This window comes from Nesterenkonia maliinae (assembly GCF_051262655.1).
Classification (GTDB): Bacteria; Actinomycetota; Actinomycetes; order Actinomycetales; family Micrococcaceae; genus Nesterenkonia.
The window spans coordinates 228,506-286,176 of sequence record NZ_JBIMEY010000001.1 but is presented as its reverse complement, the minus strand read 5'-3'; the positions used below and the strand labels follow the sequence as shown (position 1 = coordinate 286,176).

Sequence of the window (57,671 nt, the reverse complement as noted above, 5' to 3'; positions counted from 1 at the left end):
TCGGCCGACTCTGGATCGGGGTGCCCTCGATGGCCTGCCTCGGACTGGCGATGGCACTGGTGCCCCTGGCGCATTCTGTGCCGGTGCTCGCCGCGGTGGCGGTGTTTTTGGGCGTCAGCAATGGGCTCGGCTCCGGGGTGATGATGACGATCGCCTCAGACATCGCACCGGCCGATGCGCGCCCGCAGTTCCTGGGCGCCTGGCGGCTCATGCAGGACCTCGGGATCGCCGCGGGGCCGCTGACCCTGGCCGCCGGAGCCGCACTGGGCTCTCTGGCGGCGGGCATCTGGGTGGCCTCCGCCATGGGACCGCTGGCAAGCGCCGGTCTGCTGCGCTGGCTCCCGCGCTATTCCGTCCATGCCAGCCGTCGGACCCGCCGGGCCGCCGGGCTGGAATGACGCCGGGTTGGCATGACGCAGGGCCGGCATGACACAGGGCCGGACTGAGGCCCAGCCCGGAACGCACCCGCCCCGTGAACGGGGTCCCTGGTGACCTCAGACCGCTGTCGGCTGATCAGGCGCGGGTGCGAGACGCGCCGTGCTGCGCCGGACCAGCAGATCAAATCTCAGATCCACCTTCTCCGGCTGCACCCCGCCAGACTCGACCGTGGCAAGGATCAGCTTGGCCGCCATCGCACCCTGGTGCTGCGCATGCTGGTCCACGGTGGTCAGCTCGAAGAGCCCGCCGAGCTCGTGACCATCGATGCCCACCACGGACAGGTCTTCCGGGACCCGCATGCCCAGCTCGCGCGCGGCGAGGATCGCGCCGATGGCCATCTCATCCGAGGCGGCCACCAGCCCGGTCATCCCGGTGCCGGGCATGCCCAGGAGCTGCCGTGCGGCGTGGAAGCCCCCGGGGATCGTGAAATCTGCCTCCCCGACGAGCCCCGGGTGGGTCTGCATGCCGCGCCCTCGAAGGGTCCGGTCGAAGCCCTCTCGACGCTGACTCGGCACCTTGTAGTCGGCGTCGAACCGCTCAGCACCGCCGAGGAAGCCCAGCACCTCATGGCCCAGCTCCAGCAGATGCGCGGTGGCCAGTTCCGTGACCGCCAGGTCATCGATCGCCACGCCGGGCAGCACCCCGGACGTGCCGCCGATGATCACCACTGGGATGCCCAGTCGCTTGAGCTCCTGCTCCTCCCAGTCACTGAGCTCCAGGGCCACGACGACGACGGCGTCGACCCGCCGTCGGCGAAGGAATGCGCTGAAGATCTCGCGACGCACCTCAGGGTCGCCGGTGACGTTGTACAGGGTCACGTCGTAGCCGGCGCTGGTGGCCTCGTCGGAGATGCCGGTGAGCACGGTGTTGAAGAACCACCGGTGCAGCTCCGGCATGATCACCCCGAGGTTGCGCATCCGACCGGAGGCCAGGCTGGAGGCCGCCGAGGAGGCCACATAGTCCAGCTCGGCCGCGACCTTCTGGATCTTCGCGCGCGTGCTCGTCGAGACGTTGCCGCGTCCGCTCAGGGCACGGGACACCGTCGCTGCGGAGACGCCGGCCGCTCTGGCGACGTCGTCGAGGCTCGTCATCGGCCGTCGTGCCGGCGGAGCCAGACGGTGCAGTCGGCGGGAACCTCAACCCCGTTCAGCTCTGCGGTGCAGAGCAGCACCTCGTGCTCAGCCGGCAGCGGGATCGGCTGGGACCCGGTGTTCGCGAGCACCACCACATCCTGGTTGGCGAACATCAGCGCGGCCTCTTGGTTGCTGGGGAGCCAGCGCAGCTCACCCAGTCCCAGGTCGTGCTCGGCGCGCAGCGCCAGCATCTGCCGGTAGAGGTTCAGCGTGGAGTCCGGGTCGCTGCGCTGCACGTCCCGGGCCAGGCTCTTCCAGCGGTCCGGCTGTGGCAGCCACGGCACGACGCCGCCGGTGAACCCGAAGCTCTCAGCCTCGGCAACCCAGGGCAGCGGGACCCGGCAGCCGTCGCGTCCGTAGCGCTCACCGGCGGTGCGGAACCAGGTCGGGTCCTGACGCGCGTCGTCGGGCAGGTCGTGGACCTCGTCGAGGCCAAGCTCCTCGCCCTGGTAGATGTAGGAGGAGCCGGGCAGCGCCAGCATCATCGCGGTCGCGGCGCGCGCCCGGGCCAGACCGGTCTGCCGATCCGGCAGTCCCGGGAAGTCTGGTCCGATGCCGGTCCCCTGCGGGTTCTCCCCGGTGAGCGCAAGCCTGGTGGCATGGCGGACCACGTCGTGGTTCGACAGGACCCAGGTGCTCGGCGCCCCCACCGCATGGAACGCGCGCAGCGAGTCATCGATGACCCCGCGCAGCTGCTCCGCCTCCCACTGGGTCTCCAGGTACTGGAAGTTGAAGGTCTGGTGCATCTCATCCGGGCGCACCCAGAGAGCGGCCCTCTCCACGGAGGACACCCATGCCTCTCCGCAGAGGGCGCGGTCTCCGGCGTACTCTTCAAGGACCAGCCGCCAATCGCGGTAGATCTCGTGGACCTCGGTCTGCTCGAAGTACGGCGCCGGGGCTCCTTCCCCGCCCATCGAGGCGCCGTCGGCGTCGGGGGTGTAGTCCGGAAAGTCCTGATCCTTGACCAGTCCGTGGGCCACGTCGACGCGGAATCCGTCCACCCCACGGTCCAGCCAGAAGCGCAGGATCCGTCGGAACTCCTCCTTGACCTCCTCCTTGGACCAGTCGAAGTCAGGCTGGCTGGAGTCGAAGAGGTGGAGATACCACTGGCCGGGGGTGCCGTCGGGTTCGGTGATCCGGGTCCAGGCGGGGCCGCCGAAGATGGACTGCCAATTGTTCGGCGGCTCCTCCCCCTGGGCTCCGCTGCCGTTGCGGAAGATGTAGCGGGCGCGCTCTGCGCTGCCCGGCGCGGCGGACAATGCCTGCTGGAACCAATCGTGCTGGTCCGAGGAGTGGTTCGGCACCAGGTCGACGATGACCCGGATCCCGAACTCGTGCGCCCGAGCCAGCAGCGCATCAAAGTCGGCGAGCGTGCCGAAGATCGGGTCCACGTCGCAGTAGTCGGCGACGTCGTAGCCGGCGTCCTTCTGCGGTGAGGTCATGAAGGGGCTCAGCCAGATCGCGTCCACTCCGAGCTCATCCAGCTCCCCGAGCCGGGCGGTGATGCCCGGAAGATCCCCGATTCCGTCGCCGGAGGAATCGCTGAAGGAGCGCGGGTAGATCTGGTAGATGACCGCGCTGCGCCACCACTCGGCGGCGGCGGCGCGCTCAGCGGTGGTCCGCTCGGCGCGAGGGGCGAAGTCGGTGGGGGCTTCGGGGTTGCGCAGGTCCTGGTGAACAGTCATGGGTCAAGCATATCTGCAAGCGCTTCCACTTGTGCAGCCCGATGGCACAACCGCTTCCAGCGGTGCCAGGCGATGCGATCTGGACGAAAAACGACTGATGATGCGGCATAAATGCTGGTCAAGCGGACTCGCACGAGGAATCCGAACGACACGGAGAGAGAGTTGCGTGGATCACATTATGTCCCCATACTGGAAGCGCTTGCACTCAGGATGGCGGGGCGATCGACTCCGCTTCTTCATAGAGAGGGACACCGATGACGGTGAACACCGGAAGATTCACGACGATGACCGCGCTCCTGGGGCTGGGAGCACTTGCGCTGACCTCCTGCGGCTCCGGAGACGACTCCGCGGACGCAGGATCTGCCGAGTCGGCAGAGACCGGGTCGGCAGGTGCCGAGTCGAGCGACGCCGCGGAGACCGAGGGCGGCGAGTCCGGTGAATCAGCCTCGGGCAGCCTGACCATCTGGGCCGACGCCAACCGCGCCGAGGTCCTCAACGAGGTGGCCGCGGACTTCGAGACCGATACCGGCATCGCGGTGGAGATCGTCCAGCAGGACTTCGAAGAGATCCGCGACCAGTTCGTCTCCCAGGTGCCCACCGGTGAAGGCCCCGACATCGCCGTCGGGGCCCATGACTGGCTCGGCGTACTGGTGAACAACGGCGTCGTAGCCCCGCTGGAGCTCGGCGACACGGCCGAGGACTTCGAAGAGATCGCCGTGGACGCCTGGACCTACGAGGGCCAGACCTACGGCCTCCCCTACTCCATCGAGAACATCGCGCTGCTGCGGAACACCGAGCTCGCCCCCGAAGCTCCGGCGAACTTCGAGGAGATGATCCAGATGGGCGAGGACGCCGGCACCGAGTATCCGTTCCTGGTCGGCCTGGACCCCAACGAGAGCGACCCTTACCACCTCTACCCGTTCCAGACTTCCTTCGGCGCCCCGGTCTTCGGCACCGCCGAGGACGGCAGCTACGACTCCTCGCAGCTGGCCATGGCCGACGCCGGCGGGGAGGAGTTCGCCGGCTGGCTCGCTGAACAGGGCGAAGCAGGGGTGCTCAACCTCAACATCGACGGCGACCTCGCCCAGGAGAGCTTCAACGACGGCAACTCCCCGTTCTTCCTCACCGGCCCGTGGAACGTGGACGGCGCGCAGGAAGCCGGCATCGACGTCGCGGTGGACCCCATCCCGGCCGCCGGGGACCAGGACGCGCAGCCCTTCGCCGGAGTCCAGGGTTTCTTCCTCTCCGCACAGAGCGAGAACGTCGTGGCCGCCAGCAACTTCCTGATCAACTACGTCGGCACCGCCGCGGTTCAGACGGCGCTGTATGAGACCGGCGGGCGTGCACCGGCGCTGACCGAATCCTTCGAGCAGGCGCTCAGCGAGGATGAGATCGTCGCCGGCTTCGGCGAGGTCGGCGCGGAGGCCGTGCCGATGCCAGCGATCCCGGAGATGGGCGCGGTCTGGGATGACTGGGGATCCAGCCAGGCCGCCATCATCAAGGGCGACGGCGATCCGGTGGACCTCTGGCAGACGATGTCTTCAGACATCGCCTCGGCGATCGACTGATCCATGAGCGCACCGACCACCACCAGACCTGATGACCGCACCGCCGACGGGCGCCGGGCTCGGCGCACGGCCGAGACGGCGAGCATCGGCTGGAAGCTGCTGCTGCTGAAGATCACCGTGCTGGGACTGCTCAACGCCGTCTCCGTCTACGCCGCAATGGTGCTCTTCTTCAACGAGAGGTGGCTCATCGCCGCCCTGGTGGTGGTCGGCGGCGCATTCCTGACCTGGATCTACTTGCAGCGAGGGGCGCTGCCGGCGAAGTACCTGGCCCCGGGAGTGGTGTTCCTGCTGATCTTCCAGGTCTTCGTGATCCTCTACTCCGGCTACGTGGCGTTCACCAACTACGGCACCGGACACAACAGCACCAAGGATCACGCGATCCACGCCATCATGCTCCAGACCCAGGATCGCGTGCCGGACTCCCCGACCTACGAGCTCACCGTGGTGGAACGCTCCGGAGAGCTCGGGTTCGCGGTCACCACGGAGGCCGGTGAGATCCTGCTCGGCTCCGCCGATGCGCCCTTGGACGCCGTGGAGGGCGCCGTGGTGGAAGACGGTCGAGTGGTGGGTGTGCCCGATCACCAGGTGCTGGGGTTCGCCGAGCTCGTGGAGCGCCAGCAGGAGCTGACCTCACTGGCGGTGCCGCTCTCGGATGATCCCAATGCCGGCGCGCTGCGCACCCAGGACGGACAGCGGGCCTATGTCTACACCTCCCGCTTCGTCTACGACGAGGCCGCCGACACCATGACCAACACCCAGACCGGGGAGACCTACGCCGACGGCGGGGAGGGCGCGTTCGTCACCGAGGTCGGCGAGGAGCTGATGCCCGGCTGGCGGGTCAACGTGGGGCTGGAGAACTTCGTGCGCGCGGTCACCGAGGAATCCATCCGCGGACCGCTGCTCTACGTCACCGCCTGGACCTTCGCCTTCGCGTTCCTGTCGGTGGCCAGCACCTTCATCCTCGGACTGTTCCTGGCGATCGTGTTCAACGACCCCCGGATGAAGTCCCGCAAGTACTACAGGCTGGTCATGATCCTGCCGTACGCCTTCCCGGGATTCCTCTCCGCGCTGGTCTGGGCCGGCATGATGAACCAGGAGTTCGGGTTCATCAACAATGTGCTGTTCGGCGGGGCAGCGATCCCCTGGCTCAGCGACCCCTGGCTGGCGAAGATCAGCATCCTTCTGGTGAACCTCTGGCTGGGCTTCCCCTACATGTTCCTGGTCTGCACCGGAGCGCTGCAGTCGATCCCCGAGGAGCTCACCGAGGCCGCACAGATGGACGGGGCGAAGCCGTTCCAGGCGTTCAGGCAGATCAAGTTCCCGCTGCTGCTGGTCTCGATCGCGCCGCTGCTGATCTCTTCCTTCGCCTTCAACTTCAACAACTTTAACCTGGTCTACATGCTGACCGGCGGCGGCCCTCGCGACATCGAGGCAGGCATCAACGTGGGCTCCACCGACATCCTGATCTCGATGGTCTACAAGGTCGCCTTCGTCGGATCCCAGAGCGACTATGGCCTGGCCAGCGCCTTCTCCATCCTGATCTTCTTCATCGTCGGCACGATCTCCGTGATCGCGTTCCGGCGCACCCGAGCCCTTGAGGAGTTGAACTGAGATGGCTCAGTCACTGCGCACGCCCACACGCCGCTCAGCCGCCGACCAGACTGCCCGCCAGACTGCCGACCGACGCCCAGCCGCCCGGCCCCGGCCGTTCCGTCGCTGGTTCGCCCAGACTGGCTGGCGGCACCTGGTCGGCGTCGCCGTCGTCATCTTCGCGGCGTTCCCGCTGGTCTATGTGTTCTCGGCATCGCTGAACCCCGGCGGGACCCTGATCACAGCGAACACCTTGTTCGGCAATCTGAGCCTGCGCAGCTATGTGGATCTGTTCAACCGCCCGCAGCAGCCGTTCGCGGCCTGGTATGTCAATACGCTCTTCATCGGGTTCAGTGCCTCCGCGGGCAGCGTGATGCTCGGCGCCCTGGCCGCCTATGCCTTCTCCCGGATGCGCTTCACCGGACGCCGCTTCGGGCTGATCACGATCCTGTTGGTGCAGATGTTCCCGCAGCTGCTGGCCATGGTGGCGATCTTCCTGCTGATGCTCTCGATCGGGGAGATCTTCCCGGCCATCGGGCTGAACAGCCAGATCGGACTCATCATGGTCTACCTCGGCGGAGCCCTGGGCGTGAACACCTATCTGATGTACGGGTTCTTCAACACGATCCCGGTCTCCATCGATGAGGCGGCCAGGATCGACGGCGCCGGTCACGCCCGGATCTTCTTCACGATCATCCTCCCGCTGGTCTCCCCGATCCTGGCCGTGGTCGCGCTGCTGTCCCTGGTGGCCACGCTGAGCGAGTTCGTGATCGCCTCGGTGCTGCTGCGCGACCCGGAGAAGCAGACCCTCGCGGTCGGTCTCTACCAGTTCATCTCTCAGGAGACGTCGCAGAACTGGTCGATCTTCGCGGCCGGGGCGGTCCTCGCGGCGATCATTCCGGTGGCCCTGTTCCTGGCGCTGCAGCGCTACATCGTCTCGGGCCTGGTCGCCGGCAGCGTGAAGTGAGCCAGGCCTGAGGCAGGACTGGGAACTGCTCCCCACCGACTGAGCTGGAACGGGGTCTCACAGCATGCGAGCCGGGAGGCCGTCCCCGGGCCGTGAACTAGGGTGGGTTCCGCCGTCCGGACCGGGCGCGCGATCGTCGAGGAAGGAACCATGAGCCCCAGCAGCCAGCGCATCGCCACGGTGTATGACCAGGTCATCGCGCGAAATCCTGGGGAGCATGAGTTTCATCAGGCGGTCAGGGAGGTCTTCGACTCTCTCGGCCGGGTGCTCACCAAGTTCCCCGAGTATGTCGAGGAATCGATCCTGGAGCGGATCTGTGAGCCGGAGCGGCAGATCATCTTCCGCATCCCCTGGACCGATGACACCGGCCGGGTCCACATCAACCGCGGCTTCCGGGTGCAGTTCAACTCCGCGCTGGGACCCTATAAGGGCGGACTGCGCTTCGACCCCTCGGTGATGCTCGGCACGGTGAAGTTCCTGGGCTTCGAGCAGATCTTCAAGAACGCGCTGACCGGGCTGCCCATCGGCGGCGGCAAGGGCGGCAGCGACTTCAACCCCAAGGGGCGCAGCGACGGCGAGATCATGCGCTTCTGCCAGTCCTTCATGACCGAGGCCTACCGGCACATCGGCTCCTCGGTGGACGTCCCGGCCGGTGACATCGGCGTGGGTCGCCGCGAGATCGGCTACCTCTTCGGCCAGTACAAGCGCATCGCCAACCGCTACGAGGCCGGGGTGATCACCGGCAAGGGCACGTCCTGGGGCGGGTCCCTGGTGCGCACCGAGGCCACCGGCTACGGGGCGGCGTTCTTCACCGAACACATGCTCGGCGTCTCGGGTCGGTCCCTCGACGGCTCCAAGGTGCTGGTCTCCGGATCCGGCAACGTCGCGTTCTACGCCATCGAGAAGATCCACGCCCTGGGCGGACTCGTGGTGGGCGCCTCGGACTCCTCCGGCGCAGTTCACGATCCGGACGGCATCGACCTGGAGCTGCTGCGCGAGATCAAGCAGGTCCAGCGCGGACGGATCAGCGAATACGCCGACCGGCGCGGCTCCGCGGAGTTCATCGAGGCCAGGCCGGTCTGGGCGGTCGCGGAGAAGCACGACATCGACGTCGCACTGCCCTGCGCCACGCAGAACGAGCTCAACGACGACGACGCGCGGCTCCTGCTCAAGGCCGGAGTGAAGGCGGTGGTCGAGGGCGCCAACATGCCCACCACACCGGCGGCCATCGATCGGCTCCGCGAGGCCGGCGCGCTGTTCGGACCCGGCAAGGCCGCCAACGCCGGCGGCGTGGCGACCTCGGCGCTGGAGATGCAGCAGAACTCGATCCGCGACTCCTGGACCTTCGAGTACACCGAGTCTCGGCTCGCGGAGATCATGGAGAACATCCATGCCCGCTGCGCCGGCACCGCGGAGGAGTACGGGGTCCCCGGAGACTACGTCGCCGGGGCGAACATCGCCGGGTTCACCCAGGTGGCCGACGCGATGATCGCTCAGGGCGTCATCTGAGCAGACTCGGAACGGCCCGCAGGGTGCACCTCCTCAGCCGGTGGTCACCGGGGCGAGCGCCGCGGTCTCCTCATCGCTGAACAGCCGCGAGCGGACGATGAACCGGTTCCCGGTGGGCCCCTCGATGCTGAATCCGGCTCCCCGGCCCGGTGCGACGTCGATGGTGATGTGCGTGTGCGACCAGTACTGGAACTGCGCCTGCGAGATCCAGACCGGCACCGGCTCCGGGGTCCCAGGCTCCAGCCGGCCCAGCAGCACGTCCGCCGGGCCGGTCAGGAAGGTTCCCTGGGTGAAGCACATCGGAGCCGAGCCGTCGCAGCATCCTCCTGACTGGTGGAACATCAGCGGCTGGGCGTGACTGTCGCGCAGCTGACGCAGCAGCTCGGCGGCCGCGTCGGTGACGGCGATCCGTGAAGTACTCATGGCTCCATCATGCTCCTCTCCCTGCAGCTCTGCCTAGAAGAACCCGAGCTTGTCCTCGCTGTAGCTCACCAGCATGTTCTTGGTCTGCTGGTAGTGCGAGAGCATCATCAGGTGGTTCTCGCGACCTATCCCGGAGTTCTTGTACCCCCCGAAGGCGGCATGCGCCGGGTACTGGTGATAGCAGTTGGTCCAGACGCGCCCGGCCTGGATGTCCCGGCCCGCCCGGTAGGCGATGTTCGCTTCACGGGACCAGACCCCGGCACCAAGGCCGTAGAGGGTGTCATTGGCGATCTCGATGGCTTCGGCATAGTCCTTGAACTCGGTGACCGAGACCACCGGACCGAAGATCTCCTCCTGGAAGATCCGCATGGAGTTCTGGCCCTTGAAGATGGTCGGCTCCACGTAGTACCCCTCGGAGAGGTCCCCGCCCAGATCCACCCGGTTTCCGCCGGTGAGGACCTCCGCGCCCTCCTGCTGACCGATGTCGATGTAGCTCAGGATCTTCTCCAGCTGATCATTGCTGGCCTGGGCGCCGACCTGGGTGTCGGTGTCCAGCGGGTTTCCCTGCTTGACCAGCTTCGTCCGCGCCACGGCCTTCTCGAGGAACTCGTCGTAGATGCTGGACTGGATCAGCGCACGCGAGGGGCAGGTGCAGACTTCGCCCTGGTTCAGCGCAAACATCGTGAAGCCCTCGAGCGCCTTGTCGTAGAACGCGTCATCGGCCCGGGCGACGTCTTCGAAGAAGAGGTTCGGGCTCTTGCCGCCGAGCTCCAGGGTCATCGGGATGAGGTTCTGCGAGGCGTACTGCATGATCAGCCGGCCGGTGGTGGTCTCACCGGTGAAGGCGATCTTGCGAATCCGGGGGCTGGAGGCCAGCGGGGCACCAGCCTCGGCGCCGAAGCCGTTCACCACGTTGAGCACCCCGGCCGGCAGCAGGTCTCCGATGACCTCCATCAGCAGCAGGATCGACGTGGGAGTCTGTTCCGCAGGCTTGAGCACCACGGCGTTGCCGGCGGAGAGCGCCGGGGCCAGCTTCCAGACGGCCATCAGGATCGGGAAGTTCCATGGAATGATCTGTCCCACCACACCGAGCGGTTCGTTGAAGTGGTAGGCGACCGTGTCGCCGTCGATCTCGCTGATCCCGCCCTCCTGCGCCCTGATCGCGCCGGCGAAGTAGCGGAAGTGATCGACTGCCAGTGGCAGGTCCGCGGCGAGCGTCTCGCGGACCGGCTTGCCGTTCTCCCAGGTCTCGGCCACCGCGAGCATCTCGAGGTTCTCCTCGATCCGGTCCGCGATCTTGTTCAACACCACGGCCCGCTCAGCTACGGAGGTCTTGCCCCAGGCTGGCGCGGCCCGGTGAGCGGCGTCGAGGGCAAGCTCGATGTCCTCGGCCTTCGACCGGGGAATCTCGGTGAAGCTCTTTCCGGTGACCGGGGAGGGATTCTCGAAATATTCGCCGCCGACCGGCGCGACCCACTCTCCCCCGATGTAGTTCTCGTAACGAGACTTCCAGTTCACGAGCGCCCCGTCGGCTCCGGGCTGTGCGTAGATGGTCATCGTGGGTTCCTTCCCCTAGCTTCGCGCGTCACCGATCCGCTCCGAGTCCCGAAGATCCACCGGTCGACGCTGTGATGTGCCTCACATGAGCCCACCATAGAAGCACCCAGGTTGCACCGGCGTTGCATGGTTAGACTGTGAGCCAGCGCACAGTCACCCGTTGTGCGCCGAACTGGCCACCTCTTATCCGAGGAAGCGTCGAAGGAGTGTCGATGGAGGCTCTGCCCACTGAGCCGAAGACCTGGACAGCGCTGCCTCATGCGCTGCGCGAATCTTGGCTTCGCTCCGCCGGAGGCGTCCGGGACCCGCTCAGCGCGTTGCCGCCCATCGAGTTCGACGACGCCGCGCTGCGCGAGTACCGCAGGAGCCACCCGCTGCGGCTGGTGCTGCCGGTGCTGCAGCGACTGCTCATCGAACCCGCGACCGAGGCGGGGCTGATCGTGGCCATAGGCGACGCCGAAGGACGACTCCTCTGGGTCGAAGGTGCCCGCGAGACGCTGCGCCAGGCGGAGCGCTCGGCCTTCCAACCTGGGGCGAACTGGTCCGAGACCGCGATCGGGACCTCCGCCCCCGGCCTTGCACTGGCCACCGGTCGTGGCGCCCAGGTGCACCGGGAACAGCACTTCTCCTACGCCGCGCATCGATTCTCCTGCTCCGCGGTGCCGGTCCGTGACCCCTCCACGGGGCGCCTCCTGGGCGTGGTGGACCTGACCGGAGATGCCCAGGCAGTGGCGGTGCATTCACTGCCGCTGCTGCTCGCCGCGGTCTCCGCAGCTGAGACGGAGCTGAAGCTCCACCCCGGGTTCAACACCCAGGCTGCCCAGCCCACGCTGACCACCCTCGGGCCCGGCCCGGCAGTCCTGGGCAGCTCCGACGCTGCGCAGCAGCTGGGTCTGCGCCATGCGGAGATCCTGGTTCTGCTGGGATGGCGGGCGGATCGTGGTGCCGAGCGCGGGCTCACCGCGGAGGAGCTGTCCGAGCTGCTCTACGGCGAGGCCCACCATGCGGTGGCCGTCCGGGCCGAGCTGGTCAGGCTGCGTCGCCTGCTGGCCAAGCACCGCTCCCCCGGCATCGACCTGCTCTCCCGCCCCTACCGGCTCAGCGCTCCCGTGCGACTTGACGCGTGGGAGGCGTACGAGGCGCTCACCGTCGGGGATCGGGGCCGGGCGCTGGATCTCTACCGCGGCCAGCTGCTGCCGGGTAGCGAGGCTCCAGGGGTCCTGCGGGTCCAGCGAGAGCTCTCGGCGGTGCTGCGCGAGGCGGTGCTCTCCGACGGCACCGCGGACGAGCTGTGGCGGTACCTGCAGCTGCCCGAGGCCACCGATGACCAGGAGGCGATCAGGACGGCGCTGCGTCTGCTGCCGATGGAAAGCCCGCGTCGAGCGGCGCTGGTCGCCCGAAGCTGCCTCTAGGATCCGCCGACCCTGCGCGAAGCTCGCACGCGGGGTCGTAGACTCGTCAGTCATGTCCGCATTCTCCGCCAGTTCAGCCAGTTCAGCCGGTTCAGCCGGTTCAGCCGGTTCAGCCGAGGCAGACCCTCCCAGGCACGGCCGGCCCTACACGGTGCTGAGTCCGGCCGCCGAGATCACCCATGAGATCGAGCGTCGACGCTCCCGGTTCCGTGCCCACCTGTTCCGTGCTGAGAGCGACGTCGAGGCAGAGTCCTGGGTCGAGCAGCTGCGCCGGGCACACCCCGATGCGCGGCACCATTGCAGCGGCTGGGTCATCGGTGCCGAACGGCGGATCCAACGAGCCCAGGACGACGGCGAGCCCTCCGGCACCGCGGGCGCGCCGATCCTCGCCGCGCTGCTGAAGACAGAGATGCCAGGCGGCGAAGCCGATCTCAGTGATGTCACCGCCGTGGTGCTGCGCTGGTTCGGCGGCACCTTGCTCGGACCAGGTGGCCTGGTCAGCGCCTATTCAGACTCGGTGACCGGGGCGCTGACCCATGCTCGCGAGCAGGGTCAGCTGCGAAGCCGGGTGCCGATGCGGCTCTTCGAGGTGCCGGCCCCCATCAGTGAGGCGGGCCGCTGGGAGAATGAGCTTCGCGGCCTCGGCACCGCTGTAACCGCAACCGACTACAGTGCGGACGGCACCGAGGCGCGGATCCGACTCTCGGTGCCCGACACTGAAGCGGACCTCGCGGATCTGCACCGTCGGATCGCGGCGCTCAGTGCCGGATCGGTGACCCCAGAGGCGGCGGGCCAGCGCTGGATGGACCAGGACCGCACACGGTGAGGATCGGCCCGGGCCAGCGCTGAGACCGGCCAGAGCGGCTCAGGTGTCGAAGACGGTGGATGCCGACTGACGCCCGACCGAGGCCACCAGCTCCTCGGCGAGCACGCGCAGCTTCACATTGCGATGGCTCGACGCCTTGCGCAGGATGGCGAAGGCCTCCTCCTGGCTGCAGCGGTTCTGTCCCATGACCACGCCGACGGCGATGTCGATCGCCGTGCGGGACTCCATGGCGGCCTGGAGGTGCTCCACGTTCTCCGAGTACGCCGCCATACGCAGCGCGATCACCCCGACCTTGGAGGCGAGTTCGGCGTAGCGCCGGGCGGCGTCGATCTCCGCGGGACCGAACGCCTCCGGCGTGCTGGTGTAGAGGTTCATCGCCGCCGCGGCCTCCGACTGCAGAGTCAGCGGCAGGGCGAGCACGCTGCGCATGCCGAACTCCCGCACTGCGGCCATGTAGCCCGGCCAGCGCCGCTCCGAGCGCACATCCGCCACGCTGATCACGGTATTGGTTCGCTGCGCCTCCAGGCAGGGTCCTTCGTCAAAGCCTGCCTGGACCTCGTCCAGGCGGGCAGCCTCCGGACTGCTGGCGGCCACCACGACGTTGCGCTTGGTCCGATCCAGGATGATGCTGCACAGCACCGGCTGGGTCCCGCTGAATCGCTCGGCCGAGACCTGGGCCAGACCCTGGAGAAAGCTCGAGATGTCGCTGTCCTGTTCGAGCAGGACCTGCAGATCGGCCGAGACGTCGACGTCTGCGGCCTCGGTGTCGATGGCGTCCAAGACGGCGTCGTCGACGTTGTCCACGTTGTCGGTGTCCAGATACTGTTCGTTCAGCTTGGGCTCTGTGCTCATAGGTCATCTCCGCTCCGACGGGGGCGCCGCCCTCAGCGACGCCACAAGTTTACTTGAAACCGCATGACACGTCCGCAGGATCCGCCCTCTCCTGCCCGAGGCACCAGTGGGAGCCGTTCCTCGCACACTCTGACCTGGTCCGATAGCTCCCACGAGACAGATCCGGCACCGCGCGGTCTGGCGCGGCAGAGACCACACCACGGGGAATCACGGGGGTTCCCCCGTAGTCCCTGCGGGGGTTCGCCCACCACTGTGACGCCGGGCCCGACTCTCCGTTTAGCGTGGTCAACGCACCGTAGCAACGCGCCCCTGCCGTTCCAGGGGCGCCCCTGGACATCAGCGAAGGCGGATCTCGGGGAGGTGCAGCGCCGACCGGCGATCACCGTCCCCCGCGACCGACGGACCCGACCTTTGGAGCAGATCTATGAAATTTGGCAACCGCATCCCCTGTGACTACTTCGAGACGAAGGGAAAGGGTGAGAGCGACGTGACGATCCACGCGGGGTCGTTCCACCTGGCCCTTCACGACGCTGGGATCGAGATGGCCAACATCATGACGTACAGCTCGATCCTGCCCAAGAGCGCGGTCATGAAGGACTACCCGGGCCGCGACGCCATCGCTCACGGCGAGGTGATGGAGTCCATCGTGGCCCAGCACTCCTGCGGCCCCGGGGAACGCGCCACCGCGGGGATCATCTACGGAGTGCTCCATGATGAGAACGGCGAGAAGCAGGGCGGACTGGTGTGCGAGTTCGGCGGGGGGATGGCCGAGGAAGACGTCAGGCCGCACCTGCGCGACATGCTCGACGAGCTCTACTTCAACGGCTACGAGCACCTGGAGCTGCGCGACATCCGCTACATCGTCGAGACGATCGTCCCCACCAAGGCCTATGGAACTGCACTGGCCGCGCTGTGCTTCATGAACTACACCTACCCGCAGGTGGACGAGGATTGAGGAGCCCCGGGCGCCGGGATTGCGGTTCGAGGCTCTCGACGGGTTCCCGGGCGTCTCGTCTGTGGCTAGACTGAGAAACGAGTTCAGCAGTGGGCTCACCTGATCACTCCCTCAGGAGCAGACATGGTCCACCCACTGCAGGCGCGCCGCATGACTTCGCGGCTTCCACATCGAACACTCTCCACACGCCGGTCGCATCCGGGTCAGAGACAGCACGCCACTACCCCCAGAGGAGTGTGGCCATGACCGACATCGGAGACATCATGGCACCGCTTGGTGCCACCATCCTGGGCACCCGGTCACTGGCCGATGCCGCGCAGGTCCTCGAGGAGTCCGACCCGGCCGTGGTCCTGAACCTGTCCTACCGGGCCGTCGGGCTCATCACACGTGTGGATCTGGTCGCGGTGCAGCAGCAGGACCCGCAGGGCTGGGCGAGGCGCCGCTGCGTCGGCCTGGCTCGAGCAGGTGATCACACCGTGCAGCGCAGCACCCCCATCCGAGAGCTCCTGGTCAGTTCGGTGCTGGACACCTCCCGGCCTCTGCTGGTGCTGGATGGGGACGAGCCGGCGGGGATCCTCCTTCCGGAGCGCATCAGCGCGTGGCGTCGGGAGAACCAGTCGGTCAGGACCGCCAGGATCAGCTCATCAGGGGAGACCCGATGAAGGGGTCGATCCAGAGTCCGATGAAGAGCAGGGTGAGGTAGAGGATCGAGAGGTGGAAGACCTTCATGGCCTTCTTGTCCGTGAGGGTCCCGTTCTCGGCCTGCCGGTGCAGCACGTGGGCCTCGTAGATGAACCATGCCCCCGAGGCCAGCGCGAAGGCGGTGTAGGTGATGCCCGCCCAGCCCATCGGGATCAGCAGCAGCGAGCACATCACGGTGGCCCAGGCGTAGAGCACCACCTGGACTGAGACCGTTCGGGCGGTGGCGACGGCGCCGAGCATCGGCACATCCGCGGTCTGGTAGTCGGTCCGGTACTTCATCGAGAGCGGCCAGTAGTGCGGCGGGGTCCAGAGGAAGATGATCACGAAGAGCACCACTGCCGGCCATTCCAGCGTCTCGCGGACCGCGGCCCAGGCGATGACCACCGGGAAGCACCCGGCGATGCCGCCCCAGATGATGTTCTGCTCGGTACGGCGCTTGAGGATCATCGTGTAGACGACGACGTAGAAGAAGATCGCGGCCGCGCCGAGACCTGCGGCCAGCGGATTGGTCCCGAACCAGAGGACGGCGATCGCGGCGGCACCCAGCACTGAGGCGAAGATCAGCGCCTCGCGGGGGCTGAGCTCACCGGTGACCAGCGGACGCTTCTTGGTCCGGTTCATCAGCTTGTCCATATCGCGATCGATATAGCAGTTGAAGGCTCCGGCGGACCCCGCGGCCATCGCACCACCGACCAAGGTGGCCAGTGCGAGCCAGAAGTCGGGGACTCCCTGTTGAGCGAAGAACATCGTGGGCAGGGTGGTGACCAGAAGCAGCTCAATGACGCGAGGCTTGGTGAGCGACCAGTAGGCGGCCGCCTTGCGACGCCATCGAGGCTGCGCCGCCTCCGCGCCTTGGGCAGCAGAAGCTGCACGCGCTGCGGAATCGCCGGTTGGGGCGACAGAAGTCTCTTGGGTCACGTCTCAGCTCACAGGGGGTCGAGGTGCACTCGTCGTCGTCGTTCAGTGTACCGGTCGTCAGCGGGGTCATGAGGGCCAACCGGCCTGTTCGACGAATTATTTCTACACGAGGTAGAAATAGCGGGTCGTGGACCGCGCCTGCAGGCTCAGGCGTCGATGCGGTCGCGGTCCAGAGCCTGGGACCCTTCGATGATGAAGTCCTTGCGCGGGGCCACCACGGAGCCCATCAGCAGGTCGAACACCCGTTCGGCGGCCTCGGCGTCCTGCACCCGAATCCGGCGCAGCGCGCGATGCTGCGGATCCATGGTCGTCTCGGAGAGCTGGTCGGCATCCATCTCACCGAGACCCTTGTAGCGCTGGATCGGTTCCTTGTAGTTCAGCCCCTCCTGCTCGAGCTGCCCCAGCAGCCGGTTCAGCTCCGCCTCGGAGTAGGTGTACTTGACCTCATTGGCCTTGCGTCCTTGGTGGATGACCTCCACTCGGTGCAGAGGGGGCACTGCGGCGAAGACCCGCCCCGCTTCGATCATGGGGCGCATATAGCGGAAGAAGAGGGTCAGCAGCAGGGTCCGGATATGGGCGCCGTCGACGTCGGCGTCGGTCATCAGCACGACCTTGCCGTACCGTGCGGCCTCGATGTCGAAGGAGCGGCCAGATCCTGCGCCGATGACCTGCAGCAGGGCGGCGCACTCGGTGTTCGAGAGCATGTCCGCCACGGAGGCCTTCTGGACGTTGAGGATCTTGCCGCGGATCGGCAGCAGCGCCTGGAAGTCGGAGGAGCGGGCCAGCTTCGCGGTCCCCAGGGCCGAGTCGCCCTCCACGATGAACAGCTCTGTCTCGGCCACTCCCTTGGACCTGCATTCCACGAGCTTCGCCGGCATGGACGAGGTCTCCAGCGCATTCTTCCGACGCTGGGTCTCCTTGTGCATCCGAGCCGAGATGCGGGATTTCATCTCAGCGACGACCTTCTCCAGCACCGCGGTGGACTGCTGCTTGTCCCCGCGCTTGGTGGAGCTCAAGCGGGTCTCCAGCTCCTTGCTGACCACCTTGGAGACGATCTGGCGGGCCGCGGGGGTGCCGAGGATCTCTTTGGTCTGTCCCTCGAACTGCGGTTCGGCGATGCGGACCGTCACCACTGCGGTGAGTCCTGCGAGCACGTCGTCCTTCTCCAGCTTGTCGCTGCCTGCCTTGAGCTTGCGCGAATTGGCATCCACCGTCTTGCGCAGTGACTTCAGCAGAGCCTGCTCGAAACCGGTCAGGTGGGTGCCGCCCTTGGGGGTGGCGATGATGTTCACGAAGCTGCGCACGGTGGTCTCATAGCCGATCCCCCAGCGCAGCGCGATGTCCACCTCGCAGTCGCGCTCCACGTCCTCCATGTGGCTGCGGCCGTCGGCGGCGAGCACCGGGATCCGCTCAGTGAACTTCCCGTGCCCCTGGATCCGCCAGATGTCGGTGACCGAGGCGTCAGAGGCCAGGTGATCGGCGAACTCGCTGATGCCGCCGTCGTACTGGAAGACCTCCTCCAGGGGCTCCGACCCACGTTCGTCACGGACGGTGATGCGCAGCCCCGGGACCAGGAACGCGGTCTGCCGGGCACGGTTGGCGATCTCGACGTCGTTGAAGCCGGCGTCGGAGGTGAAGATCTGCCGGTCGGACCAGTAGCGGATGGTGGTGCCGGTGACCCCGCGCTTGGCCTTCCCGATGATGTCCAGCGGGGAGCCGTCCAGGGCGGGGGTGAACTGCGCCTCCGGGTCGGGGCGGGAGCCGGAGAAGACCCCTGGCTCACCCCGGCGGAAGGAGAGCTGGTGGACCTTCCCGCCGCGGGTCACCTGGGCGTCGAGGCGCGCCGAGAGCGCGTTGACCACCGAGGCGCCGACGCCGTGGAGTCCGCCCACAGCGTTGTAGGAGCCGCCGCCGAATTTGCCGCCTGCGTGAAGCTTGGTGAAGACGACTTCCAGCCCGGAGAGCCCGGTCCGGGGTTCGATGTCCACGGGGATGCCGCGACCGTCGTCGCTGACCTCGACCGAATCGTCGGGGTACAGGGTGATGTTGATGGTGGAGGCGTGGCCGGCGAGTGCCTCGTCCACGGAGTTGTCGATGATCTCCCAGAGGCAGTGCATGAGTCCGCGGGAGTCGGTGGAACCGATGTACATCCCGGGACGTTTGCGGACGGCTTCGAGACCTTCGAGCACCGACAGATGCCGGGCGTCATACTCCGAGCGCTTGGCCACGCAGTGTCCTCCTGTGGTGGTGGTGAATCATTGTCATCGTAGTGGGGTCGGGCCCCGTGGCCTCGCAGAAGCGCCGCAGTCGGTACGCGCACAGCGAAAGCACGGCGGTTTCACGCAGCGGCTGCGAATGAAACGGCCCGGTTCGTGGTTCTATGGAACACCAAGAGATCTTCAGTCGGGTCCTCCCGGCTGCAGGAGCTCTGGAGAATTGACCTGAGGAGGCGAAGAGCATGACCGGCACAACTGGCACCGTGGAAAACCAGCCCACCACCTTGACTGCCCTTGACCGTTGCGACCGCTGCGGCGCGCAGGCTTACGTGCGAGCGGCGCTCTCATCCGGCGTTCTGCTCTTCTGCAATCATCATGGCCGGCAGGTCGAAGATTCACTGCGACCCAAGACCATCGAGTGGATCGATGAATCAGATCGCCTCGTGACCGCCAAGTAGCGCGGAAGCAGACGAGAAAGGGTGCGGCCCGGAGAAATCCGGGCCGCACCCTTTTTCCATGTCCGCCGAAGCTCTGCTGTGCTTCGACGGACAGAGGCGCTCAGTGGAGCGGGGACTCAGTCGAGGTAGTCGCGCAGCACCTGTGAGCGGCTCGGGTGACGCAGCTTCGACATGGTCTTGGACTCGATCTGGCGGATCCGCTCGCGCGTGACGCCGTAGACCTTGCCGATCTCGTCGAGGGTCTTCGGCTGGCCATCGGTGAGGCCGAATCGCATGGCCACCACTCCGGCTTCGCGCTCGGCGAGGGTGTCCAGGACCGAGTGCAGCTGTTCCTGCAGAAGCGTGAAGCTCACCGCGTCCGAGGGAACGACAGCCTCGGAGTCTTCGATGAGGTCACCGAACTCGGAGTCGCCGTCCTCGCCGAGCGGGGTGTGCAGCGAGATCGGCTCGCGGCCGTACTTCTGCACCTCGACGACCTTCTCCGGGGTCATGTCGAGCTCCTGCGCCAGCTCCTCCGGGGTGGGCTCGCGGCCCAGGTCCTGGAGCATCTGGCGCTGCACACGGGCGAGCTTGTTGATGACCTCCACCATGTGCACGGGGATGCGGATGGTGCGCGCCTGGTCAGCCATGGCGCGGGTGATCGCCTGGCGGATCCACCAGGTGGCGTAGGTCGAGAACTTGAAGCCCTTGGTGTAGTCAAACTTCTCCACCGCGCGGATCAGACCGAGGTTGCCTTCCTGGATCAGGTCCAGGAAGAGCATCCCGCGACCGGTGTACCGCTTGGCCAGGGAGACGACCAGGCGCAGGTTGGCTTCGAGCAGGTGGTTCTTGGCGCGCTTGCCGTCGGCGACCACGAGCTCGAGGTCCCGGCGCAGCCGGCGATCGGTGATCTTCTGGTTGTTCAGCTTGTGCTCGGCGAAGAGCCCGGCCTCGATGCGCAGCGCGAGGTCGACCTCCTGTTCGGCGTTGAGCAGCGCGACCTTGCCGATCTGCTTGAGGTAGTCCTTGACGGGGTCAGCGGTGGCGCCGGCGGAGACCACCTGGATCGCCGGGGCGTCATCCTCGTCGGCGTTGGAGATGACGAAGCCGCGCCCCTTGGACTCTTCTTCCTCACCCTCCTTGGCCTTGACGGACTCCTCGGTGATGGCTTCGGGGTCTTCTCCATCGGCCACGGCCTTCGCCACGGCCTTCTCCAGCGCCGCGGTGGGTGCCGCCTTCTCCTCGGCATCGACCTCCGCGAGGACCTCGTCGACCGGATCGGCGGCCTTCTTGCGGCCTCCGGTCTTCTTCGCAGGCGCCTTGTCGATCGACTCGGCAGCGGCCTTCTTCTCTGCTGCGGTCTTCGCCGCGGTGGTCTTGGCGGTCGTCGATTTCGCCGCAGTGGTCTTGGCGGCCGGGGCCTTCTTGGCGGGCGCCTTAGAGGTGGAAGAGGCGGGGCTCTTCTTCGCCGCAGTGGACTTCGCGGCGGTGCTGCGAGCTGCAGTGCTCTTCTTGGCGGGCGTCTTCTTCTCAGCCTCTGCAGCGGCCGCGTTCTCTTCGGTGGACTTGGACGCAGTAGTGGGCACGGTGACCTTCCGACTTAGACATGTGATGCAGATGCGATGAACTTGTCGGTCAACACACCTATGACCCTGTCAAGGCCATTTCGGAAATCATACTCGGATGAGGAGCTGTCAACAGCTCCCCGGACGGGTGTGATCCCTCGATGGTTGCAGGGTCTCAATGGTTGACAACATAGCCTGTTCCGCCCGCATTCCCAATCTGAGCGTTTTTCTTCGGCTAATCGGGACCCGTCATGGAGTTCCTGGACCACGACCAGCTGTGCTGCTTGACCCGCGCCCAGAGGCAGACGCCCTTGAACTGCATCAGCGACTCGATGACCTGGCTGAAGCCATTGTCCGGGAACTCCGCAAGGCACCGGTCCACGAAGGAGCCCGCCGCGCTGCCGCGGCCCCTCACCCATTCGATCCATCCCATCAGACACAGCAGGTTCTCCCGTTCGGCACCGTGGGCGTAGGGCACCAGTTCACGCAGCACCGCTTCCAGCGCGTCCACACGGGGCCAGTCTGGGCGGCGCCCCGTCTCGCCGAAGAACGACTTCGCGTAGTCCTGCAGCATCACCTCTTCGACTGGATCCACGGGTTCCTCCCCTGCACGCTCATCGAGGTGCAGCCCGAGCAGCGCATGGTCGATGCTCAAGGTGGCCAGCGGGATCAGCAGGTCGCGACCGAACCCGGTGCGCAGCTGCCCGAGGAGCATGGTGAGCCGCTCCGCCTGTGCTGCGGGCTCCACCGAGTCACCGCCGGAGTCCGGTGTGGGGTTGAGCTGCTGCCGCAGCGCCAGGTCCCAGGCGTGCAGGAGGCCTCGCGGCGCGTGCTTATCCTGCCGCTGGGGATGGTCTCGGCGGGATTCCGCCAGGTGCGCGATGAGCGCCGGGTCGGCGGCGGGTGCACCGGCGAGAAACGTGTCGGCCGCCCGGTCCAGCGGCGGGGCCTCACGGCCTGGACCGGCGCCCAGCGGTCCGCCCAGGTTCGGGACCCTCAGATCCGAGAGGTGGCGGCCCGGAAGGTCGCAGCAGCCGAGGTCTGTGCAGAGCGGGTCACGGACGTGATCTCCAGAGACGAACCAGGTCTGTACGATCCGGACGCAATACTCAGAGTCCAGCATCATGGTCAGCGCATCCAGACAGGCACGCCACTGCTCGTCCTGCTCGGGGCTGACGGGGTCGTCGCCGATCAGCACCACGAGGGCCGCCTCGGGGGTCGGACAGGATCCCTCCCCCGCCAGGCAGTCTGCGACGAGCCGGGCGGAGGTGAACGGATCCCTCAGTGCCGGTTGCAGGTCGATGCGCATATGCCCGCCGGTGTAGCCCTGAAGCAGGCCGATGACGATGAGGGACTGCTGCGGCAGGCGTCCGAAGGTGTGGCGCACCAGGGCCATGCAGTCCCCGGGGTCCTGGATCGAGAGCGGGCCCTGAGCCTCGCCGATCGGAGCGGGCGCGCTCTGCGCCGGAGCCTGGGAGAGGTGCTGTGCGGGAGTATGTGCGTCCATGGAGCCAGACTGCGGGACTCGATGGGCGGCTGGACACTGGGAATCCCGACTGTGCAGAAGCCGCCGACCGGGATCTGGTCGGCGGCTTCTGGGGAAGACGAGGAGCGCGTGCTCCTGCTAGGGGCGGTCGTGCTCTTCCGGATCGGACTCCGGGTGCTCCGGAGCTTCCGTCGGAGCGTCCTCGGGAACATCGTGGGCATCGCCGTCCGGCGCAGCGCCGTCTGGTCCGGATTCGGGCGCCGCGGCGGTGCCTGAGTCTCCCGCTGGGTCCTTCAGTGAATCTCCGAGCAGGTCCTGGATCGCTCCGGTGCGTGCCGCTTCGGCGTCGGCCGCCGGATCGTGATGTCGGAGGTAGGCCTCCACGGCGGCGCCGAGCTCTTCGGCGTCGGGCACGGCGTCGTCGTCCTTGACCAGCAGCGAGCGCTGCTGCGGGGTGGCGTACTCGTCGAAGTTGCGTTCGAGCCGGTCGACCATGCCTTGGATCTCAGAGTTCTGCGCCACCTGGCGGGAGATGTCCTGCTCCACCATCCGGGAGGACTCGCGCAGCTCATCGGTGGGAAGCATCAGCTCCAGCGCCGCACCGGCGTACTCGAGCGCGGACACCGCCACGTGCGGGAAGCGCCCCCCGGCGAGGTAGTGCGGAACGTGCAGGGTATAGCCCACCACGTCCCGATCGGCCTCGGCGACCCGCAGCTCCAGGAACTGGCTCAGGCCGGCCTCGATCTGGGCGCTGGGGCCCCAGGTGGAGATGCCGTCGATGAGGTCCTCGCGGTTGCCGTGCGCGGTGACCCCGATGGGGCGGGTGTGCGGGGTGGGCAGGCCCAGCGCGTCCACCAGCACGACGAGCTTCACGTCGAGCCGGTCCACGAGCTGCAGCACCGCCGTGGACACGCGTTCCCACTGGTAGTCGGGCTCATCCCCGGTGAGGAACAGGAAGGGGCGGCCCAGGGCGTCGCGCACCTCGTAGAGCTCCAGCGAGGGTGCCTCGAAATTGCTGAACCGGTTGTCGGTGAAGGTGATCTGCGGACGGCGGGACCGGTAGTCGAAGAGCTCGTCGACGTCGAAGCTTGCGAGCCTCCGGTGCGGCAGAGTACCGAGCAGCGACTCGGAGAGCTGCTCGCTGAGGCTGCCCGCGTCGGTGTGCCCGGACCAGGAGACGAGCAGGCTCAGCCGATCCGCGGGCGACTGGTCGCCGCGCAGCACCAGGGCGCCGCCTTCTGCGCTCACGCTGGACTCACGCCCGTCCTGGGCGCCGAGGTTGATGGAAGCGTCCGACTCGTCGCTTCCATCGGCTGCGGGATGGACATGCAGCAGATCCAGGGGGTCCTTCACCTGAGGGGTCCTCTTTCCGATATGGGGTTCGAGCTGCGCCGCAGGCCCTGGGGCCGCGACGGCATCTCGGTGAGTCGTATACACAACAGGATGCCACCTGCGGACATTCCCGTGGTGAATGTGGTTAGGATCGATTATCAAGAACAACCAAGACGACATATCCCGATTCCACCACCCACGGAATCAGACAGGACCACTGTGATCCACGACTTCCAGCCCCGCCTCTCAGCCGTCTCCACCCCGGTGGAGAAGACCGACACCGACGCCCTGGTGCTCGGTGTCGCCAAGGGGCCGCAGGGACCCATCCTGCTCCCGAACCCGCTCGCCGACGACGCTGCGAAGGGTGTCGCGGACTCGCTGAAGGCGCTGGGGGCCACCGGAGCGGCCGATCAGCTGCTCCGCCTGCCCGGGATGGACGGCTTCAAGTCCGAGACCCTCGTGCTCATCGGTGTGGGACCGCTGACCGGCGAGGCCACCGGCGGCATCACCCTCGAGGCGCTGCGCCGGGCAGCCGGTTCCGCCGTGCGCCAACTTGGCAGCATCGACTCCGTGGCCCTGGCACTGCCCTCGGCCTCGGTGGAGCAGGTCGGGGCCATCGCCGAAGGAGCCGCCATCGGCGCCTACTCCTTCAACCACTTCCGCAGCTCCGAGGAGGCCCGCACGGCCACCCCGGTCAGCGACATCCAGGTGCTCACCGAGCTCAAGGACAAGGCGACCCGTCCGGTGATCGACCGGGCCGCCGTCGTCGGCTCCGCGGTGCGCGCCACCCGTGACCTGGTGAACACTCCGCCGAGCCACCTCTACCCGGAGAGCTTCGCCGACATCGTCGCCGAGCTCGGTGACCGGACCAAGGCCCCGGCCCAGCAGGGCGGCACAGCCCGGGCCGCGAAGCTCAAGATCAAGGTCTGGGGTGAGAAGGAGCTGGCCCGCGACGGCTTCGGCGGCATCCTCGGCGTCGGCGGCGGGTCCTCGCGCAAGCCGCGGCTGGTCCGCATGGAGCACTCCCCCGCCAAGCCGGTCGCGCACATCGCGCTGGTCGGCAAGGGGATCACCTTCGACTCCGGCGGGCTCTCGCTCAAGCCTGCCGCCGCGATGACGACCATGAAGCTGGACATGGGCGGCGCCGCCACGGTCGCCGCCGTCGTCCGGGCGGTCGCGGACCTGAACCTGCCGGTCAAGGTCACCGGTTGGCTCTGCCTGGCCGAGAACATGCCCTCGGACACCGCGCAGCGCCCCGAGGACGTCATCACCATCCACGGAGGCAAGACCGTGGAGGTGCTGAACACCGATGCCGAGGGCCGCCTGGTCCTGGCGGACGGGATCGTCGCGGCCTCCGCGGAGCAGCCCGACGCCATCATCGACGTCGCCACGCTCACCGGCGCACAGATGATCGCACTCGGCGTGCGCACCACCGGCGTCATGGGCAACGATGAGCTGCGCGAAGCCCTGGTCATGGCCTCGAAGGAAGCCGGCGAGAGCGTCTGGCCGATGCCGATCCCGGAGGAGGCCCGCTCCGGCTTCGACTCCGAGGTGGCCGATCTCACGAACCTCGGCGATCGCTTCGGCGGCATGATGAACGCCGCAGCCTTCCTGCGCGAGTTCGTCGGGGACCGCACCGGCGCCCCCACCGACCCGCTGGACCCCGAGACCACCCGCATCCCGTGGGCCCACCTGGACATCGCAGGTCCGGCCTTCAACGAGAAGGGCGCCTACGGCTACACCCCGAAATCGGGCACCGGCGTGATGGTCCGCACACTGATCAGCTACCTCGAGGGCCTGAGCCGCTGATCCAGTGGCTGATGCCTGCGCACAAGCGATAGGCTGAACGCAGTGAACACCTGGGAGAGGCTCCTCGGGGGGCATCACCGCCTGCCGGGGAGCTCTTCCAGACCGAACAATGATCTTCACGTCTCACTCAATGCAAGGGAGCAATGACCGTGGCCGACCAGCCTCAGGAATTCGACGTACTCGTCCTCGGAGGAGGCAGCGCCGGCTATGCGGCCGCGCTTCGCTCAGTCCAGCACGGACTCACCGTGGGCCTCATCGAGAAGGACAAGCTGGGCGGGACCTGCCTGCACTGGGGCTGCATCCCGACCAAGGCGTACCTGCACTCCGCTGAGCTCGCCGACGAGGCGCGCAGCTCGGAGAAGTACGGCGTGAAGATGAACTTCGAAGGCGTGGACATGGCCAAGGTCCGCGAATACAAGGACGGCATCGTCGCCGGGAAGTTCAAGGGCCTGACCGGTCTGCTCAAGATGCGCAAGGTCACCGTGATCTCCGGCGAGGGCAAGCTGGTCTCGGAGAACGAGATCGAGGTCGACGGCACCCGCTACACCGGCAAGAACATCGTGCTGGCCACCGGCTCGACCTCGAAGACCTTCGGTCTGCCGCTGAGCAAGAAGATCATCACCTCCACCGAGGCCCTCGAGCTCGACTACACCCCGAAGTCGGCCATCGTGCTCGGCGGCGGCGTCATCGGCTGCGAGCTCGCCTCCGCCTGGACCTCCTTCGGCACCGAGGTCACGATCATCGAGGGCCTGCCCTCACTGGTGCCCAACGAGGATCCCTCGATCGTCAAGCAGCTTGAGCGCAGCTTCAAGAAGCGCGGCATCACCTTCAACACCGGCACCTTCTTCAACGAGGTCAAAGAGACCGACGACGGCGTCAAGGTCACGCTCGAGGACGGCAAGACCTTCGAGGCTGAGATCTGCCTCGTCGCCGTCGGCCGCGGACCCGTCACCGAGGGCTTCGGTTTCGAGGACGCAGGCATCACCCTGGACCGCGGCTTCGTGATCACCGACGAGCGGCTGCACACCGGCGTCGGCAGCATCTACGCGATCGGCGACATCGTCCCGGGTCTGCAGCTGGCCCACCGGGGCTACCAGCAGGGCATCTTCGTGGCCGAGGAGATCGCCGGGAACAAGCCGATGATCGTCGAAGACATCAACATCCCGAAGGTCACCTACTGCGAGCCGGAGATCATGTCCGTGGGCTACACCCAGCCCGCCGCCGAGGAGAAGTACGGCAAGGATCAGATCGAGATCACCGAGTACAACCTCGCGGGCAACGGCAAGTCCTCCATCCTGGGCACCGGTGGCCTGATCAAGATGGTCGGGGTCAAGAACGGCCCGATCGTCGGAGTCCACGGGATCGGCACCCGCATCAGCGAGCAGGTGGGTGAAGCCCAGCTGATCGTGAACTGGGAGGCCTACCCCGAGGACGTCGCGACCCTGCTCCACGCACACCCCACGCAGAACGAAGCCATGGGTGAGGCTGCCATGGCACTCTTCGGCCACCCGCTGCACGGCTGATCGGCACCTCCCGCATTTCCCGGATCATCTCCGGGGCCCACTCAGAACCGCCCGTAGAGATAAATGTTCCAGCCGTGAGGCTGTGTCGAACTTTGAGAGTAGGAGTCGGACACCATGTCTGAAACCGTTAACCTTCCAGCCCTAGGTGAGTCAGTCACCGAGGGCACCGTGACCCGCTGGCTCGTCGAGGTCGGTGACACCGTCGAGGTCGACCAGCCGCTGCTGGAGGTCTCCACCGACAAGGTCGACACCGAGGTCCCCTCCCCGGCTGCCGGCACCATCGAGGAGCTCCTCGTCGCCGAGGACGAGACCATCGAAGTGGGTGCCCCGCTGGTCAGGATCGGCGACGGGTCCGGCTCCGATGACTCCGGCTCCTCGGACGACTCAGCCGAGGACTCCGCGGAGGAGTCGGAGGAGACTGAACCGGCGGAGGCCGGGCAGTCCAGCGAGGACGCAGAAGACGTCGAAGATGCCGCGACCGAGGCGGAGCAGCCCGAGGCCACCGAGCAGGCGGCCGAGGAGAACACCTCCGAGGAGTCCTCTTCGGACTCCTCCGACGGCGGCGGCGGCGAGAGCCAGGAGATCAAGCTCCCCGCCCTGGGTGAGTCGGTCACCGAGGGCACCGTGACCCGCTGGCTCGTCGAGGTCGGGGACACCGTCGAGGTCGACCAGCCGCTGCTGGAGGTCTCCACCGACAAGGTCGACACCGAGGTCCCCTCCCCCGTGGCAGGCACCATCCAGGAGATCAAGGTCTCCGAGGACGAGACCATCGAGGTTGGCGCGGTGCTCGCCCTCGTCGGGTCGGGTTCAGGTTCCAGTTCAGGTTCAGGCTCAGGCGGGTCCACCGATTCCGCCGATGCCGAGCAGGAGCAGGACGCCGAGGCTGAGGAGCAGGCCTCCGAGCCCGCCTCCGAGGAATCAGCCTCTGAGCAGTCCGAGCCTGAGAAGGCAGAGCCCGAGAAGTCTGAGCCGGAGCAGGAGCCCGCTCCCGAGGACCGAGCCAAGCAGGAGGCTCCGGCCAAGAGCGAGCAGAAGACCGAGGCCAAGGCGGCCCCGAAGAGCGAGTCCTCGGATTCCTCTGCGGAGGGCTATGTCACGCCGCTGGTGCGCCGCCTGGCCAAGAACGAGGGCGTGGACCTGGCTGACGTCAAGGGCACCGGGGTCGGAGGTCGCATCCGCAAGCAGGACGTGGTCGACGCCGCCGAGGCGAGCAAGTCCCAGGCCGAGCCTGAGGCTCCCGCCGAAGCGCCTGCCGCCGCGAAGTCAGCCCCCAAGGTCGAGGTGGACACCACTAAGCGTGGCACCACGGAGAAGGCCCCGCGCATCCGCCAGGTCATCGCCCAGCGGATGAACGAGTCCCTGGACATCGCCGCGCAGCTGACCCAGGTCCACGAGGTCGACATGACCCGGATCGTGAACCTGCGGGCCAAGGCCAAGGCGTCCTTCAAGGCGCAGAACGGTGTGAACCTCACCTACCTGCCCTTCATCGGCACCGCCGTCACCGAGGCGCTCAAGCAGCACCCGAAGCTGAACGCCGAGTACGACGAGGCCAACCAGCAGATCACGTACCACGACAGCGAGCACCTCGCACTGGCTGTGGACACCGAGAAGGGCCTGCTCGTGCCGGTCATCAACGATGCCGGAGATCTCAGCATCGCCGGACTGTCCAAGAAGATCGCGGACGTCGCGGAGCGGACCCGCCAGTCCAAGATCGGTCCGGGTGAACTCTCCGGAGGCACCTTCACGATCACGAACTTCGGCTCGGTCGGGGCGCTCTTCGACACCCCGATCATCAACCAGCCCCAGGTCGCGATCCTGGGCACCGGGACGATCGTGAAGCGCCCGATGGTCGTGACCGACGGCGACGGCAACGAGTCCATCGGCATCCGCCACATGATGTACCTCTCGCTGACCTACGATCACCGACTGGTCGACGGCGCCGACGCAGGCCGCTTCATGCAGACGCTGAAGGCGCGTCTGGAAGAAGGCAACTTCGAGGCCCAGCTGGGTCTCTAGACGCCGCCAGGCGCCCGGTGGCTGACTCTGAAGAGTCAGCGTCCGGGCTCAGCCTCGGGTGAACGAGACTCCCCCGCCTCCAGGTTCACCGCACAGAACAGGGCTCGTCCATACGGACGGGCCCTGTTCTGCGTCTCAGCCAAACTCAGCCAAACTCAGCCGCGCTCAGCGGCCGAGGCCGCCGCGCCCGCCGCCGCAGGGTCGACCTCCCGGACGGTGTGCAGCCTCCACCGGCCATCCTCCCGTTGCATCACCAGCACCACCTGCTGGGATTCCGGTACACCGCTCTCCATGCCGGTGGCCGTGACGGTGGCCCGCAGCTCTGCGACCCTCGCCCGCTCCCCCTCATCCTCACCGCCGCTTCGGCGGTCCCCCTCGCTTCCGTCCTCAGCGTCCCCCTCGCCTTCGGCCCTGCCCTCGTCATCGACTTCTTCGTCCACGGTGATCTCCAGGGGCGCACCCCGATAGCTCAGTCCGGCCTCAGCGAACCCGCCCACCAGGCGCGCATCGGCCGTCCAAGCCGGAGCGTCCGCCACGGTGTAGCCCCGCACCTGCTCCACGGACGCCTCGCGGAGCGCCCGGGTCCGCAGCACCGCCACACCCTCCACCGCGCGCTCCGGGTCGGGATGACTCAGCAGCTCCGCTGGGCTGGGGTCTGCGGGATCCGGAGCGACGGGGCGGCGATCATCGGCGCCGCGGGGATCATCCGGGCCGCGCTGCTCCGGGGGCTGCTCCGAGGGATCCACCGGGGGCTGCGTACTCTGCGAGACCGGCGTGAGCGTCGTCGTCGGCGTGTGTGTGGGCGTGGGCGTGAAGACCCCGGCCGCGAACCATAGTCCGAGGAACCCCAGCGCCGCCAGCGCAAAGGCGCTGAGCCGGGGCGCCCGCCGTCGACCGCTGGTCTCGGGTCCGGGCCGGGTCGGCAGCTCGGGGACGACCTCTTCGTGCACATGCGGTGCCAGGTCCAGCGCGGTCGGGGCAGCACAGCGAAACAGCTCGACGGCGAAGTGCTGCGCACTGGGTCGCAGCGCCGGATCCTCCTGCAGGGCCGACTCCAGCAGCAGGGCGATGGTCTCGGGCAGCTCCGGGCGCAGGCTCGGCAGCGGAGCCCGCTGCCGGCTTCGGGCCGGAAGCAGACCGGTCAGCGCAAACCAGGCGACGGCGCCCAGGGAAAACACATCGGCTTCCGGGGCCAGTCCGGCGCGGGCTTCACGACGAGTGGCCGAATCGGCCCGCAGAGGCAGCCGCCCCTCCAGCTCACGCTCCGGCGCCGCGAAACCCGGTGTTCCGGTCTCCGAGCGCGCGGTGCCCAGGATCGCGGCGTCGGCCAGGTCCCCCAGAGCCGGCTTGCCATCAGCGGCGAGCAGGATGTTCCCCGGCGAGACGTCTCCGTGGGCCACCCCACCTTGGTGCAGCGCGCCCAGAGCGGTCGCGATCGGAGTCAGCACGGTGACGACCTCCCCCAGGCTGAGCCTGCCGACGCTGCGCAGCAGCTGGCCCAGAGATCCCGCGTTATAGGGCTCGAGCATCAGTCCGAGTCCCTGTGAGGTCTCCAGGGCACCATAGGCGCGCACCAGATGCTCATGACGCAGCATGTCCAGCGCCTGTAGCTCCGCTGCGGCGGTCTCCAGGAGCGGCCGGCGCAGCGCCCGCCCGCCCGTCTCGCCGACGTCCTGGCCTGCGCGCTGAGCTCGGGGAACCTTCAAAGCGAAGGCGGCCGGCGGGCACCCGTCGACCAGCTGCCAGTCCGGCTCCTCGGGAGAATCCCACCACACCAGCCAGACCAAGGCGTTCCCGCCGGCACCGAGAAGCCGCTCCACGGTGATGCCGGGGGCCGACGGAGGGTCCCAGCCGCGGGTCAGGGAGGCGTCGAAGGTCCGTCTGACACGTTCCAGCGGCGCGGCCCGCTCTGCGCGGCGCTTCGAGCGGCGCCCGGTGATGTCACCGTTCATGACATCCATTCTGACCGCCCCGATGCCCGGTCTCCGGGTTATCCACAGGTCATCTCCGGATCCGGTTCCCGCCGGGTGCTCCGATCGGTCTAGGGTGGTGTCATGGAGCTCACTTTCACGAGGCTGGGGTTCGACCCTCAGCTTCTCGACTACTCCGAGACGCTCGCCCTCCAACGGCGCCTGCACACCGCGGTGCAGGAGGGCGCGGAGCCCTCCACCGTGTTGCTGCTCGAACATGCCGACGTCTACACCGCAGGTCGGCGCACCGAACCCGCTGATCTGCCCGAAGACGGCACCCCTGTGGTGGACGTGGATCGCGGCGGCAAGATCACCTGGCACGGCCGCGGCCAGCTCGTCGGCTACCCGATCCTGCATCTGCGCGACCGGTCACTGGTCAAGGACTACGTCTGCGTGCTGGAGAAGACCCTGATCCGGATCCTGGACACCGACTTCGGCATCACCGGCACTCAGGTTCAGGGACGCTCCGGGGTCTGGATCATCGGAGACGGCCCGGACCGGAAGATCGCCGCCATCGGGCTGCGGGTGCACCGCTCGGTCACCATGCACGGGTTCGCGCTGAACTGCTCCAACGACCTCTCCCCGTTCGAGAACATCATCGCCTGTGGGATCACCGACGCGGAGACCACCAGCATCAGCGCCGAGCTGGGCCGGAGGGTCACCCCCGAACAGGTGGCCGACCGGGTCACCGAGGAGCTGCGCCACGCGCTGCCTCCGCTGCTGCACGACGACGACGCGCCCGTCCTGGCCGGATCCCCCGGCCTCGGCGCAGACCAGGACACCTGTGTGATGTCCCGAACAACAGAAGGAGCACCACAGTGACTGTGGCACCTGAAGGCCGACGCATGCTGCGCGTCGAAGCACGCAACGCCTCGATCCCCGTGGAGCGCAAGCCCGAGTGGATGCGCACCAAGGTCAAGATCGGCACCGAGTTCACCGAGATGAAGAAGCGGGTCGGCGAGAAGGGCCTGCACACCGTCTGCGAGGAAGCCGGGTGTCCCAACATCTTCGAATGCTGGGAGGACCGCGAGGCCACGTTCCTCATCGGCGGCTCCGCGTGCACGCGACGCTGCGACTTCTGCGAGATCGACACCGGGCGGCCCGGCGCCGTGGACGAGTCAGAACCGCTTCAGGTGGCCCAGTCGGTGCAGGAGATGCAGCTGCGCTACGCCACCGTCACCGGGGTCGCCCGCGATGACCTCCCCGACGAGGGGGTCTGGCTCTACGCCGAGACCATCCGCAAGATCCACGAGCTCAACCCCGGCACCGGCGTGGAGATCCTGATCCCCGACTTCTCGGGACGCGAGGAGAACATCGCCGGGATCTGCGAGGCCGCGCCTGAGGTGTTCGCGCACAACGTCGAGACGGTCCCACGGATCTTCCGGCGGATCCGCCCGGCCTTCCGCTACGAGCGCTCCCTCGATGTGCTGACCCAGGGTCGCCGCCACGGGATGATCACCAAGTCCAACCTGATCCTCGGCATGGGCGAGACCCGCGAAGAGGTCTCCGAGGCGCTGCGCGACCTGCACGACGCCGGCTGTGACCTGCTCACCATCACCCAGTACCTGCGGCCCACCCCGCGGCACCTGCCGGTGGACCGCTGGGTCAAGCCGCAGGAGTTCCTGGACATCTCCCAGGAGGCCGAGGAGGTCGGCTTCCTCGGCGTGATGTCCGGACCCCTGGTCCGCTCCTCCTACCGCGCCGGATCCCTCTGGGCCAAGGCGATGCAGAAGAAGGGCTGGGAGATCCCCGCCGCGCTGGCGCACATCGAGCCCTCCGGAGCCACCAAGCAGGAAGCCTCCACACTGGTCGCCGCTGGGTACTGAGCCTGCGGTAGACTGAGGTCACTATGGCACCAGCAGACTCCACTCCTCCCAAGGCTTCCTCCAAGGCAGAGGCAAAGGCCGCGCTCAAGAACCTCAAGGCCGAGCAGAAGGCCGAACAGCGGGACCGCAAGGCCCGCAAGAAGGCCAATAAGCAGGAGGGCTTCTTCGCGCGGATCAAGCAGGTCTTCACCATGACCCGCTCCTATGATCCGAACATCGGGTGGTGGATGGCGCTGGCCTTCTTCGTCACCTTCGGCGTGTTCTTCCTGATCTTCGCGTGGACGCTCAACTGGGTGACCGGTCTGCTGATCGGTCTGCCCTTCGGCCTGCTTGCGGCGATGATCGTGATGAACCGGCGAGCCGAGAAGGCCGCGTTCTCCCGGATCGAGGGGCGCCCAGGTGCCGCAGCCGCGGCGTTGAGCACGCTCAAGCGCGGTTGGATCGTCACCGAGGAGCCCGTCGCGATGGACCCGAAGACCCAGGACGCGATCTTCCGAGTCCTCGGCAAGCCGGGCCTGGTGCTGGTCACCGAGGGACCCGCCGGCCGGGTGAACAAGCTGGTGGAGAAGACCCGCAAGCGCTTCAGCCCGATCCTGCGCGACACGGGTGTGCCGATCCACATCATCCAGTCCGGACGCGGCGATCAGCAGGTCCCGCTGCAGAAGCTCGCCAAGACGATCAAGAAGCTCGACAAGAAGCTCACCAAGCATGAGGTCAACGCGGTGGACCGTCGGCTCACCGCGCTGCCGATCTCCCGGCCGCCGATCCCCAAGGGCGTGGACCCCTACCGCACCCGCCCCGATCGTAAGGCGCTGCGCGGATAGCCCTCGTCTCGGCTGACCCACACCTCACAGAACCCCGATCGTCCAGGTGATGATTGGGGTTCTGTCATGCCCGGTGCTAGGCTGTTGTGCTGTCTGGCAGGCTTCGCATCTCAACCGAAGATCCCCTGCACACAGGCCTCCCCTTCGGATCATTCTGATAGGGCTCCCGTGTGCCGGTGCGATGTCGCAGTGCCGTGAGCCTTCGGCGGCTCACACTCTCCGAACCACGGATCTCGGAGGCCAGGTACCTGATCGTTTGTCGCGATCAGGAATAAACATCATTCGCCGACAAGACAGGAAGGCATTCAATGCCCACATCACCATTGCGCAGTCGTCGTACTGTGAAGGCATCGCGAGCCCTTGGCATCGCGCTGACCCCCAAGGCCCAGAAGTACCTGGATCGTCGCCCCTACGGCCCCGGCCAGCACGGCCGTACCCGTCGTCGCACCGACTCGGACTACGCGGTGCGTCTGAAGGAGAAGCAGCGTCTCCGCGCCCAGTACGGCATCCGCGAAGCGCAGATGCTGCGCTACTACGAAGAGGCCAAGCGCATGCACGAGGGCCTGACCGGTGAGAACTTGGTCGAGCTGCTCGAGTCCCGGCTTGACGCCCTGGTCCTGCGTTCGGGCTTCGCCCGCACGATCGCCCAGGCGCGCCAGTTCGTGGTGCACCGCCACATCCTGGTCAACGGCAAGCGCGTGGACCGCCCGTCCTTCCGCGTGAAGCCCGGCCAGATGATCCACGTGCACGAGCGCTCCGAGGTCTTCGAGCCCTTCCAGGTGGCCGCCGCAGGCACCCACCAGGATGCGCTGCCCACGGTCCCGGGCTACCTCACCGTCGAGATCGAGAAGCTGCAGGCGACTCTTTCCCGCAAGCCCAAGCGCGAAGAGGTCCCGGTCACCTGCGAAGAGCAGCTCGTGGTCGAGTTCTACGCACGCTGATCCGCTACGGATCACTCAGAACATCGTTCTGAAACCCACAGAGCCCGCTGCCCTCCCTCACCGGAGGCCGCAGCGGGCTCTGTGTTTCCACTAAGCTGGTCCCGGCGCAGATCCGGGGTGGTCACAGACATGAGACCTCCACGGCCGACTCGCAGCGACCATCAGCAGGAGGACCCGAAAAACTCATGAAGACCGAGGACATCGCCCGGACGTGGTACGACTACTTCGCCGCCAAGGGGCATGAGCGCGTCCCCTCAGCATCGCTGATCTCCCCAGATCCCTCGGTGCTTTTCACCATCGCCGGGATGGTGCCGTTCATCCCGTACTTCATGGGTACCGAGAAGCCCCCCTACTCCCGCGCCGTCTCCGTGCAGAAGTGCATCCGCACCGCTGACATCGAAGAGGTCGGCAAGACCGCGCGCCACGGCACTTTCTTCCAGATGTGCGGCAACTTCTCCTTCGGCGACTACTTCAAAGAGACCGCCATCCCGATGGCCTGGGAGCTGCTGACCCACCCCCGCGAGACGGATCCGACGACGGGCCTGCGCGGCTACGGGTTGGACCCCGAGCGGCTCTGGATCACCGTCTACCAGGACGACGACGAGGCCTACGCCATCTGGCGCGATCAGGTCGGCGTGCCTGAGACCCGGATCCAGCGCTTTGGCCCCGAGGACAACTACTGGAACACCGGCCAGCCCGGACCGGGCGGCCCCTGCTCCGAGATCTATTACGACCGTGGCCCCGCCTACGGGATCGAGGGCGGCCCTGCTGCCGACGAGACCCGCTACGTGGAGATCTGGAACCTGGTCTTCATGCAGTACCGGCTCTCCGCGGTGCATTCGAAGACCGAGTTCGAGGTCGCGGGCCCGCTGCAGAACAAGAGCATCGACACCGGCCTGGGCCTGGAGCGGCTCGCCATGGTCCTGCAGGGCGTGGAGAACATGTACGAGACCGATCAGGTCCGCCCGGTCCTGGACCGCGCCGCGCAGCTCGCCGGCATCAAATACACCTCCACCGAGGACCCTGCTGATCCGCACCACGCCAATGACGTGCGGCTGCGGATGATCGCCGACCACGTGCGCAGCTCACTGATGCTGATCTCCGACGGAGTCCGCCCTTCCAACGAGGGCGGCGGCTTCGTGCTGCGCCGGCTGATCCGTCGCGTGATCCTCGCGATGCGGCTCATGGGCGTGGAGCAGCCGGTGTTCGGCGAACTGGTCAGCGTGTCCAAGGACGCGATGGAGGGCACCTACCCAGAGGTAGGGTCCGGCTTCGAGAAGATCCACCAGACCGCGGTCAAGGAGGAGCAGGCCTTCCTGCGGACGATCTCCGCCGGAACCGCCAAGCTGCGCTCCGCCGTGAGCTCTGCGCAGACCGCCGGAGCCGCCGTGACCGGCGCCGACGCCTTCGCGCTGCACGACACCTACGGCTTCCCCATCGACCTGACCCTGGAGATGGCCGCTGAGGCCGGCGTCGGGGTGGACGAGACCCGTTTCCGCGAGCTGATGACCGAGCAGCGCGAGCGCGCCCGTGCCGACGCCAAGGGCAAGAAGTCCGGGCACGCCGACACCCAGGTCTACCAGGAGCTGCGCGCCGACTCCCCCACCCACTTCACCGGCTACACCGAACACACCACCGAGTCGCGGATCCGCGGCCTGCTGGTGGGCGGGGAGACGCGCAACAGCGCCGCCGCCGGGGAAGACATCGAGCTGGTCCTCGACGCGACTCCCTTCTACGCCGAAGCCGGCGGTCAGGCCCCGGACACTGGGCGGATCACCGGCGACGGGTTCGAGCTCGAGGTCCTTGACGTGCAGTCCCCCATCAAGGGCCTCTCGGTGCACCGCGCCCGGGTCCTCTCCGGGGAGGTGCCCGTGGGCGCCGAGGCCCTGGGCGCCATCGATGTGCGCCGCCGGCTCGATGCCGAGAAGGCCCACACCGGTACCCACCTGATCCACGCCGCGCTGCATGACGTGCTGGGACCCCAGGCCGTGCAGGCCGGCTCCTTCAACAAAGAGGGCTACCTGCGCTTCGACTTCACCTCCGAGGCCGCGATGAGCAGCGCCGCCCGGCAGGAGCTTGAGGCCGCCGCCAACCTGGCCATCCGCGACAACTACGCGGTCCAGACCCGGGTCACCTCCCTGGAGGAGGCCCAGGCGCAGGGCGCGATGATGCTCTTCGGGGAGAAGTACGGCAACGAGGTCAGGATGGTCGAGATCAACGGGGCCTGGTCGCGCGAGCTCTGCGGAGGCACCCACGTGGACGCCACCGCCGAGATCGGCACCCTGGCCCTGATGTCGGAGGCTTCGGTGGGCTCGGGCAACCGGCGCGTCGAGGCGCTGGTGGGCCTCGACGCCTTCCACCACTTCGCCGCCGAACGCACCCTGGTCAACCAGCTCACGGAGATGCTCAAGGTCCCCGCCGACCAGGTCCCGGACCGTGTCGCCTCCACCCTGGCCAAGCTCAAGGACGTCGAGCGCGAGCTGGAGAAGCTGCGCAGCGCCGCGCTGCGCGCCAAGGCCGGCGAGCTGCTCTCGCAGGCCGTGGATGCCGGAGGTGTGGACGTCCTCGCGCACAACGCCGGCGCCGTCGCCGGTGCCGACGATCTGCGCGCCCTCGCGCTGGATCTGCGTGGACGCTTCGGCTCCCGCGCGGCTGCCGTCGCGGTCGCCGGGGAGTCCAAGGGCCGACCGGTGATCGTGGTGGCCACCACCGAGGCCGCTCGTGAGCAGGGCGTCTCGGCCGGTGAGCTGGTCAAGCGTGCCTGCGCGGTGCTCGGCGGCGGTGGCGGCGGCAAGGCCGACCTGGCCCAGGGCGGCGGCCAAGACGCCTCCAAGATCTCCGCCGCGCTCCAGGAAGTCACTTCTGCAGTGGGCCAGCGTGGTTGATCAGCCCGAACACGACGCCGCCAGCCACAGCTCGGCAGGGCCGAAGCCCCGGGCCGGGGTGCGGCTGGGCGTCGACGTCGGAGACGCTCGGGTCGGTCTGGCCGCCTCGGACCCGGACGCGCTGATCGCCACCCCGGTGATGACGCTGCGCCGGGACCCCAACCGGTCCTCAGACCTGACCATGCTGATCACGATCATCAGGGATCGGCAGGCCCGCGCGGTCTATGTGGGTCTGCCGCTCTCCCTCTCCGGCAGCGAGACCCTCTCCACGCAGAAGGCCCGCGACTATGCGGGTCAGCTCGCCGGGATGATCGAGGCCGCAGAACTGACCACCGAGGTCTATCTCATCGACGAGCGGCTTTCGACCGTGTCCGCCGCGACCAAGATGCGTGCCTCCGGCGTCGCGTCGAAGGAGCAGCGGACGCGCATCGACCAGGCCGCTGCCGTGGAGATCCTGACCCATGCCTTGGACCTGCGTCAGTCCTGGGGCCGGGAGCCCGGCACGCCGGTGTCTGCGACCTGAGCCACGCTCTCACCCCCTGACGTTCACCTTGCGGCTCTGACCTGGCCGTGCTGAACTTTCCGCGCTGAACGTCCCGCGCTGGCCCAGGTGCTTGTGGCGTCGCGGCGCTGACCCAGGTCGCCAACCGCGGAGCCGCGCGCCGACGCACACGCTGCTGTGCCCGGTGCCGCTGTCCACAGTCGGGACTGCCCCGGTCTCCTCGATGATGTCATCCACAGCTGCGCCACGCCCCTGGGGTCGAGCACGTTCGTGCGTCAGGCTGTGGGCATGCCAACCACCGTCCTGCGGGACCTTCCCCCGGGGTTCTACCGCCCGGGTTCCAGATTCTCGGCCGCTGAGCTGCAGGTGATGGGCCACGAAGGTGCGGTGCGGCCGCTGCTGGGGGACCTCTACGTCTGCAGCGCCGTGCCTGACGCACCGGGGTCGCGCGCTCTGGGCTGCCAGACTCTGCTCAGCGCCGGGCTGCGCGCCCATGCGGTGCTCTGCGGCGAGTCTGCGGCCTGGGTGCATCTGGGCGCCGGGCGAGCCCCCGTACGTATCACTGTGATCACCGCCGGGGTGTATCGACGGCGCACGGCAGGTCCGCTTCCCTGGCAGGTCCACCAGGTGCCCTTGGGCACGGACGAGCAGTCCCAGCTCCAAGGAGTCCCGGTGACCACCCCGCTGCGCACAGCGGCGGATCTGTTTCTGGGCATCGGCACCGTGGAGAACCGCCGAGCCCTGGATGCAGCGCCGGTGGCGACTGCCCGCCGAGCTGATCCAACGGCGGGTTCAACGCCGGGTTCCCCAGCGGGTTCAGCCGCCGGCCCCTCCGCGGATCCGGCGGCAGGTCCGGCCGCAGTCCGCCGCGACAGCTCCGAAGAGCGCTGGGCGGCGATCCGCCGCCTCTGCCTGGCGAATCCAGAGCAGCTCCAGCGGCAGGCCTTCCTGGGGCAGATCCAGGTGCAGCTGGAGGGGCGTCCCGGAGACGCAACGGCCACACCTCCACGTCTGCAACGCATCGAGGCGCTGCTCAGTGCCCGCGTGTTCGGCGGATGAGCGTCCCAGGACGGTCCGCTCCCCCGTCACCGGAGTCAGTGTTCCCGGCGTTTGCCCACGGTCCGGTAGACGTCATAGACTCCGTCGATCCGGCGCACAGAGTTCAACACGTGGTTGAGGTAGCGCGGGTCCCCCATCTCAAAGGAGAACCGCGAGAGCGCCACCCGGTCCCGGGAGGTCTGCACGCTGGCCGAGAGGATGTTGACCTGGGACTCAGCAAGGATCCGCGTCACGTCCGAGAGCAGCGACTTCCGGTCCAGCGCCTCGACCTGGATCTCGACCAGGAACACCGAGGACTTCGTCGGGGCCCATTCGACCTCGACCAGGCGCCCGGGCTGCTCGCGCAGCTGCTGGACGTTGCGGCAGTCTCCGCGGTGCACCGAGACGCCCTGGCCTCGGGTGACGAATCCTTCGATCTCATCCGGGGGCACCGGGGTGCAGCAGCGGGCCAGTTTCACCAGCACGTTGCCGGCGCCCTTGACGATGACTCCGGCGTCGGAATACTGGTTCGCCGGGGTGCCCGGGGAGGTGATCGGGGTGGTGTCATGCTCCTCGGACTCCTCCTCCTCCGGCTCGAAGAGGGCGGTGAGGTGCTCGATGACGTTCTGGGTGGAGACGTGCTCCTCGCCCACCCCGGCGTAGAGGCCGGCGACCTCGGTGTAGTGCAGCTGCTTGGCGACGGTGTCGAGCACCTCGGGGTTCATCACCTTCTGCAGCGGCAGCTGAGACTTCCGGATCGCCTTGGTCAGGCTCTCCTTGCCGCGCTCGATGGACTCCTCGCGGCGTTCCTTGGAGAACCAGTGCCGAATCTTGTTCCGGGCGCGGGGGCTCTGGACGAACTGCAGCCAGTCGTTGCTGGGCCCGGCGGTCTCGGACTTGGAGGTGAAGATCTCCACCCAGTCGCCGTGCTGCAGCTCGGAGTTCAGCGGCACCAGTTTCCCGTTGACCCGGGCGCCGATGGTCTTGTGTCCGACATCGGTGTGGATCGCGTAGGCGAAGTCCACCGGGGTGGAGCCCGCCGGCAGGGCCATGACCTCACCCTTGGGGGTGTAGACGAAGACTTCCTTGGCGTTGATCTCGAAGCGCAGGGAGTCCAGGAACTCGTCGGGGTCCTTGGTCTCGGACTGCCAGTCCACCAGGGACCGCAGCCAGCCGATGTCCTCGGTGGCCTGGGACTGCTGGGTCGCGGTCCCCGCCAGGGAGCCGCCAGCAGACTGGTTCGCCGGAGAGTGTGGTGCCGTGGCGGAGAAGTCCTGCTTGTACTTCCAGTGCGCGGCGACGCCGTACTCGGCGCGGCGGTGCATCTCGTGGGTGCGGATCTGGATCTCCACCGGCTTGCCCGCCGGGCCCAGCACCGTGGTGTGCAGCGACTGGTACATGTTGTACTTCGGCATCGCGATGTAGTCCTTGAACCGCCCGGGCAGCGGGTTCCAGCGCGCGTGCAGGGCGCCGAGCACGGCGTAGCAGTCCCGGATGGTGTCGACCAGCACCCGGACACCCATGAGGTCATGGATGTCGTCGAACTCTTTTCCGCGCACGATCATCTTCTGATAGATCGAGTAGTAGTGCTTGGGCCGGCCCGTGATGGTGGCCGAGATGGAGGCCTCGTTGAGGTCATCGGCGATGGTCTCGCGCACCTCGGAGAGGAACTTCTCGCGCTGTGGGGTGCGGTCCCCCACCAGCCGGACGATCTCTTCGTAGACCTTCGGGTACAGGGCCGCGAAGGAGAGGTCCTCGAGCTCCCATTTGATGGTGTTCATCCCCAGCCGGTGGGCCAGCGGGGAGAAGATCTCCAGGGTCTCCTTGGCCTTGCGGGCGCTGGACTCCGCCGCCACGTAGCGCCAGGTCCGCGCGTTGTGCAGCCGGTCGGCGAGCTTGATCATCAGGACGCGGATGTCCTTGGCCATGGCCAGGACCATCTTGCGCACGGTCTCTGCCTGCGCGGCGTCGCCGAACTTCAGCTTGTCCAGCTTGGTGACCCCGTCGACCAGCAGCGCGATCTCCGCACCGAACTCTTCATTGAGCTGCTCGAGCGAGTATGCGGTGTCTTCGACGGTGTCGTGCAGCAGCGCCGCGGCCAGGGTGGAGCCGGTGAGTCCGAGCTCAGCGAGGATGGTGGCCACGGCCACCGGGTGGGTGATGTAGGGGTCACCGCTCTTGCGCTTCTGATCCCGGTGATGGTGATTCGCGACATCGAAGGCGCGCTGGACCAGCGGAAAGTCCTGCTGCGAGTCATTGGCCCGCATGGCGCGCAGAAGCGGCTCGAGCAGCGGCGAGGATGAGGCCTCATCACTGACCATTCCGACCGCGCGAGCGCGTCGGACCACGGGCGGTGAGGCTGCACTCGCTGCTGCGAGCTGCGTGGTGCCCTTTGCTGCCGGGCGTTCCTCGTTCACCAGTGCGGACCTGCTTTCCCTAGGGCTGAGTCGGGATGCTGAAGACGGCGTGTCGGCAATTGTAGCCCCATTTCAGCGGGTGCTGAGACTCAGTGCTCGTGCGGGGCCTGAATGATGACCTGGTAGTCATCCTCGGCTTCCAGATCCTCCTCGGGCTCCGGCTCGGGAAGCGGCGGGAACTTCACCGCGGAGCCGGTCTCATCCAGCGCAGTGCCGGACCAGGTGACCGCGTATACGCCGCGAAGCTCGCGCAGCCGCAGGACCTCTTCGGTGTGGGCCTTGATCTCGCCGTCGTTGCGGCGCATCCGGGCATACAGCGGTGCCTGGACGAAGATCGTGGCGAAGGTGCCCACGATGATGCCCACGAAGAGTGAGAGCGAGATGTCGCGCAGCGTGCCGGCCCCGAGCAGGAACGCTCCGATGAAGAGGATCGACCCGACGGGCAGGATCCCGACCACGGAGGTGTTGAGTGAGCGGACCAGAGTCTGGTTCACCGCGAGGTTCACTCTCTCGGTGAACGTCTGGTCCTTCTGCGCGTGCAGCCCTTCGACGTTCTCGCGAATCTTGTCGAAGACCACCATGGTGTCGTAGAGCGCATAGGACAAGATCGTCAGGAATCCGATGATCGCGCTGGGGGTGACCTCGAACCCGGTCAGCGCGTAGATCCCGACCGTGGTGATCACCACGAAGCCGAGTCCCACCATAGCCGCCAGGGACATGGTCCAGGTACGGAAGTAGAAGGCCATGTAGAGCGCCACGAGCACCACGAAGATCACCAGGCCAAGCAGCATCTGTTGGGAGATCTGCTCCCCCCAGACCGGACCGATGAAGGTGGAGCTGACCTGCTCCCCGGAGACCCCGTAGCCCTGCTGGAGCGAGTCGGCCACGTCGAGGGTCTCGGTGTCGGAGAGCTCCGCCGTCTGCACGCGCACCGTGTTGGGCGCGACGTTGGTGACCACGGCCTCCTGGCCGGAGACCTCAGACACGGCGTCCTGGCCGATGCCGATATCGGTGTTCTCGGTCTGTGAGACCGTGAACTCCGAACCGCCGGTGAACTCGATGCCGAGGTTGAAGCCGCCGCGGAAGAAGGGCACCGCGATGGAGGCCAGCACCAGGATCCCGGCGAGCAGGAACCAGAGGTTTGATCGCTGGATGAACGGGTAGGACCGTTCACCGGTGTAGAGCTGGTTGCCGGTCTTGGCGAATCCTGCAGCCATCAGCGGTCCTCCTCGGTCTTTCTAGATGTCGGAGTCTCACCGGATGAACCGGTCTCACTGGGTCTCACGAGCTCCTCCGCGGCCTCCGTCTCACGTGCGGAGTCCTGGCCCGAGGAGTCGGAGCCCGGCCGACTCGCGGCGGCGTCTCGGGCGCGCCGACGCTCGGCGATGGTCATCCGGCTCCATTCGAGTTCCGAGATCTCGGGGAGCTCCTGCATCCGCGCCTGCTTCGCATCGTCGGGACTGATCGCCGAGCGAGGCAGCGGACTGCTCCTGGGATCATTCCCGCCAGGATCAGCGGTGGAGTCCCTCGGACCGATCGGTCCTGCGGGCCCGGTGGAGACCACGTTGCTGCGCGCAAAGCGTCCGCGTCCGCGGTAGAGAACATCCACCCCGAGCTCCTTCTCGGAAAGACCCGAAAAGCGCTTGCCTGCCGCGAAGAACTTCTTCCGGGCGATCAGCTGCATCAGCGGGTGGGTGAAGAGGAACACCAGGATGATGTCGATGATCGCGGTCAGGCCGAGCGTGAACGCGAAGCCGCGCACATTGCCCACCGCAACGAGGTACAGCACCACCGAGGCGATGATGTTCACGGCCTTGGACGCCAGGATGGTCCGGCGGGCGCGGGCCCAGCCGGCTTCCACCGCACCGGGCAGGGATCGTCCCTCGCGCAGCTCGTCCTTGATGCGTTCGAAGTAGACGATGAAGGAGTCCGCCGTCAGCCCGATCGACACGATCAGGCCCGCGATGCCGGCAAGGGACAGCCGATAGCCGTCGCTCCAGCCCAGCAGCGCGATGGCCCACCAGGTCATGACGCCGGCGACCACCAGAGAGGCGATGGTGACCAGGCCCAGGGCACGGTACTGGAACAGCGCATAGCCGGCGACCAGCACCAGGCCGATGATGCCGGCCAGCAGGCCTAGCCGCAGCTGCTCCTCGCCGAGGGTCGCGGAGATCTGCTGCTCGGACTCGATCTCGAAGCTGATCGGCAGCGAGCCGTAGCGCAGCTGCTCGGAGAGCCCGCGGGCCTCCTCCTCGGTGAAGTCACCGGTGATCTGCGGGCGTCCGTCCACGATCGCTGCCTGCGTGGTCGGGGCCGAGATGACCTGGCCGTCGAGCATGATGGCGAACTGGTTGCGCGGGGCTTCGAGGTTGACCAGGCGGGTCGTCGTGTCGCGGAAGGAGTCGGTGCCCTCGGCGTCGAAGTTGATGGTCACCGCCCAGCGTCCGGTGGACTGACCGCTCGGTGACTGCTCCAAGCCGAAGCTGGAGTCGGCGATGTTGGTCCCGGGAACCTCCACCGGTCCCAGCAGGTACTTCACGCCGCTGGCGGGGTCGCAGGCGATCAGCGGCTCGTCGTCGGCCGCCTCGGCGCGCTCCTCGAGGCTGATCTCGGTGCTGCAGGTGAAGTTCGCGAAGTCGGCGGCCACCTCGGGGGTGATCCAGTTCGGGTCCGAGCCGTTCTCCGGCTCCGCCGTGGGCTCCTCGAAGTCCTCGGGCTGGGCGGCAGGCTCGTCCTCGCCCTCCTCCTCGGTGGCCGAGAGCTCCTCCTCGAGCGCCTCGGCCTCCTCTTCGGTAAGGTCTTCGTCGTCCAGCAGCGTCTCCTGCAGGAAGTCCAGATCCTGCTCCACCTGGATGACCGGACGGAACTCCATGTTCGCCGAGGCCTGGATGAGCTCTCGGGTCTCCTGGTCGGGCACGCCGGGCATGCCAACCACCACGTTCTCCGCGCCCTGGGTGGCGATCTCAGACTCGGTCACGCCGGAGCCGTCGACGCGCTGGCGGATGATCTCCACAGCCTGTTCGAGCTGCTCGGCGTCGATCTCTTCTCCGCCCTCGACCTGGGGCGAGAGGACCATCTGGGTGCCGCCTTCAAGGTCCAGGGCGAGCAGCGGCGCCCACTGGGCGCGGTCGTCCTGGACGGCGAAGGCGAGAAGCCCGCCCATGCCGAGAATCAGCACGAGCAGAGCGATCAGGGCGCCGCGAGCTTTCGCGACGGGGGTGCGTGGAGCCATAGGGGGCGGATCAGTCCTCGGTGGTGGCGGCGGGTTCAACCACCTGCTGGATGGCGCCGATCAGGAAGTCCACGCGGTCACCGGAGCTGAACTCCAGGGTCACCCGCTGGGCCTCCTCATCGCGGGACACCACGGTCCCGACCATTCCGCCGGCGGTGACCACCTGGGCACCGACCACTGCGCCGCCGCGAGCCTTGTTCTGTTCGTCGCGCATCTTCTTCCCGCGACGGAAGGTCAGGAACATGAAGACCGCCAGGATGGCGATCATGATCAGCAGGAACGGGTCCAGGGCAGGACGATCCCCGCCGCCTTCAGCGGCTGACAGCTGGGCGTAGTAGAGCGAAGCGTTCACAGATCGGGCCAATCTCTCGTCGCGGGATGTTCTCGGCCAGCCCGCGGATCTTCAACCCGTGGGAGCTGGCCGGGCATTCAACCCGACAGACTATCAGGGTGACGCTCCGGCGGAGTCAGTCCCAGATGCCGCCAGGCCTCGTCAGTGGCGACGCGCCCACGCGGGGTCCGGGCGAGCAGCCCCTCCCTGACCAGGTATGGCTCTGCGACGGTCTCCACGGTCTCGGTCTCTTCCCCCACCAGCACCGCCAGCGTGGAGAGCCCCACCGGACCACCGTTGAACTTCAGACACAGCGCCTCGAGCACCGACCGGTCCAGCCGGTCCAGACCGCGCTCGTCGACCTCGTACATCTCCAGCGCCTCTGCTGCGGTCGCCCGATCGACCTGGTGCACGCGATGGACCAGCGCCCAGTCCCGCACCCGGCGGAGCAGCCGGTTGGCGATGCGCGGGGTGCCGCGGGAGCGGGCGGCGATCTCAGCGAACCCCTGACCGGCGACGTTCATGTCCAGCATCGCCGAGGACCGGCGCAGCACCAGTTCGAGCTCATCGGTGCTGTAGAACTCGAGCTGGGCGGTGAAGCCGAACCGGTCGCGCAGCGGGCCGGGCAGCAGACCGGCTCGCGTCGTCGCGCCCACGAGGGTGAAGGGCGGCAGCTCCAGCGGGATCGAGGTCGCACCGGCGCCCTTGCCGACGATCACATCGACCCGGAAGTCTTCCATCGCCATGTAGAGCAGCTCCTCCGCCGGCCGGGACATCCGGTGGATCTCATCGACGAAGAGCACCTCGCCCTCGGTCAGCGAGGACAGGATCGCGGCGAGGTCGCCCGCGTGCTGAATGGCGGGCCCGGAGCTGATCCGCAGCGGGGCGTTCATCTCTCCGGCGATGATCATCGCCAGCGTGGTCTTTCCAAGCCCCGGAGGTCCGGAGAGCAGGACATGATCGGAGGCGGTACCCCGGATCCGCGAGGACTCCAGGACCAGGGAGAGCTGACGGCGGACCGTCTGCTGCCCGACGAAGTCGCTCAGCGCCTTCGGACGCAGGGCCGCCTCCATGGCGCGCTCCTCGGTCATCGAGTTCCCGCCCACGAGTTCGCGGGGCGCCTCGCTCACCGGGCACCTCCGAGGCTGCGCAGCGCCTGCCGGAGCACGGTGGAGACGTCAGCGGTGAGAAGCTCCGGCTGCGCCGCCAGCAGCTTCTCGACCGCGGTCCGGGCGTCCTTCTCGGTCCAGCCCAGTGAGCTCAGCGCCTCGCGCACCTGCACGGCGACCTCGGGCTCGGCAGGGACTGCCGCGGTCGGCGCCGGCGGGTCGATGACCAGCTTGCCGGCGAGCTCGAGCAGGATGCGCTGCGCGGTCTTCTTGCCGATTCCAGGGACCTTGGTGAACGCGTCGGTGTCGGACTCGGCGATCGCCTGGTGGACCTCGTGCGGAGTGTGCACGGCCAGCACCGCCAGCGCCATCTTCGGGCCGATGCCGGAGATCGAGACCAGGGTGGTGAAGATGACCCGCTCGGAGGGCTCGGAGAAGCCGAAGAGCAGCGGCGCATCGTCCTGACGGGGCACGAAGCTGGTGTGCAGCCGCGCCTCGGTGCCGCGGTGCAGCTCTCCCAGGGTCCGCGGGGTGGCCGAGACGTGCAGGCCGAAGCCGGAGACCTCGACGACCGCGTGGTCGATGCCGACGTGGAGCACGTCGCCACGGATGGAAGAGATCATTTCTCACCTCACCGTCGCCGGCGGCGACTGGTCACGGACCAGGGGTGACCCCGGCGCCATTAGAACATGTATTCGAACACTCTAGCGCGCTCGCTTCGCGGCTTCCATCCAGGCGCGCTGGGCGGGAGTCAGCGTTGCGCCGGACGCGGCCCCGCTGCCCGTCGCGTCGGCACCCTTCACGCTGGTGGCCTTTGCGCTGGTGGACTGTGCGCGGCCTCGCGGCGTCGAGCCGGCCGCCTGCTGCGCACGCTGCAGTGCGGTGGTGGCGCCCTGGTGAGTCTGCGTGGAGCCCGACATGTTGAATCGGGCGCCGATCCCGGAGCGCCAGCCGTGGCAGATGGCCACCGCGTAGGCGTCGGTGGCGTCCACCGGGGTAGGAAGCCCGGGGAGCTTCAGGATCCGCTGCACTATCCGGGCCACTGCCTGCTTATCCGCGTTGCCGTCGTCGGTCACGGCGGCCTTGACCTCCGAGGGGGTGTGCCAGGCCACCGGGATTCCGCGGGCGGCGGCCGCCGCGATGATCACCCCGGACGCCTGGGCGGTGGCCACCACCGTGGGCGCGTTGTTCTGCGCGAAGACCCGCTCGATGGCGAGCACGTCGGGGGCGAAGCGGTCCAGCAGCGCCTCTGCGGCACGCTGGATGGCCAGGATCCGCTCGGCGAGGTCCTGTGCCGCCTTGGTGCCGGTGACCTCCACGTGCAGGGACTCCCCCGTGCGGTTCAGGTTCATCTCCACCACGGCGAACCCGCAGCGGGTCAGCCCGGGGTCCACCCCGAGGATCCGCTGCGCGGTCCGCGAGGTCCCGGCCGTGCCCGAGACGACTCCGGCCGGGGTCATCACGCCTGCCTCAGTCCTCGGCCTCGAGCGCGGCCAGCGTCTCAGCGCTGAGGTCGGCGTTGGTGTGCACGTTCTGCACGTCGTCGAGGTCCTCCAGGGCGTCGTGGAGCTTGAAGAACTTCTTGGCCGCGTCCACGTCGAGGTCCACTGTGACGTCGGAGACGAACTCGACCTCGTCGCTGTCCCAGGCCATGCCGGCTTCCTCGAGTCCCTTGAGCACCGCGTGCATGTCCTGCGGCTCGGCCCGGATCTCGAAGCTGGTGTCGTGTTCGATCAGATCCTCGACGCCCGCCTCCAGCACGGCGGCCAGCACGTCGTCCTCGCTGAGCTCGGCCTTGGGCAGCTGGACCACGGCCTTGCGCTGGAACATATAGGCCACTGAGCCGGGGTCCGCGACGGTTCCGCCGGAACGGGTCACCGCGATGCGCACCTCCGAGGCCGCCCGGTTGCGGTTGTCGGTGAGGCACTCCACGAGCAGCGCCGAGCCCTGCGGGCCGCGCACCTCGTAGGTGATCTCCTCATACTCCACGCTGTCCCCGGAAAGACCGGCGCCGCGTTTGATCGCCCGGTCGATGTTGTCGTTGGGCACGGAGTTCTTCTTCGCCTTGGAGACGGCGAGCTCAAGCCCGGGGTTGCCGGCGAGGTCGGGGCCGCCGTTGCGCGCCGCCACCTCGATCTGTTTGATGTAGCGCCCGTTGAGCTTGGCGCGCTTGGCATCGACGGCAGCCTTGCGGTGCTTGGTGTTGGCCCATTTGGAATGGCCGGCCATGGTTCTCCTCGTGAATGACGTCCGAATGATCACAATCAACAGTTGCCTGAAGCAACCGTCACATAGTCTTGCGACCAGCCTATCGGAGAGGACGTTGAGTCTCATGGAGCACACCGAGCGCCCGGAAGTCACGACCGGCACGACGACGAGCAAGCCGCCCACCCAGAACCCGCTGCTCGCAGACGGCACCTTGGACTATCGCCTGACCGACCTCTCCCTGATCCGCGACGAGCACTGGCTGCCCGCCCTCGAGGCCGGCATGGCCGCCCAGCGCACCGCCGTGGAGGCCATCGCCCGGGACGACTCCCCCGCGTCGGTCGCCAGCGTGCTGCACCCGCTGGGACTCTCCCACCGGCTGCTCTCCCGGGTGGAGCGGGCCTTCTCCTGCATGTTCTCGGTCCACGCGACGCCGGAGCGGCAGCAGGTCCAGCAGAAGCTGGCCCAGCAGCTCGCCGGGCACCGGGACTGGCTCACGCTGCATCCAGGCCTCTTCCGCCGGCTCTCCGCCCTGAAGTCCGCGCTGACGGAGGGTCAGACCAGCGCCACCCCGGAGCAGCGGCGGATGCTGGAGAAGACGCTGGACGAGGCCCGGGGCGCCGGGGCCGGACTCGACGAGGCCACCCAGGAGCAGCTGCGCGCGATCAATCTCGAGCTCACCGCCGTCGAGACGGCCTATGAGCAGCTCCAGCGGCACGAGGCTGCCGCCCACGCCGCCTACTTCGCCGACCTCTCGGAGCTGGAAGGACTTGGTGACCAGGAGCTGGCCGCCGCGGAGGCCGCGGCCCGGGAGGCGGGACACAGCCGCGGAGCGCTGCTGCCGCTGAACCTGCCCGTGCAGCAGGGCCCGTTGGAGAAGATGACCAGACGCTCAGCCCGCCGCCGGCTGCACCAGGCCTCCATCGCTCGGGGCACCCTGACCGACGCGCAGGGCCGGACCACGAATCAGATCGGGGCGCAGATCGCCGTGCTGCGCGCCCGGCGTGCGCGGATGCTGGGCTTCGAGCACCACCTGGACAGCGTCCTGCCCTCGCGCACCGCTCAGGATCGCGCCAGCATCGACGCGATGCTGCGGACCATCGCCGACGGGGCGCGGGTACGACTCGACACCGAGATCCAGAGCCTGCACGAGGCAGGGGTGCTTGACGCGGGGGCGCACGAGGCCGACCGGTCTGAGGATGATCGAGCAGACAGCACCGCGGAGCTTCAGCCCTGGGACATCAGCTTCGGCTTCGCCGCCGTGACGAGGCAGCGGTCCTCGGACTCATCGACCAACCCCGCGCAGCCCGCAGCGGCGAGCTCGGCTGAGGACGTGCCCGTGGAGGAGGCGCTGCGCCAGGTCTTCGACGCAGCATCCCGGCTCTACGGGATCACCGTGGTCGAACGTCATGACCTTCCCAGCTTCGCCCCCGGGGCACGCAGCTTCGAGGTCTTCGAGCGCTCCGCCGAGCAGCGCCCTCAAGCGGGCATCGGACTGTTCCTCCTGGACCTCTACGCCCGACCGAGCAAGTCCGGCGGGGCCTGGATGAACTCCTTCTCAGTGGCCTCCACCCTGACCGGATCCTCACCGGTGGTGATCAACGCCTTGAACATCACCGCCCCCGCGCCCGGGGAAGAAGCAGCGCTGACCCCCTCGGCGATGCGCACGCTCTTCCACGAGTTCGGCCACGCTCTCCATGGTCTCCTCGCCGAGGCCGAGTTCGAGGAGCTCTCCGGCACAGCGGTTCCGCGGGACAATGTCGAGTTCCCGTCTCAGGTCAACGAGATCTTCCAGGAGCTGTTCAGTGGGGGCCTCGCCGATGCCGGGCAGCAGCCCGCCGAGGAAGACCTCTGGGGCAAGGGGCTGAGCACGTTCGAACATGTGGCCGCCGTCGTCCTGGACCTCGCCTGGCACACGCTCTCGGTGGAGGAGGCCGAAGCTGCCGCGAAGGACCCCGAGGGCTTCTCCGAGGCGGCCCTCATCGCCTGGGGCCTGGATCACCCCTTGGTGCCGCCGCGGTATGGAACCGGATTCTTCAAGCACATCTTCGCCGGTTCCGGCTACGCCGCCGGGTACTACTCCTACCTGTGGGCCCAGGTGCTCGCCGCCGACGCCTCCCAGTGGTACCGCGAACAGCTGAGTCAGCAGGACGGTTCCGGTGGGCCCGACGGTGCGAGACCGAGCGACGAGGTGCTGGCTGCGGCCGGGACCCACGTGCGCCGCGAACTGCTGGCCCGAGGGAACACCCGGGATCCGCTGGAGTCCTACCGGATCAGCTTCGGCCGGGACCCTGAGATGAGAGCCCTGCTGCGCCAGCTGGGACTCTGAGCGGGCCGGCGGGGCGACACGGACGGGAAACCACGTTCGCCCGCCGCCGCCGGCACTCCGATCAGCGCGACGCCTGCCATGGCGTCGTCCTGCCCTCGTCGGGGCAGCCGTCAGTGTTGGATCGAACGAGTCAGTCCGACGACGACCTTGCCTGACTGGCTGGGATCCTCCGCGATGGCGAACAGTGTGGCCGGATCGTCAGGGTCGAGCTCGTGGGTGATCACGTCCTCGATCTCGGAGGTCGAGGCGAGGAGCGTGATCGCCGCATCGATCTCGTCGACGAAGCGGAATGCTCCGACGATCCGTATCTCCCCGGAGATGACGCGCGAGAGACTGATCGGCCGCGACGTCGGCGAGACCATTCCCACCTGGACGTGGATGCCCCCAGACCGCAGAGCCCCCGACGTCGAGGCAGCGATCGCGACATCGACCCCCGAACACTCAAAGACCAGGTCGTAGCCGCCCTCAGGGAGTCTGTGGGTGGAAACGTCGAGGCAGTCGGTGGCGCCCTGGCGCTGCGCACGCTCCAGTGCTTGGGGCACCACGTCTGCCGCGGTGATGTGAGCTGCGCCGGCAGACTTCAGCGCGGCCACGGTCAGCAGGCCGATGGGACCCACCCCCGAGACGAGAACCCTGGCGGACTCCAGATGAGCACCCACCGAGCGCGCCTGTTCGAGGGCGTGAAGTGCCACGGCCAGGGGTTCGGCGAGGACCGCGCGCCGGAGCGGAAGCTGTGCGGGGAGAACCCGCACCATGGTGCGGTCGACGACGATGAACTCTGCCAGCGCGCCCTGAGTATGCGGCCAGGTCGAGGCGCTGCCGAGATAGGAGCCGCCGGGCCACAGATTCGGGGACTCTTCCAGACCCGGCTGTGGAGTGCCCCACCGTGCTGGATGCACGGTCACCGGCGTCCCTTCGGGCAGCTCAGCCGCGGGGTCGTGGACCAGCGTGCCTGACATCTCATGACCCGGGACCAGAGGTTCCCGAACCTGGAAGTCGCCGTTCGCCCCATCCCGGTAGTAGTGCAGGTCTGAGCCGCAGATCCCGACGTAGCCCACACGCAGCAGCACCTGATGCTGTTCCGGCACGGGCATGGGAACGAGTTCCCAGCGGCAGTCCTGTGCGCCGTAGATCACCAGCGCGTGATTGGTCTCCGACGAGATCGCGGCGGAGCTGTTGAGGGTATCCATGGGTCACACCACCGACGTCATGCCGCCGTCGACGAACAAGTTCTGTCCGGAGACGAAGCTGGAGGCCGAGGAGCTGAAGAAGAGCAGGGCGCCGGAGAGCTCATCGAGCGAGCCCCAGCGTCCTGCGGGTGTGCGTTTGCACACCCAACCGCTGAACTCCTCGTCGGCCACCAGGGCCCGATTCATATCGGTGGCGAAATACCCCGGGGAGATGGTGTTCACCTGGATCCCGTGGCGCGCCAGGTCCGCGGACATTCCCTTCGAGAGCTGAGCCACAGCGCCCTTTGTCGCGGAGTAGGGCGCGATCGTCTCGCGAGCCAGCAGCGACTGCACTGACCCGATGTTGATGATCTTGCCGGAGCCGCGCTGGATCATGCTGGGAACGAGTGCACGGGAGACGTAGAAGACGCTGCTGAGGTTCGAGGCGACGACGTCGTCCCAGTCCTTGGTCTCGAAGTCCTGGAAGGAGGCTCGGCGCTGGAGGCCCGCATTGTTGACCAGGATGTCCGGCGTGCCGCGCTGCTCCACCAGCCGTTCCAACTCTGTGCGGACCTGATCGGCGTCGGTCACGTCGAAGCTGACGCTGTGCGCTGCCCGACCTGAGGTGTTCTCGACCTCCTGCCGCGCTTCCTCCAGTGCGGCGGCGTCGCGCCCATGAAGGGTGACCTCCGCCCCAGCGAGAGCCAGCGACAGTGCCAGCTGCCGCCCGAGTCCCCGCGAGGAGCCGGTGACGAGCGCATGCTGACCCGTGATGTCGAAGAGATTCTGCGTGCGGCTCTCTGAGTTGCTGTGAGTCACGGTGCGGTTCCTTTCAGAGCAGCGAGGCGGCCAGGTAGACGATCACGACGAGGATGAAGCCGAGCACTGACTGCAGTGCCTGCTGGACGGTCCAGGTCTTCAGGGTCTGCTTCACGTCCATTCCCATGAGTCGGCCGACGAGCCAGAAGCCTGAATCGTTGACGTGACCGGCGAACACCGAGCCGGCGGCGGTCGCCAGCACGATGGCTGCGACCTGGATCGAGTTGAAGTCTCCGGCCAGCACCGCCGGGGCGGCCAGACCTGCCGCCGTGACGAGAGCGACGGTCGCAGAACCCTGCGCGAGGCGGATCGCCACGGCGATGAGGTACGCAGCCGCGATGACCGGGAGTCCGAGATCGCTGAGCGAATCCGCCAGCGCGTCGCCGATCCCGGAGGCGCGCAGGACGCCGCCGAACATTCCGCCGGCGCCGGTGATGAGGATGACCGAACAGACCGGGCCCAGAGCCGAGTCCAGGAGCTTCTCCAAGGCGGTCCCGGACTCGCCACGGCGGTATCCAAGGACGATGGTCGCGACGATGACCGTGATCAGCAGCGCCATCATGGTGGTGCCGAGGAAGGACAGCGCCTGAACCCAGGTGCTTTCGCCGTCGAACACCCCGACCGAGGACAGGCTGTTGAGACCGGTGTTGAAGAGGATGAGCGTCATGGGCAGCAACAGCAGGAAGACGATCGTCCGCACGCGGGGCGGATTCGTCGGCTGGTCGTCGTCGATCTCACCGAAGATCGTGGGCACCGGAACCATCAGGCGCTGACCGACGAACAGACCCCACAGGTAGCCCGCGAAGTACCAGAGCGGGTACGCGATGACGAGCCCGACGAGCAGGACGATGCCGAGGTTGGCCTCATAGAGCTCCGAGGCTGCCACAGGGCCCGGGTGGGGCGGCAGGAACACGTGCATGACCGAGAACGCGGCGGCTGTGGGCAGCCCGAACAGCAGGACGCTCTTGCCGGTGACCCGGCGTGCCACGGCGAAGACGATGGGCAGCATCATGACCAGGCCCGCGTCGAAGAACATCGGGAAGCCGAGGATCAGCGAAGCGATACCCAGAGCGAACGGGGCGCGGCGCTCACCGAAGCGGGAGATCAGCGCCTCAGCGAGGGCTTTGGCTCCCCCTGAGTGCTCCACCAGGCGCCCCAACATCGCGCCCAGGGCGACGAGGATGGCGACACTGGCGAGCGTGGCTCCGAATCCGTCCGTCAAGGTCTCCGAGAGCGCCGAGAGCGGAACACCGGCGACGACGGCGGTGAGGGTGGAGACCACGATCAGGGTGATGAACGCGTGGACCTTGAATCGAATGATGAGCAGCAGGATCAGCGCGATGGCGCCGACCGCAATGGACAACAAGGGGCCTGTGCCCAGTGTTTGAGTCCAATCTTCCATGGGTATCTCCGTTGCAAAGTCTGAGAGGGAGTGCGGGCCGCTGGCGTCGGTGACAGAGTCTCGCCGTGACTGCACAGAGCCGCTGGGATGTGTTGCCAGTCACATGGTGGCAGACAGGTAGTACTTTTGGCAAGCAAAGGTAGTACCTGTCGGCGTGCCTTGGTTTCTCAAGGATCAGTCGCTCGGGAGGGCCCCAGTCGACCGCCGCCTCATGCGGCGGCGGGACGCAGGTCTTCGAGCCGACAGTCGGGAAGCACGATCCAGCCCTCCCGCTCGGCTCGGGCCTGGTGCTCAGGAGCCGGCGGGTCATATCGCCCCACGGCGGCGACCCGGGCGGCGAGGGCCGCCACCACGGCGTCGAAGGCGTCGGTGGACGCCACCATCAGCTGCGCATGATCACCGAGGTCCAGCCAGGGCGCCTCATGACTCATCTGTTCGACCAGTGCGCGACGCACCTCGGGATCGGAGCGGTATCCCCGAACCTCCCACTCCCAGAGTCGCAGCGTGGCACCTGGGTACACCTCCACGACGACGCCGTCGCGGCCCGACCGGTCGACGAGAAGTCCGCTGGCGGTGAGTCTCCCGAGGAGACCCGCACAGCGCATCGCTGTGAGACCGATCCGGTCGGTCGAGACGCTCAGCGGCCATCGTCCGATCTTCTCCCGCACCCGCCTGTCGGTCTCGCGATAGGCGAGCGTCCGGCGCCACTCCATGCGTCCGTCCGGTGCATGGGGCCGGGCAAGATCACTGTGATCCGCGACGAAGGCCACGAACTCATCAGGCCAGCCGAAGGCGCAATCGATGCCGATCTTGGCCACGGCGGCGGCGGCATCGGTGATCTGGACGTCGTCGACATTGAGAGTCAGCTGCTCCAGTCGAGCCCGTTGCTCAGTCCACTCGATGATTGCGAGGGCGGTCCCCTTGTTCTCGGCCGCGAGATCAACTCCGGCGGTACGCATGGGGGCAGGGCTCATCGGGGCGGGGCTCGTGGAGACGCGGCTCATGACCATGACGCTACCGAATCGTGCCGATCGGCGAGGGCTCCGGGCCCAGTCCAGTTCAGCTCAGTCGGCGGCGGCAGTCTGGGCGATCACGGTGCGGAAGCGCTGGACGATGGTCACCACCGACGCGATCCCGAGCAGGATCAGCACCACCAGCAGCACCGAGGAGTGCAGACCGAGTCCGGTGAAGCCGGTGAACACCAGGGTCAGCACCATCCGCTCGGAACGTTCGGCGATCCCGACGTCGGCGGTGTAACCCAGCGCCTCGGCCTTGGCCCGCACATAGGAGACCAGGTTTCCCGCCAGCAGACAGAACGCCGAGGCGATGCCCAGCCAGACATGGTCTCCGCCGGTGAAGAACCAGATCAGCAGACCGAGGAACACCGCGCCGTCCTGGACCCGGTCCAGGCAGGAGTCCAGGAAGCCACCCAGCACTGAGGTCTTCCCGCTGATCCGGGCCATCAGCCCGTCGACGAGATCGGAGAAGACGAAGACCGTGATGAACAGTGTGCCCCAGAACAGCTCTCCCATGGGGTAGAACACCAGGGCGCCGAGGCACACCCCGATGGTCCCGATCACGGTCACCATGTTCGGGGTCATGCCCAGCCCGAGCAGCGCCTTGGCGATCGGGGTGAACAGTCCGCCGAAGAAGGCGCGCGCGTAGCGGTTGAGCATCTAGCGGTTCGCCTCCCAGGCCTCGGCCACCAGGGCGCGGGTCTCCCCCAGCGTCTGGGAGAGGTTCTTCGTCTGCGCGATGATCGGCATGAAGTTGGTGTCACCGTTCCAGCGCGGGATCACATGCTGGTGCAGGTGCGAGGCGATGCCGGCTCCCCCGACCTTGCCCTGGTTCACCCCGAGGTTGAACCCTCCCGGGTTCGCGGTCGCGCGCAGCACGCGCATGCACTGCTGGGTCAGGGTGATGAACTCCGCTGACTCTTCGGCGTCGAGATCGGTGAGGTCTGGGACGTGCCGGTAGGGGCAGACCATCAGGTGACCGGGGTTGTACGGGTAGAGGTTCAGCAGCACGAAGCACCGGACACCCCGGTGGACGATCAGCGACTCCTCGTCGCTGCGCCGCGGTCCCTGACAGAAGGGGCAGTCGTCTGCCCCGCTGACCTGGTCCTGGCCGCGCTTCTGATAGGCGGCACGGTGTGGGGTCCAGAGGCGCTGGAAGGCGTCGGGAACGCCTGCCAGTTCAAACTCGTCTCCGGACCCCACGCCGGTTCAGCCTTCCTTGGATTCGATGGCCGCGAGGATCCGGGCCACGGCCTCGTCCACCGGCACCTGGTTGTCCTGGCTGCCGTCACGGAACCGGAAGGAGACCGCGCCGGCGTCGACGTCGTCGCCTCCGGCGATCAGCACGAACGGGATCTTGTCCTTCGAGGCGGTGCGGATCTTCTTCGGGAAGCGGTCGCTACTGTCCTCGAGCTCGGCGCGGACTCCGGCGGCCTGCAGCTTGGCCACGACCTCGGCGAGGTAGTCGTTGAACGGCTCCGCCACGGGGATCGCGCGGACCTGGACCGGGGAGAGCCAGACCGGGAACGCTCCGGCGTAGTGCTCGGTGAGCACGCCGAGGAAGCGTTCGATGGACCCGAACTTCGCGGCGTGGATCATCACCGGCTCCTGCCGAGTGCCGTCGGCGGCCTGGTACTCGAGCCCGAAGCGCTCGGGCTGGTTGAAGTCGTACTGCACCGTGGACATCTGCCAGGTCCGGCCGATGGCGTCGCGGGCCTGCACGGAGATCTTCGGGCCGTAGTAGGCCGCGCCGCCGGGATCGGCGACCAGCTCCAGGCCGGTCTCCCTGGCGACGTCCTCGAGCACCTTGGTGGCCTCTTCCCACTGCTCGGCGCTGCCGATGAACTTCTCGGAATCCTCGTCCCGGGTGGAGAGCTCCAGGTAGAAGTCGTCCAGACCGAAGTCGCGCAGCAGCGAGAGCACGAAGCTGAGCAGGTGGCGGACCTCGTCGGGGGCCTGCTCCTTGGTGACGTAGGAGTGGGAGTCGTCCTGGGCGAAGCCGCGCACGCGGGTCAGTCCGTGGATCACACCCGACTTCTCATACCGGTAGACCGAGCCGAACTCGAAGAGCCGCATCGGCAGGTCGCGGTAGGACCGGCCGCGGGAGCGGTAGATGAGGTTGTGCATCGGGCAGTTCATCGCCTTGAGCCGGTAGTCCTGCCCCTGCTTGGTGATGTTGCCCTCGGCGTCGCGCTCCTCGTCCACATGCAGCGGCGGGAACATCGTGTCCGCGTAATAGGGCAGGTGTCCCGAGGTGTGGAACAGGCCGTCCTTGGAGATGTGCGGGGTGCCCACGTACTGAAATCCGGCCTCGATGTGCCGGGTCCGGACGTAGTCCTCCATCTCGCGCTTGATGATGCCGCCCTTGGGGTGGAACAGCGGCAGGCCGGAGCCCAGCTCGTCGGGGAAGCTGAAGAGGTCCAGCTCCGAGCCCAGGCGGCGGTGGTCACGGCGCTCGGCCTCGGCCAGCCGCTCCTTGTACGCCTTCAGGTCCTCCTTGGTCGGCCAGGCGGTGCCGTAGAGGCGCTGCAGCTGCGGGTTGGACTCCTTGCCGCGCCAATAGGCGGCGGCGGAGCGCATCACGGCGTAGGCGTTGGCGATCAGCTTGGTGTTGGGCAGGTGCGGTCCGCGGCAGAGGTCAGACCAGATCCGCTCGCCGTGGCGATCGACGTTGTGGTAGATCGTGATCTCCCCACCACCGACCTCGATGCTGGCACCCTCGGCGGCCTCGGATGCG

At 67.6% G+C, this 57,671-nt stretch carries 47 protein-coding genes (2 of these 47 running past the window's edge); 21 read left to right on the top strand and 26 right to left on the bottom strand.

Features of this window, described 5'->3' with window-relative positions:
• Positions 1–398 carry the end of an MFS transporter gene (locus tag ACHAA4_RS01265; RefSeq protein ID WP_435772386.1) on the top strand. The gene continues 820 nt to the left of window position 1, outside the view, so the window shows 398 of its 1,218 coding nt (coding positions 821–1,218); its start codon lies beyond the left edge, outside the window; the stop codon is at positions 396–398.
• A 96-nt stretch (positions 399–494) separates the two neighbouring features.
• On the opposite strand, the gene ACHAA4_RS01260 is transcribed toward ACHAA4_RS01265, so the two are convergent.
• Together ACHAA4_RS01260 and ACHAA4_RS01255 are read right to left on the bottom strand one after the other, a co-directional pair.
• A complete protein-coding gene (locus ACHAA4_RS01260) occupies positions 495–1,529 on the bottom strand; it encodes a LacI family DNA-binding transcriptional regulator (protein WP_435772385.1) in 1,035 nt (344 codons plus the stop codon).
• Positions 1,526–3,256: a glycoside hydrolase family 13 protein gene (locus tag ACHAA4_RS01255; protein WP_435772384.1), complete on the bottom strand. Its 1,731-nt coding sequence runs from the start codon at positions 3,254–3,256 to the stop codon at positions 1,526–1,528. The genes ACHAA4_RS01260 and ACHAA4_RS01255 overlap by 4 nt, the downstream gene beginning before the upstream one ends.
• A 284-nt stretch (positions 3,257–3,540) precedes the next feature.
• Between ACHAA4_RS01255 and ACHAA4_RS01250 the strand changes: the two genes are divergently transcribed.
• The 4 genes from ACHAA4_RS01250 to gdhA all read left to right on the top strand — a co-directional run bounded on the left by ACHAA4_RS01250 (position 3,541) and on the right by gdhA (position 8,890).
• The gene (locus tag ACHAA4_RS01250; RefSeq protein WP_435772383.1) at positions 3,541–4,824 is read left to right on the top strand and encodes a sugar ABC transporter substrate-binding protein; all 1,284 of its coding nucleotides are present in this window, start codon (positions 3,541–3,543) and stop codon (positions 4,822–4,824) included.
• Between the two features lie 3 nt (positions 4,825–4,827).
• Positions 4,828–6,435, top strand: a complete 1,608-nt coding sequence (locus ACHAA4_RS01245; RefSeq protein WP_435772382.1) for an ABC transporter permease subunit — start codon at positions 4,828–4,830, stop codon at positions 6,433–6,435.
• A gap of 1 nt (position 6,436) precedes the next feature.
• Entirely contained in the window at positions 6,437–7,381 is a 945-nt protein-coding gene (locus ACHAA4_RS01240; RefSeq protein WP_435772381.1) for a sugar ABC transporter permease, read from the top strand.
• A 150-nt stretch (positions 7,382–7,531) separates the two neighbouring features.
• On the top strand, positions 7,532–8,890 hold the full coding sequence (gene gdhA, locus ACHAA4_RS01235) for an NADP-specific glutamate dehydrogenase (protein WP_435772380.1): 1,359 nt from the start codon (positions 7,532–7,534) through the stop codon (positions 8,888–8,890).
• Positions 8,891–8,923: 33 nt separating this feature from the next.
• Here gdhA and ACHAA4_RS01230 read toward each other — a convergent pair whose 3' ends face one another.
• Positions 8,924–9,313 (bottom strand): DUF779 domain-containing protein, encoded by a 390-nt coding sequence (locus tag ACHAA4_RS01230; RefSeq protein WP_435772379.1) that lies wholly within the window; start codon positions 9,311–9,313, stop codon positions 8,924–8,926.
• Between the two features lie 33 nt (positions 9,314–9,346).
• The gene (gene adh, locus ACHAA4_RS01225) at positions 9,347–10,870 is read right to left on the bottom strand and encodes an aldehyde dehydrogenase (RefSeq protein WP_435772378.1); all 1,524 of its coding nucleotides are present in this window, start codon (positions 10,868–10,870) and stop codon (positions 9,347–9,349) included.
• Positions 10,871–11,082: 212 nt separating this feature from the next.
• Between adh and ACHAA4_RS01220 the strand changes: the two genes are divergently transcribed.
• Together ACHAA4_RS01220 and ACHAA4_RS01215 are read left to right on the top strand one after the other, a co-directional pair.
• Positions 11,083–12,282, top strand: coding sequence for a sigma-54-dependent transcriptional regulator family protein (locus ACHAA4_RS01220; RefSeq protein WP_435772377.1), 1,200 nt, complete (start codon positions 11,083–11,085; stop codon positions 12,280–12,282).
• A 52-nt stretch (positions 12,283–12,334) separates the two neighbouring features.
• Positions 12,335–13,108: an IMPACT family protein gene (locus ACHAA4_RS01215; protein WP_435772376.1), complete on the top strand. Its 774-nt coding sequence runs from the start codon at positions 12,335–12,337 to the stop codon at positions 13,106–13,108.
• A 39-nt stretch (positions 13,109–13,147) separates the two neighbouring features.
• Here the strand turns inward: ACHAA4_RS01215 and ACHAA4_RS01210 are convergent, their stop codons facing one another.
• A complete protein-coding gene (locus ACHAA4_RS01210) occupies positions 13,148–13,960 on the bottom strand; it encodes an ANTAR domain-containing protein (RefSeq protein WP_435772375.1) in 813 nt (270 codons plus the stop codon).
• 424 nt (positions 13,961–14,384) lie between these two features.
• Here ACHAA4_RS01210 and ACHAA4_RS01205 point away from each other — a divergent pair, with 424 nt between their 5' ends.
• Positions 14,385–14,915 carry a pyruvoyl-dependent arginine decarboxylase gene (locus ACHAA4_RS01205; protein ID WP_435772374.1) on the top strand — a complete coding sequence of 177 codons (531 nt, stop codon included), beginning with the start codon at positions 14,385–14,387 and terminating at the stop codon, positions 14,913–14,915.
• 242 nt (positions 14,916–15,157) lie between these two features.
• On the top strand, positions 15,158–15,577 hold the full coding sequence (locus ACHAA4_RS01200; RefSeq protein ID WP_435772373.1) for a hypothetical protein: 420 nt from the start codon (positions 15,158–15,160) through the stop codon (positions 15,575–15,577).
• On the opposite strand, the gene ACHAA4_RS01195 is transcribed toward ACHAA4_RS01200, so the two are convergent.
• Positions 15,552–16,535, bottom strand: a complete 984-nt coding sequence (locus tag ACHAA4_RS01195) for a heme o synthase (RefSeq protein WP_435772372.1) — start codon at positions 16,533–16,535, stop codon at positions 15,552–15,554. The genes ACHAA4_RS01200 and ACHAA4_RS01195 overlap by 26 nt on opposite strands.
• A 146-nt stretch (positions 16,536–16,681) precedes the next feature.
• Positions 16,682–18,763 (bottom strand): DNA gyrase/topoisomerase IV subunit B, encoded by a 2,082-nt coding sequence (locus ACHAA4_RS01190; RefSeq protein WP_435772371.1) that lies wholly within the window; start codon positions 18,761–18,763, stop codon positions 16,682–16,684.
• 230 nt (positions 18,764–18,993) lie between these two features.
• On the opposite strand from ACHAA4_RS01190, the gene ACHAA4_RS01185 reads away from it, so the two are divergent.
• The gene (locus ACHAA4_RS01185; RefSeq protein ID WP_106121475.1) at positions 18,994–19,209 is read left to right on the top strand and encodes a DUF7455 domain-containing protein; all 216 of its coding nucleotides are present in this window, start codon (positions 18,994–18,996) and stop codon (positions 19,207–19,209) included.
• 116 nt (positions 19,210–19,325) lie between these two features.
• On the opposite strand, the gene ACHAA4_RS01180 is transcribed toward ACHAA4_RS01185, so the two are convergent.
• From ACHAA4_RS01180 to ACHAA4_RS01170, 3 genes are all read right to left on the bottom strand, one after another.
• Positions 19,326–20,807, bottom strand: coding sequence for an RNA polymerase sigma factor (locus tag ACHAA4_RS01180; RefSeq protein WP_435772967.1), 1,482 nt, complete (start codon positions 20,805–20,807; stop codon positions 19,326–19,328).
• Between the two features lie 181 nt (positions 20,808–20,988).
• Positions 20,989–22,260, bottom strand: coding sequence for a DUF4192 family protein (locus ACHAA4_RS01175; RefSeq protein ID WP_435772370.1), 1,272 nt, complete (start codon positions 22,258–22,260; stop codon positions 20,989–20,991).
• A gap of 117 nt (positions 22,261–22,377) precedes the next feature.
• The gene (locus tag ACHAA4_RS01170) at positions 22,378–23,592 is read right to left on the bottom strand and encodes a PAC2 family protein (protein WP_435772369.1); all 1,215 of its coding nucleotides are present in this window, start codon (positions 23,590–23,592) and stop codon (positions 22,378–22,380) included.
• Between the two features lie 198 nt (positions 23,593–23,790).
• On the opposite strand from ACHAA4_RS01170, the gene ACHAA4_RS01165 reads away from it, so the two are divergent.
• The 3 genes from ACHAA4_RS01165 (at position 23,791) to sucB (ending at position 28,919) form a co-directional block, all read left to right on the top strand.
• A complete protein-coding gene (locus ACHAA4_RS01165; protein ID WP_435772368.1) occupies positions 23,791–25,380 on the top strand; it encodes a leucyl aminopeptidase in 1,590 nt (529 codons plus the stop codon).
• 149 nt (positions 25,381–25,529) lie between these two features.
• Positions 25,530–26,903, top strand: a complete 1,374-nt coding sequence (gene lpdA / locus ACHAA4_RS01160; RefSeq protein ID WP_435772367.1) for a dihydrolipoyl dehydrogenase — start codon at positions 25,530–25,532, stop codon at positions 26,901–26,903.
• A gap of 114 nt (positions 26,904–27,017) precedes the next feature.
• Positions 27,018–28,919: a 2-oxoglutarate dehydrogenase, E2 component, dihydrolipoamide succinyltransferase gene (gene sucB, locus ACHAA4_RS01155; RefSeq protein WP_435772366.1), complete on the top strand. Its 1,902-nt coding sequence runs from the start codon at positions 27,018–27,020 to the stop codon at positions 28,917–28,919.
• Positions 28,920–29,074: 155 nt separating this feature from the next.
• Here sucB and ACHAA4_RS01150 read toward each other — a convergent pair whose 3' ends face one another.
• Positions 29,075–30,871 carry a serine/threonine-protein kinase gene (locus tag ACHAA4_RS01150; RefSeq protein WP_435772365.1) on the bottom strand — a complete coding sequence of 599 codons (1,797 nt, stop codon included), beginning with the start codon at positions 30,869–30,871 and terminating at the stop codon, positions 29,075–29,077.
• 102 nt (positions 30,872–30,973) lie between these two features.
• Here ACHAA4_RS01150 and lipB point away from each other — a divergent pair, with 102 nt between their 5' ends.
• From lipB to ACHAA4_RS01115, 7 genes are all read left to right on the top strand, one after another.
• Positions 30,974–31,711 carry a lipoyl(octanoyl) transferase LipB gene (lipB, locus tag ACHAA4_RS01145; protein ID WP_435772364.1) on the top strand — a complete coding sequence of 246 codons (738 nt, stop codon included), beginning with the start codon at positions 30,974–30,976 and terminating at the stop codon, positions 31,709–31,711.
• On the top strand, positions 31,708–32,715 hold the full coding sequence (gene lipA, locus ACHAA4_RS01140) for a lipoyl synthase (RefSeq protein WP_435772363.1): 1,008 nt from the start codon (positions 31,708–31,710) through the stop codon (positions 32,713–32,715). The genes lipB and lipA overlap by 4 nt, the downstream gene beginning before the upstream one ends.
• A 23-nt stretch (positions 32,716–32,738) precedes the next feature.
• On the top strand, positions 32,739–33,539 hold the full coding sequence (locus tag ACHAA4_RS01135; RefSeq protein WP_435772362.1) for a DUF4191 domain-containing protein: 801 nt from the start codon (positions 32,739–32,741) through the stop codon (positions 33,537–33,539).
• 308 nt (positions 33,540–33,847) lie between these two features.
• Complete coding sequence (gene rpsD / locus ACHAA4_RS01130; RefSeq protein ID WP_106121485.1) at positions 33,848–34,480, top strand: 30S ribosomal protein S4; 633 nt, start codon at positions 33,848–33,850, stop codon at positions 34,478–34,480.
• Positions 34,481–34,665: 185 nt separating this feature from the next.
• Positions 34,666–37,365 carry an alanine--tRNA ligase gene (gene alaS / locus ACHAA4_RS01125; RefSeq protein ID WP_435772361.1) on the top strand — a complete coding sequence of 900 codons (2,700 nt, stop codon included), beginning with the start codon at positions 34,666–34,668 and terminating at the stop codon, positions 37,363–37,365.
• The gene (ruvX, locus tag ACHAA4_RS01120; protein ID WP_435772360.1) at positions 37,358–37,888 is read left to right on the top strand and encodes a Holliday junction resolvase RuvX; all 531 of its coding nucleotides are present in this window, start codon (positions 37,358–37,360) and stop codon (positions 37,886–37,888) included. Before alaS ends, ruvX begins: the two co-directional genes overlap by 8 nt.
• Positions 37,889–38,155: 267 nt before the next feature.
• The gene (locus tag ACHAA4_RS01115; protein ID WP_435772359.1) at positions 38,156–38,926 is read left to right on the top strand and encodes a type IV toxin-antitoxin system AbiEi family antitoxin; all 771 of its coding nucleotides are present in this window, start codon (positions 38,156–38,158) and stop codon (positions 38,924–38,926) included.
• Positions 38,927–38,961: 35 nt separating this feature from the next.
• Here the strand turns inward: ACHAA4_RS01115 and ACHAA4_RS01110 are convergent, their stop codons facing one another.
• The 8 genes from ACHAA4_RS01110 to ACHAA4_RS01075 form a co-directional block, all read right to left on the bottom strand.
• Positions 38,962–41,226: a RelA/SpoT family protein gene (locus tag ACHAA4_RS01110; protein ID WP_435772966.1), complete on the bottom strand. Its 2,265-nt coding sequence runs from the start codon at positions 41,224–41,226 to the stop codon at positions 38,962–38,964.
• 185 nt (positions 41,227–41,411) lie between these two features.
• Positions 41,412–42,539, bottom strand: coding sequence for a protein translocase subunit SecF (gene secF, locus ACHAA4_RS01105; RefSeq protein ID WP_435772358.1), 1,128 nt, complete (start codon positions 42,537–42,539; stop codon positions 41,412–41,414).
• Complete coding sequence (gene secD, locus ACHAA4_RS01100; protein WP_435772357.1) at positions 42,539–44,554, bottom strand: protein translocase subunit SecD; 2,016 nt, start codon at positions 44,552–44,554, stop codon at positions 42,539–42,541. The genes secF and secD overlap by 1 nt, the downstream gene beginning before the upstream one ends.
• Before the next feature lie 10 nt (positions 44,555–44,564).
• Positions 44,565–44,906, bottom strand: a complete 342-nt coding sequence (gene yajC / locus ACHAA4_RS01095; protein ID WP_435772356.1) for a preprotein translocase subunit YajC — start codon at positions 44,904–44,906, stop codon at positions 44,565–44,567.
• A 77-nt stretch (positions 44,907–44,983) separates the two neighbouring features.
• On the bottom strand, positions 44,984–45,976 hold the full coding sequence (ruvB, locus tag ACHAA4_RS01090; protein WP_435772965.1) for a Holliday junction branch migration DNA helicase RuvB: 993 nt from the start codon (positions 45,974–45,976) through the stop codon (positions 44,984–44,986).
• 35 nt (positions 45,977–46,011) lie between these two features.
• Positions 46,012–46,617, bottom strand: coding sequence for a Holliday junction branch migration protein RuvA (gene ruvA / locus ACHAA4_RS01085; protein ID WP_435772355.1), 606 nt, complete (start codon positions 46,615–46,617; stop codon positions 46,012–46,014).
• Positions 46,618–46,698: 81 nt separating this feature from the next.
• Positions 46,699–47,454 carry a crossover junction endodeoxyribonuclease RuvC gene (ruvC, locus tag ACHAA4_RS01080; RefSeq protein ID WP_435772964.1) on the bottom strand — a complete coding sequence of 252 codons (756 nt, stop codon included), beginning with the start codon at positions 47,452–47,454 and terminating at the stop codon, positions 46,699–46,701.
• 10 nt (positions 47,455–47,464) lie between these two features.
• Positions 47,465–48,223 carry a YebC/PmpR family DNA-binding transcriptional regulator gene (locus tag ACHAA4_RS01075; protein ID WP_435772354.1) on the bottom strand — a complete coding sequence of 253 codons (759 nt, stop codon included), beginning with the start codon at positions 48,221–48,223 and terminating at the stop codon, positions 47,465–47,467.
• A 103-nt stretch (positions 48,224–48,326) separates the two neighbouring features.
• Between ACHAA4_RS01075 and ACHAA4_RS01070 the strand changes: the two genes are divergently transcribed.
• On the top strand, positions 48,327–50,528 hold the full coding sequence (locus ACHAA4_RS01070; protein WP_435772353.1) for a M3 family metallopeptidase: 2,202 nt from the start codon (positions 48,327–48,329) through the stop codon (positions 50,526–50,528).
• Between the two features lie 110 nt (positions 50,529–50,638).
• Here the strand turns inward: ACHAA4_RS01070 and ACHAA4_RS01065 are convergent, their stop codons facing one another.
• The 7 genes from ACHAA4_RS01065 to thrS form a co-directional block, all read right to left on the bottom strand.
• The gene (locus tag ACHAA4_RS01065) at positions 50,639–51,718 is read right to left on the bottom strand and encodes a zinc-binding dehydrogenase (protein WP_435772352.1); all 1,080 of its coding nucleotides are present in this window, start codon (positions 51,716–51,718) and stop codon (positions 50,639–50,641) included.
• A gap of 3 nt (positions 51,719–51,721) precedes the next feature.
• Positions 51,722–52,516, bottom strand: coding sequence for an SDR family NAD(P)-dependent oxidoreductase (locus ACHAA4_RS01060; RefSeq protein WP_435772351.1), 795 nt, complete (start codon positions 52,514–52,516; stop codon positions 51,722–51,724).
• Positions 52,517–52,529: 13 nt separating this feature from the next.
• A complete protein-coding gene (locus tag ACHAA4_RS01055) occupies positions 52,530–53,918 on the bottom strand; it encodes a GntP family permease (protein WP_435772350.1) in 1,389 nt (462 codons plus the stop codon).
• Positions 53,919–54,127: 209 nt separating this feature from the next.
• Positions 54,128–54,922, bottom strand: coding sequence for a DUF429 domain-containing protein (locus tag ACHAA4_RS01050; protein WP_435772349.1), 795 nt, complete (start codon positions 54,920–54,922; stop codon positions 54,128–54,130).
• A 60-nt stretch (positions 54,923–54,982) separates the two neighbouring features.
• Complete coding sequence (pgsA, locus tag ACHAA4_RS01045) at positions 54,983–55,594, bottom strand: phosphatidylinositol phosphate synthase (protein ID WP_435772348.1); 612 nt, start codon at positions 55,592–55,594, stop codon at positions 54,983–54,985.
• The gene (locus tag ACHAA4_RS01040; protein WP_435772347.1) at positions 55,595–56,137 is read right to left on the bottom strand and encodes an HIT family protein; all 543 of its coding nucleotides are present in this window, start codon (positions 56,135–56,137) and stop codon (positions 55,595–55,597) included.
• A gap of 6 nt (positions 56,138–56,143) precedes the next feature.
• Positions 56,144–57,671: the 3' portion of a threonine--tRNA ligase gene (gene thrS / locus ACHAA4_RS01035; protein ID WP_435772346.1), read on the bottom strand. Its footprint extends 539 nt past the window's final position; 1,528 of the gene's 2,067 nt are visible here — the last part of the coding sequence; its start codon lies off the right edge, out of view; its stop codon occupies positions 56,144–56,146.

What these genes read in the sequence shown, in the direction of transcription:
- ACHAA4_RS01260 (WP_435772385.1), bottom strand. Translation starts at nt 1,529, where the DNA reads ATGACGAGCCTCGACGACGTCGCCAGAGCGGCCGGCGTCTCCGCAGCG.
- ACHAA4_RS01255 (WP_435772384.1), bottom strand. Translation starts at nt 3,256, where the DNA reads ATGACTGTTCACCAGGACCTGCGCAACCCCGAAGCCCCCACCGACTTC.
- ACHAA4_RS01250 (WP_435772383.1), top strand. Translation starts at nt 3,541, where the DNA reads ATGACCGCGCTCCTGGGGCTGGGAGCACTTGCGCTGACCTCCTGCGGC.
- ACHAA4_RS01245 (WP_435772382.1), top strand. Translation starts at nt 4,828, where the DNA reads ATGAGCGCACCGACCACCACCAGACCTGATGACCGCACCGCCGACGGG.
- ACHAA4_RS01240 (WP_435772381.1), top strand. Translation starts at nt 6,437, where the DNA reads ATGGCTCAGTCACTGCGCACGCCCACACGCCGCTCAGCCGCCGACCAG.
- gdhA (WP_435772380.1), top strand. Translation starts at nt 7,532, where the DNA reads ATGAGCCCCAGCAGCCAGCGCATCGCCACGGTGTATGACCAGGTCATC.
- ACHAA4_RS01230 (WP_435772379.1), bottom strand. Translation starts at nt 9,313, where the DNA reads ATGAGTACTTCACGGATCGCCGTCACCGACGCGGCCGCCGAGCTGCTG.
- adh (WP_435772378.1), bottom strand. Translation starts at nt 10,870, where the DNA reads ATGACCATCTACGCACAGCCCGGAGCCGACGGGGCGCTCGTGAACTGG.
- ACHAA4_RS01220 (WP_435772377.1), top strand. Translation starts at nt 11,083, where the DNA reads ATGGAGGCTCTGCCCACTGAGCCGAAGACCTGGACAGCGCTGCCTCAT.
- ACHAA4_RS01215 (WP_435772376.1), top strand. Translation starts at nt 12,335, where the DNA reads ATGTCCGCATTCTCCGCCAGTTCAGCCAGTTCAGCCGGTTCAGCCGGT.
- ACHAA4_RS01210 (WP_435772375.1), bottom strand. Translation starts at nt 13,960, where the DNA reads ATGAGCACAGAGCCCAAGCTGAACGAACAGTATCTGGACACCGACAAC.
- ACHAA4_RS01205 (WP_435772374.1), top strand. Translation starts at nt 14,385, where the DNA reads ATGAAATTTGGCAACCGCATCCCCTGTGACTACTTCGAGACGAAGGGA.
- ACHAA4_RS01200 (WP_435772373.1), top strand. Translation starts at nt 15,158, where the DNA reads ATGACCGACATCGGAGACATCATGGCACCGCTTGGTGCCACCATCCTG.
- ACHAA4_RS01185 (WP_106121475.1), top strand. Translation starts at nt 18,994, where the DNA reads ATGACCGGCACAACTGGCACCGTGGAAAACCAGCCCACCACCTTGACT.
- ACHAA4_RS01175 (WP_435772370.1), bottom strand. Translation starts at nt 22,260, where the DNA reads ATGGACGCACATACTCCCGCACAGCACCTCTCCCAGGCTCCGGCGCAG.
- sucB (WP_435772366.1), top strand. Translation starts at nt 27,018, where the DNA reads ATGTCTGAAACCGTTAACCTTCCAGCCCTAGGTGAGTCAGTCACCGAG.
- ACHAA4_RS01150 (WP_435772365.1), bottom strand. Translation starts at nt 30,871, where the DNA reads ATGAACGGTGACATCACCGGGCGCCGCTCGAAGCGCCGCGCAGAGCGG.
- lipB (WP_435772364.1), top strand. Translation starts at nt 30,974, where the DNA reads ATGGAGCTCACTTTCACGAGGCTGGGGTTCGACCCTCAGCTTCTCGAC.
- ACHAA4_RS01135 (WP_435772362.1), top strand. Translation starts at nt 32,739, where the DNA reads ATGGCACCAGCAGACTCCACTCCTCCCAAGGCTTCCTCCAAGGCAGAG.
- rpsD (WP_106121485.1), top strand. Translation starts at nt 33,848, where the DNA reads ATGCCCACATCACCATTGCGCAGTCGTCGTACTGTGAAGGCATCGCGA.
- alaS (WP_435772361.1), top strand. Translation starts at nt 34,666, where the DNA reads ATGAAGACCGAGGACATCGCCCGGACGTGGTACGACTACTTCGCCGCC.
- ACHAA4_RS01115 (WP_435772359.1), top strand. Translation starts at nt 38,156, where the DNA reads ATGCCAACCACCGTCCTGCGGGACCTTCCCCCGGGGTTCTACCGCCCG.
- ACHAA4_RS01110 (WP_435772966.1), bottom strand. Translation starts at nt 41,226, where the DNA reads ATGGTCAGTGATGAGGCCTCATCCTCGCCGCTGCTCGAGCCGCTTCTG.
- secF (WP_435772358.1), bottom strand. Translation starts at nt 42,539, where the DNA reads ATGGCTGCAGGATTCGCCAAGACCGGCAACCAGCTCTACACCGGTGAA.
- secD (WP_435772357.1), bottom strand. Translation starts at nt 44,554, where the DNA reads ATGGCTCCACGCACCCCCGTCGCGAAAGCTCGCGGCGCCCTGATCGCT.
- ruvB (WP_435772965.1), bottom strand. Translation starts at nt 45,976, where the DNA reads ATGACCGAGGAGCGCGCCATGGAGGCGGCCCTGCGTCCGAAGGCGCTG.
- ruvA (WP_435772355.1), bottom strand. Translation starts at nt 46,617, where the DNA reads ATGATCTCTTCCATCCGTGGCGACGTGCTCCACGTCGGCATCGACCAC.
- ruvC (WP_435772964.1), bottom strand. Translation starts at nt 47,454, where the DNA reads ATGACCCCGGCCGGAGTCGTCTCGGGCACGGCCGGGACCTCGCGGACC.
- ACHAA4_RS01075 (WP_435772354.1), bottom strand. Translation starts at nt 48,223, where the DNA reads ATGGCCGGCCATTCCAAATGGGCCAACACCAAGCACCGCAAGGCTGCC.
- ACHAA4_RS01070 (WP_435772353.1), top strand. Translation starts at nt 48,327, where the DNA reads ATGGAGCACACCGAGCGCCCGGAAGTCACGACCGGCACGACGACGAGC.
- ACHAA4_RS01065 (WP_435772352.1), bottom strand. Translation starts at nt 51,718, where the DNA reads ATGGATACCCTCAACAGCTCCGCCGCGATCTCGTCGGAGACCAATCAC.
- ACHAA4_RS01055 (WP_435772350.1), bottom strand. Translation starts at nt 53,918, where the DNA reads ATGGAAGATTGGACTCAAACACTGGGCACAGGCCCCTTGTTGTCCATT.
- ACHAA4_RS01050 (WP_435772349.1), bottom strand. Translation starts at nt 54,922, where the DNA reads ATGAGCCGCGTCTCCACGAGCCCCGCCCCGATGAGCCCTGCCCCCATG.
- pgsA (WP_435772348.1), bottom strand. Translation starts at nt 55,594, where the DNA reads ATGCTCAACCGCTACGCGCGCGCCTTCTTCGGCGGACTGTTCACCCCG.